This is a genomic window from Pseudoduganella flava, assembly GCF_007830495.1.
Lineage (GTDB): Bacteria > Pseudomonadota > Gammaproteobacteria > Burkholderiales > Burkholderiaceae_D > Rugamonas > Rugamonas flava.
In genome coordinates this window covers 1-57671 of sequence record NZ_VLKW01000018.1, presented here as the reverse complement: position 1 = coordinate 57671, position 57671 = coordinate 1, and the positions used below count along the sequence as shown (strand labels likewise).

The following is a 57671-nucleotide window of genomic DNA, read 5'->3' as shown; positions in this document are numbered from 1 at the left end:
GCCGCTTCAAGTGGCGGCCTCGCGCACTCAAGCTCGACGTGTTGCCGTACGACGCCTGCGATTTTTCACGCGTACTTGACGCGTTGGTGACGCGTGGCTTTGTCGTGCGGTACGAGGTGAATGGCGAGGAATATGGCGTCATTCCGACCTTCGCAAAGCACCAGATCATCAACAACCGGGAATCCGAGTCGGAATTGCCGGCTCCCGAAGAAGGTCAAGTCAAATCAACGACTTCGACGCGTGCGGCACGCGTGGACGACGCGTCAGCCACGCCACACGAGGGGAAGGGAAGGGAAGGGAAAGGAAGGGAAGAGGAAGGGAAGGGAAAGGAACTCTCTGTCGAGCGCCGCGATGCGCCGCCCGACCGCGATGTCGTCGCCGAGGTTTTCGCGTACTGGCAAAAAACGATGAACTCGCCAGGGTCTCAGCTGGACGACAAACGCCGTAAGGCGATCAAAGCCGCGCTGAAGCTCTACGAGCCACGGCAGGTCTGCGAAGCGATCCTGGGCTGCTCTCGCAGCGAATGGCACATGGGGAAGAACGACCGGCACCGCAAGTTCAATGGCCTCGATCTGATCCTGCGTGACGCCCAGCACATCGACAACTTCATCGAACTCGCGAGCAAGCGCACTACCGGCCCGGAGAGCATCGACGAACGCAACGCGCGGATCCTGGCCGAGTTGATGAACGAGGACGGCACCGCGGCGCCAGACGGGGACGTGATTGATGTCGACATGGAGGAGCTGATCGATGCGCACTGAAGACAAGCCGAAGTTCGCGAAGCTGCTGGCCGAGGTACTGGCCGGTTACGGCAAGCCGCTGCCCGAAGCGGCCGACATCAATCTGTGGTTCCGTCAGCTCTCGCCATTCGCGCCGGCCGTGATCGAGAAAGCGTTCGCTGCCTACTGCATGGAGCGTCCGGACTTCGCCCCGAACCCGAACGGCATCATCGCCCGCTGCAAGCTGCTGGACGGCCGGCCCGACGAAAACGAGGCGTGGGCCGTGGCGATCACCAGCCAGGACGAGCGCGAGACGATCGTATGGACTCAGGAGATGGCCGAGGCGTTCAACCTAGCCCGCCCACTGCTGGCGAGCGGCGACGAGATCGGCGCTCGCATGGCGTTCAAGGACGCGTACAAGCGCCTCGTCGACGACGCACGCGCAACCAACAAGCCGGTGTGCTGGTCTGTGTCCGCCGGCTGGGATGGCGACCGCCGCCAGATCGCCGTGCAGAAAGCCGTAACCGCCGGCCTGCTGCCCGCGCCGCCACAGCACCTCGCGCTGCCTAACGAATCCGGACTGCCGCCGGCGAAGCCTGAAGGCCTGCTGAAGCTCAAGGAGGCGTTGGCGCAGCTTGAAGGGCCGGAAGAGAAGCTGGCGCGGATCCAGGCGCAGCGTCAGGCCGAAGAGGATGCACGCGACCGTGCCAAGCGCGAGGAGACGGACCGGAAGATGCGCGAGTACCTGGCAGCGCACCCGGAGGCACGCTACGGACGCCTGTTGGCGCAGCAGAAGGCCTCCAATTAATTCGCGCGCGAGCGCATAACCGCAGTACCAAAACGAAGGGAAACCATGAAAAACATTGCATTCGTATTCGCCATCCTCCTCGCCCTGACGGGCTGCACCCGCGTGGCGCAAGGCGAAGTTGGCCTGCGAGTCAACTGGGACAAGACCATCGATGCCGGCGAGCTCGCCGCGGGCACCGTAGAAGTGACGGTGTTCGACAGCGTGTTGAAGTTCCCGATCCGGGAAATCAACGCCGAGGTCAAGGACTTGCGCCCTCAGACGGTGGAGAACGTGACCATGGACGATTTCGACCTGACCGTCGTGTACAACGTGACGCCCTCCAGCGTTTCGGACCTGTACATCAACAAGGCGCGGTCCTTCCACGGCGTGAACGATGAGGGCGAGCCGCTGCTTATGCAGAACTACCTGACCACGGTAGCCCGCAATGCCGTCTACAAGACCGTTCCGAAATATGAAGCGCTGAAGATCAACATCGATCGCAGCCAGATCGAAGCGCAGATCCTCGCCGGCATCAAGGCAGAACTGGACAGCGAAAAGCTTAGTACCGCCGTTCAGGTCACGCAGGTGCTGGTTCGGAACGCAGTCCCGCCGGCCGCGATAACCACGTCGGCCAACAACCTCGTGAAGGCGCAGAACGAGCTGAAACAGTCCGCCGTGGAAGTCCAGAAGGCTGAGCAGGAGGCGAAGCGAATTGCCACCCTGAACGCGAATGCCGGCGCCGTGAACTATATGGCGGCTCAGGCGAATCTGATGATCGCCGAAGGCATCCGCGACGGAAAGGTACACGCGATCGTGGTTCCCGCCGACTTCAAAGGCATGGTCAACGTAGGGAAGTAACAGTAGCCCGGCCGCGCGCCGGGCGCCTTCGAAAGGAGAATGCACCACATGCAGAAAACGCCGCTCACCCGCCGTTCACTAGGCCCACGTAGCGCCGGCTTCAAGCCAGCCGAACCGAAGCCGGCCGCCGGCCCGAAGAAGAAGTCGTGCCGCGTATGCCGTACGGCGTTCACTGGCAGCCCGCTGCAAGTTGTCTGCGGCGTTCCCTGCGCGATCGAGTACGGCCAGGCCATCACGGCGAAGCAGAAGGCCAAGGCCAAGGGTGCCGAGCGCGCGGCCGATCGCAAGAAGCGCGAGGAGCTGAAGACCCGCAGCGAATGGATGAAGGAGGCGCAGGCCGCATTCAATGCCTACGTCAGGGAGCGCGACCGGGACTTGCCGTGCATCTGCTGCGGCCGGACGAACACGAGAGATTACCTGACCGGTTCCGCGTGGGACGCTGGGCACTACCGCAGCACGGGAAGCGCGCCGCACCTCCGCTTCAACGAGGACAACGTGCATCGGCAGCTCGTTCACTGCAACCGTCATGGCGCCGGCCGCGCAGTCGATTACAGGATCGGCCTGATCGCTCGCATCGGCCTAGCGCGCGTCGAAGCGCTGGAAGCAGACAACGTGCCGCGCAAGTACACGATCGAGGACCTGAAGCGGATCCGCGACGAGTACCGGGCACGGCTCAAGAAACTGAAGGAGGAAGCGTGACGAATGCCATTCACAGGTTCGACAACGCGAAGCGCCGCCGCTCGGACGAACACGCGCGGCAAGCGATGCTCACTCCCTCGTACCTGCTGGAGCCCGTCCGGGCACTGATGGGCGGCTTCGACCTCGATCCCTGTACGGAGCCAGACAACCCTACGGGGGCCCGTAGGTTCTATGCGCTGCCACAGGACGGTTGTGCGCTGCCGTGGGCTGGCAATACCGTTTGGTGCAACCCGCCCTATGGAGAGGCCCGTGACCGTTGGGTTGAGAAGTGCATTCAAGCGGCGCATGCCGGGGTGCAGGTTGCCTTGCTCATCCCGGCCCACCCGGATACCCGAATTTTCCAGATCGCGATGCAGTCGTGCACGTCTATTCTCTTCGTGCGTGGGCGGCTCAAGTTCGGAGTGCTGCGAGAGAATCTGAGGCAGGAGGCAGCGTCGCATGGGTCCGCACTGTTCGGTTTCAATGTGGATCTGTCGCCACTGTGGCACTTGGGCGTGGTGGTTCAGCCGGTGGCGAGTCAGCTCCGCTTGTTCGGGAGCGCCGCATGACCGAGCGCCGCGACATCGGATGGAGGCTGGAGAACTGGGCCCGGGTAGTGGCCGATGACGCCCGGCGCCCAGCGAGCAGCCAGACCGGCGCCATCTGCGACCGCATGCGCAAGGCCGCCGAGGGCACTGCGCCTACCAGCATTGACCGCCGCCAGGTGGACGAAGCCGACGCCTGGTTGATCGAGCGCACCATGCCGCAGCTCCCCCTGAATCACCGGCTCATGCTCTGGTGGTGCTACATCCGCATGGCACAGCCGGAGGTCGTGTGCCGCAAGATGGGCATCCCGCACCGGCCGGCAACGGAGTTTGTAGAGAAGTTCAGGGCCGCGCAGGCGGCGATAGAAGCGCTCTTAGAGCGAGAAGGAGTCAACCAATGAGCAAGCCCACCAACGACGAAGTGCGCCGCCAGCTCGGGCCAACGGGGAAGGAGAAGACGCGATGAAGATCAACGCAAGCCGCAACCTTCGTGAAGGCTGGTATGCAGGGAGGACGTACGCGCACTACGACCACACAGGGAAACGTGTCCGCCTGCATGTGAGAACGAAAAAACGCAACACTAAAATCCGCAACTACATCGTCCTCGCGGACGGCAGCCAGCAGATAGTCGCCAGCACCACGAACTTCACGGGACACGGCGCCCTGCGGTGGCATGTCATGTGGCTTGAGTGTGCTACCCCGGAGTTATGGGGCGTACGGAGCACTCAGGTAGGCGAGGACCGGCAATCGTAGCAAGTAAACGACAATACCGCCGGAACAGAAAATTCCGCGCGTAAATGTCTTGACTGCAATGTGTGCTCTACCGTACATTCCTAATCACAACTAATTTCCGTCCCTCAAGACGTGTCCGGGTTCCCTGATGGGAGCCCCCGGCGTCTCTGAAATTCGATAAAATTAGTCGGCTACTTCTGCTTGACCTATAGTGGTGAAATAGGCGCCGTCCCAGGCAGACGGCAGTTTTTGGGAATGAATGCTGCCGACTAAGGGCAATGAGGTTCGAATCCGTCCCCAGGAGTAGCCAAGTTTTCGTTGTCGCCTGACTGGCGTAACCAGTCGCCACACAGCATGCGTAGCCAAGGCAGGTTAACGGCAACTGAGCTTCGGGCTCTGGTCCCTAGGGGTACGCTGGTTCGAATCCAGCCGCATGCTGCGTGGTGAATGCACGAAAGTGCACAGTGCGGGAGAATAGCTCAGAGTCATTAGAGAGCGGTAGGGGTCCTACGGGTGGCGAACGTGGTCCCCGCACTTATGCTTCCTACCATTGCCGGGATAAGCTCCGGCCACCACAACCTAAACAATCGAGAGCCCCGCGATCAGCGATGACGCGGGGCTTTTTGCGTTTCAGTCGAGCGCATGACCTGCGGCCCTCGACGCCGGACGCTGTAACCGGCGCCAATCATCGGAGCAAGCGATGCAGCTATCCCTCGAAGACGAGCGCCGGTGGCTGATGATCCTTTGCCAGCTCCAGCAGACGCGCATCGCCGCGATCCAATTACCTGTGTCTCCTCCCTCTGCGTAACGACCAGAGGCATTCGGCCCGGCCTGCGACAACTCGCGCCGGGCCATTTTTTTACCGATCACTATGACAGCCAAGAAACCAGCAAAGCAGAAAGCTGCGCCCGAGGCTGAAGAGAAGCCGAAGGGGCGCCCGAGCACATTCACGCAAGAGATTGCGGACGAGATCATCCAGCGCCTAGCGAAGGGCGAGCCGCTCGAGAAGATCTGTCGTGACGAGCACATGCCGGCAGTTCGTACTGTGAACCACTGGCGTGAGGGTGACGCGGCATTTAAGGCCGACATCGCGCGCGCACGCGAAGAGGGGTTCGACGCCATCGCTGCCGAGTGCCTTGATATCGCCGACGATGGCCGGAACGACAAGTACATCGACGACAACGGCATGGTGCGCACAGACGCTGACGTCATCCAGCGGTCCAAGCTGCGTATCGAAACTCGCCTGAAGCTGCTGGCCAAGTGGGACCCGAAGCGATACGGCGACAAGATCCAGCAGGAGCACACCGGCAAGGACGGCGGGGCGCTTCAGATCGTGCTGTCGTCCGTCGACGCGGATTTGTGATGGCGTTTACTCCCACCGAAAAGCAGTCGGCCGCAACGAAGATCATGGCCGGCTTGGCCGTGTGGATCATGCTCTTCGGCGGTGGCCGCTCCGGCAAGACCTTCATCACCGTACGCAACATCGTGGCCCGCGCGCTCAAGGCGCCAGGGTCGCGGCACATGATCGTGCGCTTCCGGTACAACCACGTGAAGTCGTCAATCATCCTCGACACGTTCCCGAAGGTCATGCGCGTGTGTTTCCCGGAGCTGGTGAAGGACACGGACTGGAAGATGAACATGTCGGACGGCTATGCAACGCTGCCCGGCGGCTCCGAAATCTGGTTCGGTGGCTTGGACGACGGCCCGCGCATGGAAAAGATCCTGGGCATGGAGTTCTGCACGATCTACGCTAACGAGGCGTCGCAGATCAGCTGGGCCGGCATTCAAATGCTGCTGACCCGACTCGCGCAGCGCGTGATGCAGAAGATACCGGGCCGCGAGGACGTGCCGCTCCGCTTGCGCTTCCTGTTCGACTGCAATCCTCCCAGCAAAGCGCACTGGACGTTCAAGGTGTTCAAGCAGAAGGTTGACCCGGAGACGGGCGAGCCGCTGAAGAACGCCGGCAACTACGAATCGTTCCAGATGAATCCCATGGACAATGCGGCGAACCTCTCGCCCGAGTACCTGGACACGCTGGAAGGGTTGACGGAGCGGATGAAACGCCGCTTCCTGCACGGTGAGTTCGCAGAGGCGACGCCGAACGCACTGTTCGACGAAGCCGACATCGATCGCTGGCGCGCAGACGAAGCGCCGCAAGACCTCGTGCGTGTCGTCGTGGCCGTGGACCCATCCGGCTCGGACGACGACAGCCAGAGCGACAACGACGAAATCGGCCTCGTGGTCTCCGGGCTGGCGACTGACGGTAAGGCATACGTGCTGGAAGACGCGACGTTGCAGGCCGGCCCGGCGACATGGGGCCGCATGGCTGTGACGGCGTACCAGCGACACGGCGCCGATTGTCTGGTGGCTGAATCGAACTTCGGCGGCGCGATGGTCAAACAGGTGATCCTGGCTGCAGCCCGGGAAATGGGCGTGAAGGTCAACTTCAAGATGGTCACGGCGAGCCGCGGCAAGGTGCAACGCGCCGAACCGTTCTCCGCACTGTACGAGCAAGGCAAGGTGCGGCACGTCGGCATGCTGCCGAAGCTGGAGGACGAGCTGTGCGCATTCAGCACGACAGGCTACACCGGCCCGCGTTCCCCGAACCGCGCAGACGCCTGCATCTGGTCACTGGCTGAGCTATTCCCGGCGATCGTCAAACCAGAAGCACCAAAACGCCCGGTAGCCCCACGGCAGCACGTGCCTAGCGGCTGGCTGGGCTAACCCCCTGAGATCCAAGTAACACGGCGACGGCGCAAGCCCTCGCCGCAATCCCTATTTCGCGTTCAAAACATGGCGAGTAAAGACGAAGAGCTGCTAATCGAGGCACGCAAGGCACTCGCACGTGCGCGCGATCGTGAATCGGAGAACCGGGAAAACTGGCTCGCTGACGTACGGTTCGCCCGCCTGGGCGAGCAGTGGCCCGAGCAGATTAAGCAGCAGCGGGACCGCGAAGGGCGCCCATGCCTGACGCTGAACCGCCTGCCGGCGTTCATCCGCCAGGTCACGAACGACGCGCGCCAAAACACGCCGTCGATCAAATTCCACCCGGTGGGCGATGGTGCTGACCAGGAAACCGCAAAGCTGTTGGATGGCCTCGTGCGCAACATCGAGTACACGTCTGATGCTGACGTGGCCTACGACAACGCGCTGGAGAACGCCGTCACCGGTGGCTTTGGCTACTTCCGCATCAGTACCGAATACGCGAGCGACGACGCGTTCGACCAGGACATCCGAATCGAGCCAATCCGCAACCCGCTGACGGTCTACGGCGACCCGATGTCGATGGCCGCGGATTCGTCCGACTGGAACGTTGCGATCGTCACCGAAATGTGGAGCAGGGACGAGTTCAAACGCAAGTGGCCCAAGGCCGATATGGTCGACTTCATGGCGGACAGCCGGGACGGCCAGGACTGGTTCACCGAGGACGAGATTCGCGTCGCCGAGTACTGGAAGCGCGAGGAAGTGCCGGCCACGCTGGTCAAGCTCTCCAACGGCAACGTGATGCTGGAGAAGGACTACGAAGAGAACCGCGACTTCTTCGACGTGAACGGTGTAACCGTGGAGGCCACTCGCCCCACGCGCACGATGAAGGTCACGCAGTACATCCTGTCCGGCTGCGACGTGCTGGAAACGAACGACTGGCCGGGCAAGTACATCCCGATCGTGCCGGTGTACGGCGACGAAGTGATCATCGACGGCGAGCGGCATCTGCTGTCGCTGGTGCGCTTCGCCAAAGACCCGCAGATGATGTTCAACTTCTGGCGCACGGCATCTACCGAGCTTGTTGCCCTAGCGCCGAAAGCCCCGTTCATTGGCGCTGTCGGCCAGTTCACGACCGATGCGCAGAAGTGGGCCACGGCGAACACGCAGACGCACCAGTACATCGAGTACGACGCGGTAGAGGTGAACGGCACTCCAGTGCCGCCGCCGCAGCGACAGCCGTTCGCCGGCCCGCCTGCTGGCGCGCTGCAAGAAGCACTGAACGCCTCCGATGACATGAAGTCGATCATGGGGCTGTTTGACGCTTCGCTCGGCGCCAAGTCGAACGAAACGTCGGGCCGCGCGATCCTGGCACGCCAGCGTGAAGGCGACGTCTCCACGTTCAACTACATCGACAACCTGTCGCGCGGCATCCGCCACGCCGGCCGGATCTTGTGCGACCTGATCCCGAAGGTGTACAGCGGCCCGCGCATGCTGCGGGTCATCCACGAGGACGGATCGAACTCGCACGTGGCCGTGAACGGCATGCAGCCGCCGCAGCCCGATCCGCAGGAGGAAGCCGACACGCAAGCCGTGCTGCGCTCGTTCGATCTGACGGCCGGCAAGTACGACGTCACGTGCGAGACAGGCCCCAGCTTCACCACGCGGCGCGAGGAAGCCGCGGCACAGATGGTCGAGTTCATCCGGGCCAACCCGGCATCGGCACCGATCATCGGCGATCTGCTGGCGAAGAACCTGGACTGGCCGGGCGCCGACGAAATCGCCGAACGCCTCAAGAAGATGCTGCCTCCGCAGCTCCAAGGTCAGGACCCGCAAGCACTCGCCGCGCAGCAGCAAATGCAGCAGATGGCCGCGCAGATTCAGCAGCTCGGCCAGCAGCTACAGGCCGCAGAGCAGGATCGCACGTTGGATGCCGCGAAGGTCGAGAACGACCGGATCAAGGTCCAGATCGAGGCCTACAAGGCGGAAACGGATCGTCTGCAAGCGATGGCGCCCGCGGCCTCCACGGTCGATCCAGCAGCGATCCAGACACTTGTGCTGCAAACCCTCCAGCAGGTCATGACCAGCCCCGACATCACGCCACCGGCACCGCAGCAGCCTGCCCCGCCGGTTGAACCGCAACCCTTGCCTCCTGAAGGAATGCAGCAATGAAGACATACGCGATCGCGCGCAACCAGCAAATCGGCCCGATCCACGTGACGGCCGGCGGCATCGTCAACGTGACGACGACGGCACCGGGCTATGTGACGCTGGAGTTCACGAGCGACCCGCTCAACGCGGTGCAGAACGGTGTGGCGAAATGGGTGAAGTGGCCCGAGCGCACCGTCACCAGCGCGTTTGCCGATATGGCCGCCGAGAGCGGGTATCTGCGAGCCACCGCGCGTAGCGGCGCCGCAACGATGAGCGTCAACAACTGCCCGTCGCCGGAAGAAGTCAAGGTCTACCAACGTGAATTCGTGGGGCGTGCCCGGGCGGATAACCGTCCCCTGGGCAATACCGCGGTCATCATCGGCGACAGCAACAGTTACCAAAACTTCGCGCAGGCATACATCGCGTCCGCGTCGCGCTCCAACGGGATCGTGACCGTGACGTTCACGTCCCCCGCCAGCATCCCATTCGGGATCGGGATGCCGGTCCAGGTCGTGGGCCTTCCCGAGGACATGCGCGGGAATCAGGTCGTCACGAGTGCTACCAGCACGACGATCACCTACGACAACGCCGGCCCTGACGTCGCTTCCGCGCCGCTGTATGGCACGCCTTCCGTTGCGAACATGGCGTGCTACATGGACAACGGCTGGTTCGTATGGGCGAATGTGCTGTCGAACCAGCGCTTCGACCTGATGGGCATCTCGGCGGCGGTTGGGCGAACCACGAGTGAAATGCTCGATCGCGTCGACGAGGTTGCGAACATCAACGCCTCCTATGCGTTCGTTATGGGCGGGACCAACGACGCCACTGGCGGCGCTACTCCGGAATCGATCCAAGCGAAACTGCAAGCGATCTACGAGCGGCTGCTCGCAAGCGGTAAGAAGATCGTATACGCCATGACGATCCTACCGCTGGGCGCGGGCAACGGCGCATGGTCGGCGCCGAAAACCGCGACGATTCTGAAGGTCAACGACTGGATCAAGCAGTACTGCCGGAACACGCCGGGCATGCAATGCATCGACGCGTTCGCCGAGATCGTCGACCCCACAGCAGCGAACAAGGGCCAAGCGGCGGCCGGCCTGATTAGCAGCGTGGACGGCTTGCACCTCACGCAGCGTGGCGCGCACAAGCTTGGCAAGCGCATCACTGCTGACACCGCGACTCTGCCGAGTAACGATTTCCGGACGACGAGCAACGCCGACAACTACGGCACGAATGCAGCGAACAGGAACGTGCAGGACAGCGCGCCATGGAGCGTCGGCGGCGATGCCAGCCGCGGCGATGCAGGTAGCGTGATTGGTACCGGGTTCACTGGCTTCAAGATCAATTCGCCGACGAACTGCCTGTTCTCTGCTCCAGCGCGGGCCGATGGCTTCGGCGTCGACAACAAGGCCGATATCACGGCGGCAGCAGCCGGCGACGGCGCGCGGTTCCAGGGCTCCAGCCTGGCGGCGCAGCGCATTACTGACGGCGCCACCGTGCAGCTTGACGTGTCGGTTTCCGTGACTGGCAACGGGTCGGGCAAGTTCAAGTCGTTGAACCACCTGCTCAGCATGAGCGTGAACGGTTCCGCCTGGAGCATTCAAGCCATGGGCAACTTCGGCAACACGGGCGCCGACTGCGTGCAGGAGGACTGGACGGGCGTCCTCCGCACTCCTGCTGTGCGCATGCCGATCGCCCCCGCCGCCGGCTCCATCACTCGCACCGACTGCACGCTGCTCGGCGCCGGCTCGATGTCGTTCACGGCCGGCCGCGGGCAGATCCTCGTGACGCCAGCTTAATAACCACCCCAAAAGAGGAATGTAGATGACCACGGAACAACCGCAAAACACGGATTCCGAATTGCCAAATACGACGGCGGATTCGGACGAACACAACGATCCGAACCCGGCCGGCGATGAGCTGGAAGGCGAGGGCGCCGAAGGTGGCGAGCAGCCGGAAGAGGAAGAAGAGATCGAGGTAGACGGGCGAAAGTTCGTCCTACCGAAGACCGCAGCGCAGAAATTGCAGGCTGAGCGGCTGATGCAGGCCGACTACACCCGCAAGACGCAGGAAGCTGCGGAAGTGCGCAAAGCCGCAGAGGCGGAGCGCGAAGCTGTAGCGCGGGAGCGCGAGACGCAGCAACAGTTCGTGAAGGAAATGGCGAAAGTCGAGGCATTAAACGACCAACTCGCCGTGTTCGATCAACTGAACTGGGACGAGCTGATCGCGAACGACCCGCAGAACGCCATGTTGTACCAGCAGCGGCAACGTCAGCTGGAGGCGGAACGAAACAAGGCAGTAGAAGCAGTCACGCAGAAACAGCAGCAGTTTGCTCTGAACGAGCAGCAAGAGATTGCCAAGCAAGTTCAGGAAGCGGAAGCGTATGTGCAGCGTGAGATTCCCGGCTGGTCCCCTCAGCGCGCCGAAGCGCTGAACAAGTACCTCTCCGACAACGGCGTGAAGGTTGACAAGTCTGTCGGGCGTCTGCTGATCCAGCAGCCGGCCCTGCTGAAGTTGATCGACCGCGCGGAGAAGTTCGCCCAGCTCGAAAAGAAGCAAGCGGAGAAGACCGCCGCTCCACCCGTGCCGCCGCCGGCAACTCGCGTCAGTGCTGCCCGTCCGGGCGCCCAGCGCGACCCGGCAAAGATGAGCACCGCGGAGTGGATGGCCCACCGCAATTCTCAAGTACGCAAACGTTAAAGGACTATTACCGTGGCAAACACCATCCTCACCCCGCAGCAAATCACCCGTGAAGCACTGCGCATCCTGCACCAGAAACTGAACTTCGTCGGCTCGATCAACCGCCAGTACGACGATTCGTTCGCCAAGTCCGGCGCGAAGATCGGCGACAGCCTGAAGATCCGACTGCCGAACGAATACACGGTCCGTACCGGCGCGACGATGGTCCCGCAGGACACGACGGAAACCAGCGTGACGCTGCAAGTCGCCACGCAAAAGGGCGTCGACCTGTCGTTCACCGCCATCGATCTGACGATGAACCTGGACGACTTCAGCTCGCGCATCATCGAGCCGGCAGTCTCCGTCCTGGCGGCGAACATCGAAGCTGACGCACTGTCCATGGCGCTCGACGTGGCGCAGACGGTCAATAACATCGGTTCGACGCTGAACCTCCGTCAAGCCCTGCTCGCACGCAAGCTGCTGACGGACGCACTGGTTCCGACGTCCGATCGTACGTTGCTGCTGAACACGCAGGACAACGTGGATATGGTCGATAACCTCAAGGGCCTGTTCCAGGACTCGGCGACGATCTCCAAGCAGTACCGCGACGGCCTGGTCGGCCGTACCGCGGGCTTCGGCGACATTTACGAGAACACGCTGCTGTCCTCGCAAGCAACCGGCACCGCGGCGGCCACGACCGGCTACACCGTCAACGGCGCCGGCCAAACTGGCTCCTCGATCATCGTCCAGACCGGCACGGCGACGTTCAAGAAGGGCGACGTGATCACGTTCGCTGGTGTGAATCGCGTGCATCCGGAAACGAAGCTCGATACGGGCAACCTGATGCAGTTCGTCGTCACCGCAGACTACGCAGGCGGCGCCGGAACCGTGCAAATCTCGCCGGCCATCGCCACCACTGGCGGTCGTCAGAACGTGACCGCGGCGCCCGCGAACGCGGCCGCGGTGTCGAAGATCGGCGGCGCCTCGGCGATCTATCGGCCGTCGCTGGCCTACCACAAGGATGCGTTCGCGTTTGCGACTGCCGACCTCGTGATGCCGGACGGCGTGGACTGGAAGGCCCGTGAGGCGTTCGACGGTATCAGCATGCGCATGATCCGCCAGTACAACATCAACAACGACACCTTCCCGGCTCGTATCGATGTCCTGTACGGCTACAAGACCCTGCGCGCGCAATTGGCCGCACGCATCCTGTCGAACTGATCGACGCCGACGTAACCCGGAGCCCCGCCTAGTGCGGGGCTTCTTTTTTGGAGCACGCACATGGAGTTCTTGGAATACCCGAAAGCGCTGTACCAGGGCGATGTCATGCGCGTGGTGCCGGATGCAGAGGAAGAAGCGGCAGCGCGGCGCGATGGCTTTGCCGTATGGGGCGAACAACCGGCGCCCCCGACGGCCGATAAGCCGGAGCACGTCGAGGAAGTCGCTGATAACGATCCGCCGCCGGCCAAGCGCAAATACACCCGGAAGGTAGCCGAATGATCACGACGTACGCCGAGTTGCAGGCGGCGATCGTCGATCGATCCCATCGAGAAGATTTGGCGGCGAGAATCCCAGGCTTCATTGCGTTGGCTGAAGCGGAGATCAACCGGCGCCTGGCGATCTTCCCAAAGGAAGTCGAGGTCCCGCTGTCCCTTTCGGTCGGGGCGCGCTTCATCGATCTGCCGGCGGACTTCGATTCGCCCGTGGCTATGTGGTGCGAAACCCTACAGCCGCGGCTCGAGCTGGTGCCGGTCGTGGCTGCGCAAATGCCCGTGGACGAAGCAAACGCCGGGCAGCCGACCTATTGGGCTGTTGACGGGAATCGGATCGCATTCAACCGGCCGGCAGACCAGCCTTACCAACTGACGCTGCGCTACCTGCAAACCGTCTACCTGTCGGACGCGAACCCGACCAACGACCTGTTCGCACGTGCGCCTGACCTGTACTTCTACGGCGCTCTGGCCGAACTGGCCGACTTCCTCCGCGATGAGCGAGACGTCGCGATCTACACGCAGAAGTTTCGTGACTTGCTACGCAGCGTGGCGGCGGATGCGGCCAGGTCGAAGGGCGTGGCGCCATTGCAAACAGAAATTGCGGCTGTCCTGTGGGGCAGTCGAACACGGAATTCGTGGGGGTACTAAGTGGCACTCGAAAACGGCCAATATATCAACGACCTGAACCCGGCCAATCCGGCGGGCGGTGATCCGAAGAGCCAGGGCGATGACCATCTGCGCTTGCTGAAGCAGTGCATCAAGGATTCGATGCCCGGCTTTACTGGCGCTGTGATTGTCGGTGGTGTGGCAACTGGCACGGCGAACACGTACGTGCTGTCGCCTGCTACGCCGCTGCTTTCGTACACGGCGAATACGCTGGTTGCATGGAAGCCAAGCACCACGAACACGGGCGTGTCGACCATCAACATTTCTGGCCTTGGCGCGCGCAACATCCTGCAAGCCGATGGCACGGCACTGCGCCCGGGCGACCTGTCGCAATACGTGCTCATGGTCGATACCGGCACCGAATACCGGCTCGTTGGCGTGACGAAGAACTATGTCGATCAACTGGCGTTCAGTGCTGCATTGCCGGGCCAGCCGGGCGGAAATGCGCCATACGAGCTGATCTCGCAAAACATGGTGCCGACGTGGCAGTTGCGCGGCCCGCTGTTCCGTTCGGCGCGCACGTCCAATACGCAGCTCACGAACGCCGACCAGGGCCAGTTCATCGATTTCACGTCCGGCACCTTCACGCAGACGTTCGCTTTGCCGTCGGCGCTTGGCAACGGCTGGAACGTCACACTGCGAAACTCGGGATCTGGCGACATCGAGCTTGAGGCGCCGGCAGCAGTCAGCACAACGTCGGGCACCGTGGCCTCGCCGCTCTCTACGACCGTGTTCAGCGTTCCTGCTGGCCTGTCGATCACGGCGGGCGATCTTTTGGTCCTGCGCCGCACGTCGCAACCGTTCCTCATCCGTACGATCGGCACTGCTGTATCGTACACGTCCAACACGGCGCAGACGATCGCCACGCTGACCAGCGTTGGCACGACGGCGACGCTCACGACGTCGGCGCCGCATGGCCGGTCCACGGGTGACACGATCACGGTCTCTGGTGCCACACCAGCGGCCTATAACGGCACCTTCGTTGTGACCGTAACGAGCACCACGGCGTTGACGTACACGATGCTGTCGGCTCCAGGCACGTCCGCATCGCCCGTTGGCTCGTACGTGGCTGGTTCGACGCTCACGCTGTCTGCTGTCTACCGCTTGGACGACAGCGGCGTATCGCCACAGACCGTTTCCACGATCAACGCGGGCGGCACGACGGCCACGCTGACGACTGCATCGGCGCATGGCCTCGCGACTGGCAACTACGTGACCGTGAGCGGCGCCACGCCGGCCGCGTACAACGGCACGTTTGCAATCACGGTACTGAGCCCGACCAGCTTCAGCTACACCACGCTGACGGCGCCGGGCGGCTCGGCAACTGTCGTCGGCTCGTACACGATCCAGTACACGGACTGGACGATCACGACGCGGCCAGCTACGGGCGGCATCGACGGCAAGGCGGCATACCTGATGTACCCAGGCGAAACGCGCGTCATGCAGTGCGATGGTGCGTCGCTGAACTCTTTCGTTGTGAACGGATTCATCAAAGATTGGACCGCGTCCACTGCCGCCATACCAAAGCCGCCCGGATATCGGCGCTTTAGCGGCTGGCTGTGGGCTGCTGGAGCATCCGGTGCCAAGACTGGTAGCACCGGGACAGCAGCTTTCGGATCTGGCGGAGGTGCGTGCCTTCCGTTCACTCTGGCTGCGGCCAGTGTGCCCGAAGCGGGGCCGTTGATTGTCGGATCTGGTGGGGTTGGCCCAAGTGCGGCAGCGCCCGGCGTGCAAGGAGGCAATTCGACCTATGCCGGAATGACCATCTATGGTGGCGCTGGCGGCGCAAACGGCGGCGGCACCGGCGGCAGCGGTGGCGGCATGCTCAGTGCTGGCACGACAGGCGTTGGCGCTACCGGCTTCGCGCCGGGAGGGAGACCAAAGCAAGTGGCCAGCGGGTCAGGGTTCGGGGGCGCAGGATATGGAGTTGACGGAGATTTCGGCGGGGGTGACGGCGGATCGTCCGGGGCGACTTCTTCCAATTCGGCTTACGGCGGCGGCGGCGGGAACCAAGGCATTGGCGGATCTTCTGTGTACGGCGGCGCAGGTGGCGGATCGAGTGGCGGTACGACTGGCGGCGTTGGGGCACCGGGCGGAACAAGCGTCTTCGGCGGCAATGGAGGCGCTGGTGCTAACGCCGGCGTCTCGGGCGGCAACGGCACCGCTCCCGGTGGAGCCGGTGGTTCAACCCAGACCGGCGCCAAAGCGGGTGATGGCGCGCGCGGTCAACTGACGATGAAAGGGGAGCTGTAATGCGTGCTGCTCAACTCAATCCGGAGACGTACATCGTGGAGAACACGATTGAGGTGTCGTGGACCGGTCAGTTGCCATGGCTGCTGCTGGTCAACGCTGACTACGGCGGCGAAATCGGTGACTGGTATCACGACGGCGAGTTCGTCAAGAAGACGGACCCGCGTCACCCGCTCTACGTGGCGCCGCCAGCTTCCACGCCGGAGGGGGCGTAATGCCGTTCGTATCGGTCCCGAACTGCGGCAGCGTTGGCGTCATTCGCGACCTGTCGCAGCACGAGCTACCCATCAACGCCTGGACTGACAGCAGCAACATCCGATTCCTGGATGGCTACTGTTACCAGTTCTACGGGTACGGCCAGGTGTACGGCACGCCGGCCGTCACGCCGCTGCACACGTCGCCGGCAATCTCGCCGACTGGCACGCGGTACTGGCTGTATGCGAGCGACAAGAAGATCTACGCCGCCTACATCAATGCTGGCGCCGCCGTTCATACAAACCTGACGCGCCAGACTGCCGGCGTTGACGTGGACTACTCAGCCCAGCCGAATGAATGGACGTCGACCAACCTTGGCGGCGTGCCGATCCTGAACCCTGGAAACAAGATCGACCCGCCGCAGCAGTGGAGCCTTGACCCGGCGAACCGTTGTACGGCGCTGTCGAACTGGCCAGCGAACACGTACTGCAAATCCATGCGGGCATACAAGGTGTTTCTGGTGGCTCTCGGCGTGACGAAAGCGGGCCAGGAATACCCGTACATGGTGAAGTGGAGCACCGCGGCCGATCCCGGCGCCGTGCCGGCCACGTGGGACCCGTCGAACGCTGCGGAACTGGCCGGCGAATACGACTTGGCAACCGGCGGTGACCGGATCGTTGACGGCTTGCCGCTCGGCGATGCGCTGATGATCTACAAGGAAAACTCCATCTGGCGCATGAGCTTCATCGGCGGCCAGGACGTGATGGGCTTCCAGAAGGTCTTCGGCGAATCCGGCGCACTCAACCGCAACTGCGTTGTCGATATCGAAGTTGACGGCCAGCCGTCGCATTTCGTGGTGACGGCAAACGACGTGATCGTGCACAACGGGAGTTCGCACGTTCAGGTGCTCGACAAGCAGGCGCGCCGGGCGCTGTTCCAGGATCTCGACACGGCGGCCGTCGGTCGGACGTTCGTGTTCAAGAATCCGTTCCTGAACGAGGTGTTCATCTGCTACGCGTCGATCGGCAATTCGGTGCCTAACAAGGCGCTGGTCTGGAACTACAAGGACAAGACGGTCTCGTATCGGACCATGCCGAACGTGAACCACGCCGCATGCGGTTCCGTCGACAACACCCTAAACGGTACGTGGGATGCAGACGGCGAACCGTGGGATTCCGATCTTACCAAGTGGAACGGGCCCGACTTCACGCCGAACGCCTCGCGCGTGATGATGGCTTCGAACGACACGAAGTTCTACCTACTGGACTCGTCGGCCTCGTATGACGGCGTGCTGCCGTCCTCGTACGTCGAGCGGGTCGGCCTGAGCTTCGGCACGGACGTGAACCGCAAGCTGGTGCGAAGCATTCGGCCGCGCATCACCGGCAATGACGGTGACACCGTGATCGTGCAAGTCGGTACGCAGCAGACCCCTTACTCGCCGCCCACGTACACAAGCATGACGTACACGATCGGCTCAACGCTCTCGTGCGATTGCATGGTCGAAGGCCGTTACATCGCAATCCGATTCGAGAACGGGACGGCGTTCAACTGGCGCCTGGATTCGTTCGACATCGACGTGCAAGAAAGGGGGCGATATTGAACCCGAATAAGTCGCTGTACACGGCGGGGTATGCAAAAGGTGCGGTGCCGACGAACCCCGCCGAATTGCCGCGGTTCCTCGATGCGGAGCTGGCGCGCATCGAAGCGCTGCTCAAGCTGCTGCGCACGAACGCGATGGACCCGACATATGAGGCGCCTACGCGGCCACGTGCGGGCATGCTGGTCTATGCGCCTGGCGCGCCGTATTGGGACCCTGGAGCCGGCGAAGGCATCTACCTCTACACATCAGGCGGAACATGGATGAAATTGTAGGCAACGACGAAATCTCCGCGGTACGCGCAGAGAGCGGTGTCATGCCCTCGCGTGCGCAGGTCAGCGCGGTGGAGGCCCACTTGCGACAGATGCCGCAGGTCGAAATGCCAACGACTGACCACTTTTCGGAGGGTGTCTACGGGCGCGAAATCTTCATCCCGGCCGGCACAATCATCGTGGGGAAGATCCACAAATACGAAAGCTTGAACGTCTTGCTGTCCGGGGAAATCGCGGTGCTGACCAACGATGGCATGCGCCGCCTCACGCCGCCGTTTATCGAGGTGTCGCCACCTGGCACGAAGCGGATTGCCTACGCGCTGACGGATGTTCGCTGGCTGACGGTGCACGGCACGCACGAGCGCGACGTGGCCGTAATCGAGCAGCAGTTCATTGCTCAGGACGAGCAGGAATTCTTGGCGTTCTGCGAGCAGCAGAAGCTTTTGAAAGGGGAATAATATGTCGTGGGCAGCAGCAGGAGCAGCAGCAATCGGCGTCGCGGGCTCGATGTACTCGTCGAAGCAGAACAGGAAGGCAGCGCAGGCCGGGTCGAGCCAGACATTCGAACTTGATCCGACCATGAAAGCGCTGCTGTACGGCACCGGCAACGGCACCGAAGGTCTCCTGCAGAAGATCGCGCAGCAGGCGCAGCAGGGTCAGACCGGCGGGCTGTCCAACTTCGGCAACCAGTCCGATATGTACCTGGGTAGTTGGGGCGCCGACAGCTTCAATCGCAGCCAGCAGGCCGCGCAGAAGCTTCAGGAAACGACGAACGCGACGCCGAACATCGAGGCAGCGCGGATCAGCGCGCCGTCGCAGAACAGCTTGGATCTGCGCAGCGCATTCAACCGCACGATCAACGGCGATGCCGGCGCCAATCCGTACCTGACCCGGGCGATTCAGGGCGGCATCGACCAAAGCAAGCTGGCGTTCAACCAGATGCAGCAGGACGCCACGCGCAACCTCAACGAGAACGTGCTCACCGGGATCAAGAGCAATTCCATCATCTCGGGCGGCTACGGCGGCTCGCGTCAGGGCTTGGCTGAAGGGCGTGCCATCGGTGACTTCGCGCAGGCACAGCAGAACGCCATCAACCAGTTCGGCCAGGCGAACACGAACGCCGCGGTCGGCGCGCAAGCTGATGCGTACAACCAGGGACAGAACCGCAGCTTGCAAGCGCTGCTCGGCCTGTCCGGCCAGCAGTACAGCACGGCGGCGCAGAATGCGGAGATGCAGCAGCAGGCGTCCTTGGCGAACCAGAACGCTTACTTGCAGAACAACCAGAACAACGCGCAGGCGCAGGCGACCGGCATCGGCCTATCGTCCGGGCTGCTTGGCCAGGCGTACGGCTACGCGCAGAACAACAACAACGCGGGTTTCAACCGGCTCACGCAGGGCACCGGAGCGCTGTCGCCATTCACTGGGTTGGGCACGTCGAATACGTCGACGCAACCGTACTACGGGAACGCGGCCGGCGATGCTATCGGCGGGGCGCTCGGCGGCCTGTCGCTCTGGAGCCAGTTTAGCCGAGGTGGCGGAGGCGGTTCCGGTGCCTCGGCGTATTCCGGTGCCGCAAACAACTGGGGCGTGTCCGCCGGATCGGCTCCTTCTACGTCATGGCTGTCTAACTCGTATTTCGGCGGGGCATAAATATGTCGATCTGGGATTACTTCACCGGTAACGCGACGCCGGAGCAAACCGCAGGACTGACCGGTCTCGCCGCGATGTTCAACAATGCGCTGGGGGATGGACGCCGTCCTGTCAACCTGGGGGCGGCACTGGCTGCGGGCGCGCAAGGTATGCAGATGGGGCGCGAGGCGTACGTCGACCGCCAGCAGCAGCAAGATGCCGCGCGCCAGATGGCGGATTTGCGCGCTCTGCAAGTCCGCAGCGGCACGGCGGAACTCGACGCGCAGCAACGTGCGCTTGAACAGCAAGCGGCGATCCAGCAGGCCGCGCGCGAGTCGATGGCCGGCGGCTCGTTCGACACGAACGGCTTCATCGGGCGAGTGCAGGGCATCGACCCACTAAAGGCGATCCAGCTGCAACATCAGCTCGCCAAGGCGCAGCCGAAGTACGACAGCGGTATCACGTGGGTGAACGGGCCGGACGGCAAGCCGGTCGCAGTTCGTACGGCAGACGACGGCAGCATCAAGCAGCTCGACGGGCTGGCGCCGCGCGACAAGGCGGAACTGGTGAACCTGGGCGGTACGTCGGTAGCGGTGAACCCGTTCGACCTGAAGCCGGGCCAGTCATTCCAGCGCACCATGACGCCGGATGGAGCCGCAAGCAACGCGATCGCACGGGCCAATCTCGGCATCGCGCAGCAGCGTCTCGCACTGGAGCAGCGCGCGCAAGCCGGTGGAGCAAAGGCGCCGCAGGGATACCGCTGGGCGGCAAACGGCCAGTTGGAAGCGATCCCCGGCGGGCCGGCCGATCCGAAGGCCGGCAAGGAGGGCGTACAGCGCACACAGGACGCGAGCGACGTTCTGTCGATCCTCAATGAGGCTGAGCCGCTGCTGAAGGCGTCAACGAGCAGCTACCTTGGCGCAGGTGCCGACCAAGTCGCGCGGGCATTTGGCGCTAGTACGAAGGGCAGCGAAGCGGCGGCGCAGCTCAAGGTTCTGCAAGGTCTGCTGGTGTCGAAGATGCCGAAGATGTCGGGCCCTCAGTCGGACAAGGACGTACAACTCTACCGCGAAATGGCCGGCCAGATCGGCGACGCCACGCTGCCGGAAAGCACTCGGAAGGCTGCGGCGAACACCATCCGCAACCTCAACGAGAAGTACTTGGGCATGGCGCCCGGCAGCTCACGCCAGCAGACGACGCAACCGGCGGCGCCGAAATCCGTAATCAAAGGCCAGGTCATGGACGGCTACCGGTTCAAGGGCGGCAATCCTGCTGATCCGAACGCATGGGAGAAAATCTGATGGCTGGACCCTGGGAGAAGTTTGCGGCAGCCGAGACGGAAGCCGCGACGGGCGATAGCGGGCCGTGGTCGAAGTTTCAGTCCACCGCGGCACCGGCACGGCCTGCCGCCGCGCCGCTGTCGCGCATTGACAAGGTGCTCAAAGGGGTGCGCGACCCGATCGATGCGGGCGCCCAACTCTTGACGCATATCCTGCCGGAAGGCGTCGTCAACGCCGGCAATCGCCTGAACAACTACATTGCCGATAAAACGGGTCTCGTTGCCCGCATCCCCGAAGGTGGAGTTTCCGACTTGGTGCAGGGCGGCAGCGGCGTGGGCGGCGTCGATCGCATGATTGCAGATGCCGAGAAGGCATATCAAGCGCGGCGTGCTGCTGCGGGAGAATCTGGCTTTGACGGTTACCGAACGATCGGGAACATGGTGAGCCCGGCAAACCTTGCTGTAGCATCGCGGCTCCCTGCTGCGGCAACGCTCGCCGGCCGCATCGGCGTAGGGGCCCTGGGTGGTGGCGTTTCAGGTGCGTTGACGCCTGTTGCCGGCGGCGATTTCGTCGACGAGAAGGTCAAGCAGATCGGTGCCGGCGCACTGGTCGGCGGCGCCATCCCGGCGATCACCGGCGGCCTCGCGCGGATGGTGAGTCCGAACGCCTCGAAGAACGCGAATCTCCAACTGCTGCGCCGTGAGGGAGTGCAGCCGACGATCGGTCAAGCGCTCGGCGGCCGGGCAAATGCGGTAGAAGAAAAGCTGATGTCGTTGCCGGTCGTGGGCGACATGGTGAGCAAAGCACGCGGCGCAGCCAACGACCAGTTCCAGCGTGCGGCGATCAATCGAGCGCTGAAGCCGATCGGCGCCGAGCTGCCGGAAGGGATGTCTGGCCGGGATGCTGTGACGTTCACCGAGAACGCGCTGAAGGAGCGCTACGACGATGTGCTGAACAAGATCGGCGCGATACCGGCAGACGGCAAGTTCACATCGAACGTCGCAGCGCTGCGGGACAAGGTGAACAAGATGCTCATCCCAGCCGACGAGAAAGCCAAGTTCCAGGGCGCGCTGTCGGACGTTCTGGAAACGTTCGATGAGCACGGCTACATGACGTCAGACGCTTACAAGACGCTCGAGAGCGCGTTGGGTGCAGATGCCAGGAAGCTCGCCGGCTCGCAATCGATCTATGAAGGGAAACTGGCGCCGGCCGTCAAGCAGCTTCAGGCCGAGCTGCGCGACATGCTCAAGCGCCAAGCCGGTGAGTATGCGGACGACCTGAAGGCATCGAACACGGGCTGGGCGAACTTCAAGCGGGTCCAAAACGCGGCGTCGAAGCTTGGCGCCGACGACGGCAACTTCACGCCGGCGCAGTTCCAGAACGCCGTGCGAGCGCTCGACAAGTCGAAAGACAAGGGGGCGTTCGCACGTGGCAGTGCGCTCGGACAGGATCTTGGCGACGCTGGCAAGTCGGTGCTGGGTAACAAGGTGCCGAACAGCGGCACGACTGATCGTGCGTTGCTGAACCTGGGCCTCTTGGGTGGAACAGCGGCCGTCAGCCCTGCGGCAGCTATGGGCGCCTTGGGCGGTGCGGCGATGTACACGTCACCGGCGCAGCGCGCGCTTGTAGCCGCGGTAAGCGCGCGCCCAGCATCGGCCCAGCAAGCGGCCGAACTCCTCCGGAAGACCGCGCCCTACACGCTCGGCGCGAGCGGCCAGCTTGGCCTTGGCTTGCTGAATCAGTAGCGCCAGTACTCCCGTGCCGAGCGATGACACGGCGGCGCGCGTTACGTTGTCGTCCATGAGAAATCCTGTTGTGCGTTCTCGACAATTATAGGCGACTTCACCACTCCCGCCATGCGCGGGCCCCAGGAACCCAACCCGCTTCGGCGGTTTTTTTATGCCCGAAAGGACGCAATGAACCCATCCACCCCGCCGCCGGACCCCAGTTTCAACCTCGACGTGATTCTGAGTTGGGTGCTCTTGATCGGCCTGTCCCTGTGGGGCGGCGTTGCGTCATTCATCCGCAAGATGAAGGAAGGCCACGCACGCGCATGGAACTTCACGGAGCTTGTCGGCGAGCTGGTCGTCTCCGGCTTTACCGGCGTGATCACGGCGAACCTGTGCGAATCGGCTGGAGCCCCGGCGCCGCTGAAGTATGCGCTTGTCGGCATCGCCGCGCACATGGGATCGCGGGCGCTGTTCAAGCTCGAAGGCGTGCTGAACACGAAATTCAATCTGCCTGCGGAAACGCCGGCACCTGTCAAGGAATCGAGCGATGAACCTCACCACTGACCAACTGCAGCAGATCGCGCCGTCTGTTGGCGCTCGTGCTGGCGAGTACGCCAAAGCGCTCAACGCCGCGATGTCGCGATTCGGCATCGATGGCCCGAAGCGGGCCGCCCATTTTCTGGCCCAGGTCGCGCACGAGAGCGGCGAGTTCTCCCGCGTCCGCGAAAACTTGAACTATAGCGCCGCCGGGCTGCGCAGCACATGGCCGGCGCGCTTCCCGTCCATGGAAGCTGCCGCGCCGTTCGCACGCAACCCGGAAAAAATCGCGAACTACGTGTACGCGAACCGCATGGGCAACGGCAACGAGCGATCTGGCGACGGCTGGCGTTACCGCGGCGCCGGCTGGATTCAGCTTACGGGCCGTGATAACCACCAAGAGGTGGCGCGTGAGCTGGCGGTCATCGGCGACATTGGCGACTGGCTCTCCACCGTGACGGGCGCCGCCCTGTCGGCCGCATGGTTCTGGTGGAAAAGCGGGTGCAACCCACTGGCCGACGCCGGCAACGTCGACGCGATATCGGACCTGATCAACATCGGCCATGTGACGGCGAAGCAGGGCGACTCGGTCGGCTACGACAAGCGGCTGAGCCTCACGCGGCATTGCCTCAAGGTGCTGTCATGACGCCGGGGCAGATCAAGCTGGCCGTGTGCGGCGCAGTGCTGGTGGTGCTCCTGGCGGGCGTCGGTATCGGAGGCTATCACGTCGGCGCGAACGGCGTTCAGGCCGAATGGGACCGCGACAAGCTGGAGCAGAGTCAAGCGCAGGAGCGCGCCGTGCTCGCCGCCATAGCCGCGAACGACGCCGCACATGCGGCGGACATCGAATCAACCAAGGCCACGCTGGCCCAGTACAAGGAGAGCCTCTATGCTGCGAATGAACGTATTGCCGCTGATCGCGCTGATGCTGAGCGTGACCGGCTGCGCATCGCAATCCCCGCTCGTGTGTGCGCCGCTTCCGCAACCGGCGAAGCCGCAAGCCCCAGGCGAGCTGATGCAATCCCCGGCGTCGAAACCGTCGAGCTACCAGAGGCAACTGAGCGGCGCCTTCGCGACCTCGCCGAGAGCGCCGACCGGGAAGTAGCAGGCCTGCGAGCACAGGTGCTAGGGCTTCAGGGCTGGATCCGCTCTCATGGGTTCTACGAAGTCGGGCCGCTGCCCACTGACTGATATACTGTACGTTTGTACAGTATTCCGCCGCACCCATGAGCAACTTCAAACGTCCGTCGCTGACGAAGCAGCAGCTTCACGAGATCGCCGAGCGCCGGCACGCGCCCGAAGCCGGCGACATCTCGGCGTTGCTGTGGGAGATCGCCCGGCTGCGTGCAGTGGTCAACCGGGCGGACCAGTACCTTGAGAGCCCGTCCGGATTCCTGGGTGGCGTCCTGCGGAAGGAGCTCGACGACTGCGCGTGCGTGCAGGAAGAGCGGGCGAAGCGGCTGCCGGCGCTCAAGAAGGACTGACTTGCCGGCGCCTGTCGGGCTCATACAGTACCCTAGCGATGACAGGCAGCGGCACGCCCCAAGCGAGCATTTCGTTTGCTGCGTAGTGCCGCCCGACGTCGTCGAGCTGGCGGATGATGGTGTCGATCGTGTCGCGCATGTGGGTGTTCTGGCGGTCGTTGGTGGTGTGCATTTTTCCTCCCGGGCGGCATCTTGCCACGGCAGGGGCCAGCGTCCTTTGATCGCCGGCATGGTGGCGAACCTTGGGCCGCCAACTGCGCGCCCGGTCTGCTATCATCTCGGTGCCGCACCATGCTGGGACACTACGCGGCCATGAGGTAGATTCACGAAAAGTTTTTCGCTCTCCGAATAAGTTACGAATGCGCTTCGCAAGTCTTTGATTACAAAGGAGCACGGATTCCGGCCCGGGGCACCACGAGGCCATCGCCTCACCCTTTGTCCCTCACCCCCCGATTGGTGTAGCATGCTGACCGGCCCGCCTCCCGGCGCGGCGCTTGCTTTTTCACTAATCACCGTATGCAAATCCAGATCAACGATTCCCTGCGCGCCTATATCGATCCGCTGACCGAGGCGGAGTATGAAACGCTTGAACGCAGCCTGCTGGCCGAGGGCTGCCGCGATGCGCTCGTGCTGTGGGGCGACGTGCTTGTCGACGGCCACAACCGCTATTCGATCTGCCAGAAGCACGGCATTCCGTTCAAGGTCGTCCAGAACGAGCGCTTCCAGAGCATGGAAGATGTGATGCTGTGGATGATCGACAATCACCTGGGCCGCCGCAGCGTCTCGGACTTCCAGCGCGGCGTGCTGGCGCTGCGCCGCAAGGACATCCTCGCCAAGCGCGCGGAAGAAGAGGCGGCCCGCATCAAGGCCGAGGACGCGGCGATCGCGCCGCCGGAATCGGATGCCGAACCCGTCGCGCCGAAAGTGCGCACGTCGCGCGAGGACATCGCCCGCGCCGCGCGGCTGTCGTCGAACACGCTGTCACAGATCGAGAAGATCCAGAAGACGGCGACGCCGGAGCTGGTGGAAGCCGTCCGTGCCGGCACCATCTCGATCAACGCGGCGGCCACCGTCGCGTCGCTGGCGCCGGAAGACCAGGTCACGGCCGTCGCCGGCGGCAAGAAGTTCCTGCAGCAGGCCGCCAAGGAAATCCGCGAGCAGCGCGCCGCCGCGCGTCCCGCCAAACCGGCCAAGCCGGCACCGTGGGAGGACGGGGGTGAAGCCCCTTCGCAGCCGCACCAGCCGCTGACGGAAGTGGAACACCTGCGCGCCGAAGTGGCGGAACTGAAAGCGAAGAACGCGGCCCTGCGTGCCGAGAATGCCGAGCTGCGCGAACGCATCGCCCAGCTCGTGGATGCCTCCTGACCCCCACAAGTAAAGGACCGATATGCCGAGAACCTCCAACGCGCTCGCACTGGCGTGCCTGATCCCCGTTGCCGCGCAAGCGGCTCCCGCCGAGGAGGCCGGCACGCGGCTGGCGCCGGCCGAGGTGCTGCGCCTGAAGGCCCAGGCGCAGCGGGTGACGATCCTGCGCGACAAGTGGGGCATCCCCCACGTGTACGGCAAGACGGATGCGGATGCCGTGTTCGGCATGCTGTATGCGCAGGCGGAGGACGACTTCAAGCGCGTGGAGCGTAATTTCATCACCGCGCTGGGGCGCATGGCGGAAGTGGACGGCGAAAAGGCCTTATACGACGACCTGCGGATGAAGCTCTTCATTCGCCCCGACGAGCTGAAGGCGCAATACAAGGCCAGCCCGGCATGGCTGAAGAAGCTGATGAATGCGTGGTCCGATGGCTTGAACTGGTACCTGCATACGCACCCGCAGGTCAAGCCGCAGCTCTTAAGCCGCTTCGAGCCGTGGATGGCGCTGTCGTTCTCCGAAGGGAGCATCGGCGGCGACATTGAGGAAGTCGACGTGCCGGCCCTAAAGCGCTTTTACCAGGACATCCCGCAGCTGGCGCAAGCCGCGAGCGTGCCGCGCAATGATTTAGACAAGGAACCGGGCGGCTCGAACGGCTTCGCGATCGCGCCGGCCATCAGCCGGACCGGCCATGCGCTGTTGATGATCAATCCGCACACGTCGTTCTACTTCCGGCCGGAGATCCACGTGAACAGCGAAGAAGGCCTGAACGCGTACGGCGCCGTGACGTGGGGCCAGTTCTTCGTCTACCAGGGCTTCAACGACCGGCTCGGGTGGATGCACACGTCCGGCGGCGGCGACGTGATCGACGAGTTCCTGGAAACCGTCGTCGAGAAGGACGGCAAGTTCTTCTACCGCTACGGCAAGGCGCTGCGGCCGATGAAGACCGTCGAGATCACATTGCCGTACAAGTTGCCGGGCGGGATGGCGGAGAAGAAGGTCACCGCCTACTTCACGCACCACGGCCCGGTAGTGCGGCGCGAAGGCGACAAGTGGGTGTCGGTGGCGTTGATGAACGATCCGTTGAAAGCCATCCAGCAATCGTTCCTGCGCACCAAGGCGCGCGACTACAAGGCGTTCTGGAAGGCGATGGAGCTGCGCACCAATTCGTCGAACAATACCGTGTACGCGGATGCCGACGGCAACATCGCCTACTGGCACGGCAACTTCATTCCGAAGCGCGACCCGCGCTTCGATTACACGAAGCCCGTCGACGGCAGCGACCCGACCACCGACTGGAAGGGCCTGCACGCGGTGCAGGACACGATCCACCTGTTCAACCCGAAGAACGGCTGGATCCAGAACACGAACAACTGGCCGTATTCGGCGGCCGGCGCATACAGCCCGCGCCGGCAGGATTATCCGGCCTATATGTCGATGAACCCGGAGAATGCGCGCGGCATCCACGCCGTGCGCGTGCTGGAAAACCGCAAGGACTTCACGCTCGAGTCACTGATCGCCGCCGCCTACGACAGCCGGTTGACGGCGTTCGAGCCGCTGCTGCCGCAGCTGTTCCAGGCCTACGACGCGCTGCCGGCCGCCGCGCCCGCGAAGGCGCGGCTGGCCGAGCAGGTGGCGGCGCTGCGCGGCTGGGACATGCGCTATGCGCTCGATTCGGTGCCGACGTCGGTCGGCATCTACTGGCTGCAGGACCTGGCGAAGACCCACGGCCCGGCCGCGAAAGAGCAGGGCGTGCCGGTACTGCAATACGTCGAGACGAAACTGACGCCGGAGCAGCGGCTCGATGCGCTGGCGCGCGCGTCGGCAAAGCTGCAGGAAGCCTTCGGCACGTGGCGCACGCCGTGGGGTGAGATCAACCGCTTCCAGCGCGTGACGGGCGATATTGTCCAGCCGTTCGACGACGCCAAGCCAAGCATTCCCGTGCCGTATGCATCCGGCAACTGGGGCTCGCTGGCGGCGTTCGGCATGACGTCGCCGCAGACGACGAAGCGCATCTACGGCGAGCGGGGCAACAGCTTCGTCGCGGCCGTCGAGTTCGGGCCGCGCATCCGTGCGAAGAGCATCCTCGCCGGCGGCCAGAGCGGCGATCCCGCCTCGCCGCACTTCGCCGACCAGGCCGCGATGTATGCGCGCGGCGAGTTCAAGGACGTGCTGTTCTACCAGGACGACGTGCGCAAGCACCTGGAACGGGAATACCACCCCGGCCAGTAGCGTGGGGTTTGCGCTAACCGAACTGGCCTGATTGGCTGACCGGCTCGCATGGACCGGCGCGGGCGTAGAATGGTTTCACCAGCAGGTGGGAGGAAGCCATGCCCGAGAGCGACGAAGGGGGACCGACGCGGGGACCGGCAACGGGACCGACTACGGGACCGATAAGCGGCCCGATCGACGGCGATCCCGGCCGGGGCGAAATCCTCCGGATCGAGGAATTCATCTTCGTGCGCGAGTTGTACGAGGTGTTCCTGCTGCTGGACCACATCTCCGGGCGCTGGGACAAGGAATTGCGGGACGCGCATCACGACGCCGGCACCGACCCCGCGCAGATCATCCACACGATCTGCGAAATCGGCCTCGCGCCGTCGCACGAGCCGGATGTCCGGCTGGCCCAGGCCGTCGCGCTGATGCGCGCCAAGGACACGTTGAATGCGATCGCCCGCCCGGCCACCGGCATGACGGTCGCGTTCACGATCCTCGTCGTCGGCGAGGAAGACCGCCGCAAGAAGATGAACGCGCTGCGCCGCGTGCTGCGCGACCTGTTCCGCAGCGACTCGCCGGCCGACCCGCCGCCCGGGCAGCGCGGCCATGGCAGTGCGATGTGGGACAAGCCCACGCGCGTCACGCTGGCGCGCTATGCCTATCCCGGCCTGATCGGCGTGGCCATCAAGTTCAACCGCCGCATGCTGTGGCTCGTGCTGTTCCTGCTGTCGTCGCTGGCGTTGACGTGAGCGCTGTCGTGGCATGTCGCAGCCGGCAACGTGATCCTGGCGCACCTGGACGCGGTGCGCACCCGCACGGCCACGCTGCAGACGGAGATTTCCACGGCCGAGCTGAAATACACGGCCGACGAGCGCGCCCGCCTGATGGCCGGGGACGCGACAGGCAGGATGGCGCGCGACCCGGAACCGGTGCGTTTCTGCTCGCTGCGCGGCCCCGACAGGCTGCCGCGCTATCGCACCACCGAGGAGTACCAGATGTGCGCCCGCGCCGATGCGCTGCGCGAGGAACGCCGTGCCGTGCGGATGAACCTGCGCGAGTGGCTGGCGCCGTGGCGCACGTTCTACGGCCTGTTCTACCAGCCGCTGCACCCGAACCGGCAGGAGCCGGAAGACGCGAACGTGCGCCGCCGCGGCACCGAGGAGATGGCGCGCATCGTCACGCTGGTGGTCGGCACGTCGTTCCTGCCGCTGGCCTACGGCGTGCTGGGTGCCGGCGCGGCCGTGGTGCGGCGCCTGTGGGAGCGGATGCGCGAAAGCCTGCTGTCGCCGCGCGACTCCACGCTGGCCCTGCTGCAGCTGGCGCTGGGCGGCACGATCGGCGCGTGCATCGGGCTGTTCATCAACCCGTCCGGCGCCGCGCCCGGCGAGGACCACGGCCTGCTGGACGCGTGGGCGCTGTCCGGTTCGGCGCTGTCGTTCATCGCCGGCTTCGGCGTCGAGGGCGTGTTCCGCGCGCTGGAGAACTTCGTCCGGCGCGTCTTCAGCAGCGCCGAGCCGAAGCGGGGCGAGTAGGCCGGGCTAGATCGCCGCCAGCGCGTTGGCCAGGTCGCGGCGCAGGTCGTCGATGTGCTCGATGCCCACCGACAGGCGCACCAGGCCGTCGCCGATGCCCAGTTGCGCGCGCTGTGCGGCCGGGATCGACGCATGCGTCATCAGGGCCGGGTGCTCGATCAGGCTCTCGACGCCGCCCAGGCTTTCGGCCAGCGCGAACACTTCGCAGCGCTCCAGGAAGCGCCGCGCGCCGGCCAGGTCGGTGGCCAGGTCGAGCGAGATGATGCCGCCGAAGCCGTTCATCTGGCGCCGCGCCAGCGCGTGCTGCGGGTGCGCCGCCAGGCCCGGATAGAACACCTTGCGCACCTTCGGCTCGCGTTCGAGCCATTGCGCCAGCTCCAGCGCGCTCGCGCAGTGCCGCTCGAGGCGGATCGCCAGCGTCTTCACGCCGCGCAGCGCGAGGAAGCTGTCGAACGGGCCCAGGATCGCGCCGACGGAATTCTGCAGGAAGCCCAGCTGCTCGCGCCAGGCGGCCTGCCGCTCCTCGCCGGCGACGACGGCGATGCCGCCGATGATGTCCGAGTGGCCGTTCAGGTATTTGGTGGCCGAGTGCACGACGATGTCGAAGCCGTGCTCCAGCGGGCGCTGCACGATCGGGCTGGCGAACGTGTTGTCCGCCACGGCGATGATGCCGCGCTGGCGGCAGATCTTCGCGATCGCGGCCAGGTCGGCCAGTTTCAGCATAGGGTTCGTCGGCGTCTCGACCCACACCATTTTCGTTTCCGGCCGCAGCACGGCGAGCAGGTTTTCCGGGTTGGTCAGGTCGGCGTACGTGAACTCGTGGCCGGCGCTGCGCCGGCGCACCCGCTCGAACAGGCGGAAGCTGCCGCCGTACATGTCGTCGCCGGCGACGATGTGCGAGCCGGCGTCGAGCAGCTCCAGCACCGTCGAGATGGCCGCCAGGCCGGACGCAAACGCGTAGCCTTGCGCGCCGCCTTCCAGGTCGGCCACGCAGCGCTCGAAAGCCCAGCGCGTCGGGTTGTGCGAGCGGCCGTAGTCGAGGCCCTTGTGCACGCCCGGGCTTTGCTGCACGAACGTCGACGTGGCGTAGATCGGCGGCATGATCGCGCCGGTCGACGGATCGGGGGATTGGCCGGCGTGGATCACGCGCGTGGCCAGCTGCTGGTGCTTGTCGTGTGATTGGCTCAAGATAGCGTCCTGCGCAAATGGTTGAGAAGGTCGTAGCGGGTGATCAGGCCGTGGAAGCGGCCGTTGTCGGCGACGACGGCGGTCAGGCCGCGATCCAGGATGCTGCGCAGCGCCTGCACGCTGTCGCCCGGCTGCAGCGTTTCCAGCCGCGACGTCATCGTCCCGCCGACGGCGCTGGAGAATTCGGCGGCGCGGTTGCCGACCTTGAGCAGCAGGTCCGATTCGTCGATGATGCCGACCAGCTTGCCGTTCTCGATGACGGGCAGCTGCGCCAGGTCGGCCGCGCGCATCCGGTTGAACGCGATCAGCAGCGTATCGGTGGGGGAGACGCTGACCACTTCGCCGGCATCGTAGCGCCGGCCGATCAGGTCGCGCAGGTCGCCCGTGTGCGGACGCGGCATCAGGCCCTGGTCGAACATCCAGCCGTCGTTGTACATCTTCGACAGGTAGCGCGTGCCGGTATCGCAGACGAACGTGGCCACGCGCTTCGGCTCCGTCTGCGCGCGGCAGTATTTCAGCGCGGCGGCCAGCAGCGTGCCGGTCGACGAGCCGCCCAGGATGCCTTCGGCGCGCACCAGCTCGCGGGCGCTGTCGAAGCTTTCCTGGTCCGTGATCGTGTACGCGTGTTTCACGCGCGAGAAGTCCGAGATCGACGGGATGAAGTCTTCGCCGATGCCTTCCACGGCCCACGAGCCGCTGGTGGCGGGCACGTTGCCCGTCTCCACGTACTCGGCGAGGATCGAGCCTTTCGGGTCTGCCAGCACGAATTCCAGCTCCGGATTGGCCTTCGCGAAGTAGCGCGACAGGCCGGCCAGGGTGCCGGACGAGCCGACGCCGACGACGATCGCATCGAGCGCGTGGCCGGACTGTTCCCACAGTTCCGGGCCGGTGGTCGTCTCGTGTGCCAGCGGATTGGCGGGGTTGTTGAACTGGTCCGCGTAGAACGCGCCGGGGGTGTCGGCCGCGATGCGCGCGGCGTAGTCCTGGTAGTACTCCGGGTGGCCCTTGCCGACGTCGGAACGGGTGGTGCGCACTTCGGCGCCGAGCGCCTTCAGGTGCAGCACTTTTTCGGTGGACATCTTGTCCGGCACGACGAGGATTACCCGATAGCCCTTGATGCGGCCGACAAGGGCCAGGCCCAGACCGGTATTGCCGGCGGTGGCTTCGATGATGGTGCCGCCGGGCTGCAGGCGGCCGTCGCGCTCGGCGGCTTCGATCATCGACAGCGCGATGCGGTCCTTGATGGACCCGCCCGGGTTTTGCGACTCGAGCTTCAGGAACAGCCGGCACGGGCCGGTATCGAGGCGGGTGACTTCGACCAGCGGGGTATTGCCGATCAGTCCGTACAGCGCCGCGGTGGGTGTGCTTTGCATACAGTCTCCTTATGGAGCCATCCTGGGCCGATTGTGTCGGGCAGGGTGGCTAAAGCGCGCATTGTGTTGGCGGCCAGCGAATGCTAGAAGGAATTTTTTCGCAAATACTTATTCAAAAAACCATACTGCGGCCCCAGTATGCGCCGAAACGGTGCGCGTTGCCAGCCACCGCCGGCCGGGAGCGGTGTTTTATAATGTGGGATCGCAATCCATCATCAGGTCAGCAGTGGCAAAACTTTATTTTCGATATTCTGCGATGAACGCAGGCAAATCCACGGCGATGTTGCAGGTCGCCCATAACTACGAGGAACAGGGCCAGACGGTGCGGCTGTTCACGGCGGCGATCGACGACCGCTTCGGCGTCGGCAAGATCACGTCGCGGCTGGGCTTGCAGCGCGACGTCGAAACCTTCGACGCCGGCACCGACTTCCTCGCCATCGACAAGGTGGCCTGCGTGCTCGTCGACGAGGCGCAGTTCCTGTCCGTGGCGCAGGTGCGCCAGCTGCACCAGCTCGCCCAGGTGCGCGGCGTGCCCGTGATTTGCTACGGCCTGCGCACGGACTTTCGTGGCGAGCCTTTCCCCGGCTCGATCTACCTGCTGGCGCTGGCAGACGACATCGAGGAACTGAAGAACATCTGCACCTGCGGCAAGAAGGCGACGATGAACATCCGCGTCGACGAGAACGGCAAACGCATCCGCGAAGGCGCGCAGATCGCCATCGGCGGCAACGAGCGCTATCGGCAGGCCTGCGGGCGCTGCTTCTACTCGGGCGAGCATTGACGGCCTGGCTGCACGGCCACGCCGACATCCTGTTGTATCTGGCGCCCTCGCTGGCGCTGGCGCTGGCGATGCGCGCATTGACGCGGCGCCATCCGATCTTCTTCGTCTTCACGCTGGCCGGCACGTTGTGCCATGAGCTGGTCCACCTCGTAGCCGGCTTTGTCCTTGGGGCGCGGCCGGCGTCGTTCACCGTCATTCCAAAGCGGGCAGGGCAGCGCTGGGAGCTGGGCTCCGTCGTGCTGACCCGCGTGACGTGGTACAACGCGGCGCCGAGCGCGCTGGCGCCGTTGCTGTTGATCCTGGTGCCGTGGTGGGTGGCCGTGCTGCGCACCCGTCCCGGCTGGCATTTTCAATGGGCCGATCTGGGATTGGCGTTCTTGCTTGCTCCACAATTACTGGCCTTTTGGCCATCGAATGCGGACTGGAAAATCGCCTGGCGGTCATGGCCGGCGTTATTCATTGTCGCTCTGGCATGGCTATGTTTTAAGTATGGGCACAGTTTAATGCGCACTTAAGTCAGCCCTGCGAAATCGGACCATCTCTCCTGTAGAATAAGCTGCGCGGGTTGTCCGCAAATCGTCATTTTAGAATTCGGAGTATGCCGATGAAGAAGCAAATGCTGCTGGCCGCGATGTCGCTGGCTATCCTGTCCGCCTACGGTCATGCCGCACCCGCCGACAAGGCGACAACCGAGCAGCTGAAACCGGCCGCCCAGCAGACCCAGGCTGCGCTGTGGGCCTCGCGGGTATTGTCCCGTTATCACTACAAGGCCGTGCCGCTGGACGATGCGATGTCGGAGAAGATCTTCGACCGCTATTTCAAGTCGCTGGATGCGGAAAAGCTGTTCTTCGTGCAGACCGACCTCGACAAATATGCGGGCGCGAAGGCCAAGCTCGACGACGGGATCGTCGGCGAGAACCTGCAAGTGCCGTTCGACATCTACAACCTTTACCAGCAGCGCTTCGCCGAGCGCATCGCTTATGCACGCGAGCTGCTGAAGACCAAGCCCGATTTCACGCTGGACGAAAGCTACCAGTACGACCGCGAAAAGGCCGATTGGCCGAAGAGCGATGCCGAGGTTAAGGACCTGTGGCGCAAGCGCGTCAAGAACGACTGGCTGCGCCTGAAGCTGGCCGGCAAGGACGACAAGGCGATCCGAGATACGCTGGACAAGCGCTATGAGAACTACCTGTCGCGTTCGCGCAAGCTGAACAACGAAGACGTGTTCCAGATCTTCATGAACGCGTACGCGATGTCGATCGAGCCGCATACGAACTACCTGGGCCCGCGCGCGTCGGACAACTTCGACATCCAGATGCGCCTGTCGCTGGAAGGCATCGGCGCCGTGCTGCAGACGCGCGACGAATACACGGTGATCCGCGAGATCGTCACCGGCAGCCCGGCGGGCATGTCCGGCAAGCTGAAGGTGGGCGACAAGATCGTCGCCGTCGCACAGGGCGACAATGGCGCGCTGCAGGACGTGCTGGGCTGGCGCATCGACGACGTGGTGCAGCAGATCCGCGGTCCGAAGGATTCCACGGTGCGCCTGCAGGTGCTGCCGGGTGACGCCGGCCCCGATGCGAAGCCCGTGATGGTGTCGCTGGTGCGCAAGAAGATCAGCATGGAAGAACAGTCGGCGAAGAAGACCATCATGGAAGTGCGCGACGGCACCGTGAAGCGCCGCATCGGCGTGATCTCGCTGCCGACGTTCTACCAGGACTTCGAGGCGCGCCGCCGTGGCGACAAGGATTACAAGAGCGCGACGCGCGACGTGGCACGCCTGTTGGGCGAGCTGAAGAAGGACAAGGTCGACAATGTGCTGATCGACCTGCGCAACAACGGCGGCGGCTCGCTGACGGAAGCCGTCGAGCTGACGGGCCTGTTCATCGACAAGGGCCCGGTGGTGCAGCAGCGCAGCGCCGAAGGCCGCGTCGAGGTCGAGAACGACACGGTGCCGGGCCTGGCCTGGGACGGCCCGGTGGGCGTGCTGATCAACCGCGGTTCCGCGTCGGCGTCCGAGATCTTCGCCGCCGCGATGCAGGACTACGGCCGCGGCATCATCATCGGCGAGCCCAGCTTCGGCAAGGGCACCGTGCAGACGCTGATCAGCCTGGACCGCTTCGCGCAGGACAAATCCCGCCTGGGCGAACTGAAGATGACGGTCGCGCAGTTCTTCCGCATCAACGGCGGCACCACGCAGCTGCGCGGCGTCACGCCGGACATCAAGCTGCCGCAACTGGCGGACGCGGAGAACTTCGGCGAATCGAGCTACGACAACGCGCTGCCGTACACGGTCATCAAGCCGGCCGTGTACATCCCGGCCGGCGAAGTGAAGGACATCGTGCCGATGCTGGAGAAGAAGCATGACGCGCGGGTGGCGAAGGACAAGGACTTCCAGTTCCTCGTGGACGACGTCAACTACGTGAAGAAGCAGCGCAAGGACAACCTGATCTCGCTGAACGAGAAGGTGCGCCGCAAGGAGCGGGACGAACAGGAAGCCCGCGCCAAGCTGCGCGATGCCCGCCTGGCCGCGGCGCCGTCGGCGGACGACCCGATCCTCGTGCCGGACCCGAAGGAAGCCGTGAAGAACGCGGTGGCCGCGAAACCGGCCGGCGCCAAGCAGACGAAACAGGCCGCGGCGGCCGCCGTGAAGGGCGTCAGCCGCACCGACGACGGCCTGCAGGGCGACGAGCGCTCGCTGGCGGCCGAACTGGAAGCGGAAAAGGCCGCGAAGAATGCGAAGGACGTGCTGCTGAACGAAGCGGTGCACATCCTCGCCGACGAAGTGGCACTGCTGAAGACCGACACCCGGCTGGCGTCGCGCGTACTGCCGTACGCCCCGGACCGCTGATCATCCCCGGCAGGGATGTACCTGAGGAGCCCTTGCGGCTCCTCTTTTTTTTGTCCGATCACAGCAGTGATTGTTTGCTGTTATGCGCTGGTTTGATATCTAGTATCACTACAATAAAGTTGCGCGATATGGCGCGGCGCAGCATAATTCACCTGTCTCCTCTATTCTCCTCCAAGGAAATAGACTTCAGCCCGCCAGCTTGGCGGGCTTTTTTTTGGTTTTTTATGGGTGCCCCGTGTCGCTTGCGGGCCGCCGGCCCGCAGGGCAGACATCAGAGCGGGTTCTTCCCTTTGATATACAGTACGCCGTGTTTCGAACTGGGAGTGCCATCCGCCGCCTCCACCACGGTGTACTCGGTCACCGAGCCTGGCGCCGGCTGTACCTTGTACCGCAGCTCCTTCTTCAGGCCGATCACCAGGACGTTGCTGTCCGTGTGCGCCGGGGTCCACCTGAGGGGCAGCGATTTGTCCACGTAGAATACGACCGACGTATTGGCATCCAGTGCGACCGCGTTGGCGCTGCCGTTGCTGCTTTGCAGAATCGCAGACGTTTTCTGCTGGGGTATCGGTGCCACCTCGTTGTAGTCCGCCACCCGCAGTACGTTCAGGAAGAACTGGTAGCGGGAAGCGGTGGCGACGTCATCCGCAACGGGTGAGATCTCGATACGCCAGGCGCCGACTTCCTGCAGGAAGTCTTTGTTGGAGTCATTTACCTGGTACGGGTAATTGACCCATGCGTACGTGCCCTCTTTGCTGCGCGTGCGTACTGTAAAGCGGCAGTCGCCCGTTCTCGTATCCGAATCGATCGATTGCAGGCAGCGTCCGCTATGTTCAATGCTGCCGCCAACGATCTTGATTGCCGCTCCCGCCGGCAGCACTGGCTCGACAGTCACCATGCCGTCGCCGTTCCGGATAACGATAGGGGGATTCGACGCGCCGACGATCGAGTATCTGCCGTCAGTTCCCCCGGACTGCTCACCGTAGGTCATCGGCCGCGTTATGCTGTGCAGCAGCGCCGTGGCGGGGAGCTTTTTTGGCGACTCGATGCGGTCGTGCACCACAATCAACGGTTTGCCGCTCGTTGGCCGCAGGTAAACAATGCTGCGTATGAATCCGTTTTCGCACTCGAGCTTTGGCGAGTTATTACAGTCCTTGGCTTGATAAGCCTTGCTCGCACTGCCTACGACATAGCTGTACCGTTCGCCGTTCTCGAACGCGGTAATGCCGCCGAGGACATTGCTTCCCGTGCCTGTAATCTGTGCCAGCGTCGGGTAAGCCGCCTCTCGATCCCACTGGCCGCCGTCGTTGCTGTACGTTCCATCCCCGTAAATCTCGTCCTTGTCGAAAACGACGATACTGTTGTGGGCGATCGTCCGCCGGTAATAGTTCCACCAGTGCGGTGATTCATATTTATCGTAAGAACCTGAATCGATCAGTAACGGTGCCTTGTAGAACAGCGAGAAGCTGTTCTGATCCAGGTGCTGGTGATTCTGGCTGCTGAACGAAGTCGACTTAAAATCCAGTAACGCCGCATTGTCGTAATCCCAGGTGTCGCGCATCAGCGCATTGCCCGCGACGCTGAAGCGTGCGCCCAAAGGCTGCTTGGTGAGCGCGACCGGGGCCGCCTTTTCCACAGGAAAATACAATTCGTCGAATACCTGATCGAACGAGAGGCGACGGCGGTACTTCTTGACGTGCTCTTCGTAGAACGTTGTGGCAATGCCTGCGGCCTCGACCTGTTCGTCATAATCGGAAGCCGCGGGGTCAGGCTTGGTCGTGGCGGCCGCAAGCGCCATGTATCCTACTTCCTGGGCCGTGACCCCGAAAGCGTAGTTATCGCCGCTGGCGGGGTATGAGTTCTCCCAAGCGGTCTTCCCGTCGGAGTAGCCCATGCGTAATCCGTAGATGAAAGGCTTGATCAGCTTCGGCACGAATGCCCTGTCGAGCTGGGCTCCATCCCTGTCTGGATTGTCGAGTACGCGTCGCCACATGATGAGGCGCTCGATGATCTCGCCGCCGCCGGCGCCATAGGCGAACAGCTGGTTGCTGCCGCCATCGACCGAGATGATGTCGCGGGCCGTCAGGATGCCGTTGACGAGATGGCTGTAGATCGTCGTCAGCAGAGGCGTTACCTCGGCCTTCCGGGTCTTGTCCGCGATCGCCAGCAAGCCGAGCGCCATGCCGTGCATCGCACTCGCATTGTGCCCACTGATGTAATAGCCATCGATGTTGGCCGGACCGTTGCACCTCAAGACGCCCGGGCTGGGGTCGAGCCCGACCTTGCCACATACCATTGCCATAAGGTCGTCGTCTGCCCGATTCGCCGGGCTCGTGATATCGGCCCTGATCGTTGCCACGATGCGCTCCGGTATGTCGCGATAGAGCGCCGCGTATTGCACGAAGTCCGGATTGTTGTCCGGGTTCTCCAGCTCGTAATGAAACCAGTCGTAGATGATCCCCAACGCACCCACACGCGCGCCCATCGACCATTCGTCCCCCGCAGTCAATGGCGCATTATTGATCATCGTGGCGTACGTCGCGGCGGCCTCCAGATAGGTCTTATCCTTCGTTATCTGGTAAACCAGGCCGAGCCTGTACGCAGCGTCGGTGATCACGTTGCGGGCAGCGGTCAATACGTTGCACACGTTCTCACGGCTGTATTCGGTCTTGGGGTCACATTTCGAGATCTCTACAGCAAGTTGCTTTGTTTGCTTCTCGAGGAACCACCAATTCGCGGTGAGGTCGAAGTCGATGCTGTCACTGGTCCAGATTTCGTTGCCTGGCTCCGGGCCTTCGAGGACCCTGATGTGGGCGTTGTCGTCCTTGCGCCCGACAAAATAGAATCGCTGGGGATATTTGCCGGGAGCCCACGCGAGGTCCGTCGGCCACCCCGTGACGGTATTCCCGTCTACTGAAACGGAAACCTTACCTTGCAGCCGGTTGTAATGCATCCTGATGGTCGTCCTGACCCCGGGGGTGAGGTAGATATATGAACTCTTGCGAGCACCGTTCCCGACGAAAGCGACCTCGACACCGAATTTCCCGGTGTCGAACTCCTTGTGACGAAGGAACATGTAGTTCGGCTTGGTACCGTCCGGTGCCACCTCTTGATCCAACGTCCCGAAGAGCACCGCATCGGCCGGATTGAGACGGCTCCTCTCCTGAGGTGTGAACGTATACTCCACCGTTCCCTCGTCCTTGGGCAGGGGAACGGCCGGCATTAGTTTCGCCCGCAAGGCATCAATGTCGTCTTTGGAGGCATACAGCCGTGGATGAGTTGTTTTGATTTCGGGTAGCGGCACTTCCGTTACCGCCGCCAACGCGTTTGTCGCGAAGACGAGGCTGGCCGCTGCCGAGATGGTGCGCATAACACGCATGGGGGACATATGGGCTCCTTGATAGATAGCGTGCGGCGAGATTAACATATTGCTAACATACCAAAAGTCACACATTGTCACGGACGAGATCGCCGATCGCCTGTACGGCATGCCCGTCGACGGGGCGGACCCGTCTGTTCAGGAATGCAGTGAAAGAATATTGCCGAGAACGCAATCGTGCGCCGCACCGCGGCATTTTTGCGTGTAGTTGAGCACTACAGGCCTGGCCACGCCGGGCGAAAGGAGCGACATGCAGAACCGGGAGAAGCCACACCCTGCGCGCGGCGCCACCATCGTCGTCAACGGCGTCGAGCAGCCGGTGAATGTCGACGTGCGCACCACGTTGCTCGACTACCTGCGCGACCACCTGCACCTGACCGGCACGAAGAAGGGTTGCGACCACGGCCAGTGCGGCGCGTGCACCGTGCACGTCAACGGGCGCCGCATCAATGCGTGCCTCGCGCTGGCGCTGGCGCACGCGGGCGACGAAGTGACGACGATCGAAGGTCTTGGCGCCCCCGAACGCCTGCACCCCATGCAGGCCGCCTTCGTCGCGCACGACGGCTACCAGTGCGGCTATTGCACGTCCGGCCAGATCATGTCAGCCGTCGCGCTGCTGGACGAGCCGTGCGGGCGGGACGACGCGGACGTGCGCGAATGCATGAGCGGCAACCTGTGCCGCTGCGGCGCCTACGCGAACATCGTCGCGGCGATCCAGCAGGTGCGGCGGGAGGGCGGCAAATGAGGCAATTCGAACTGCGCCGCGCCGCCAGCGTGCAGGATGCGGTGCTGCTGGGCGCCGCGGCGTCGACGGCGCAACAGGGCGCCGAGGTGCGCTACCTGGCCGGCGGCACCACCTTGCTGGACTTGATGAAGCTGGACGTCGAGCACCCGCGCCATGTCGTGCAACTGGCGCCGCTGGGCCTGGACCGCATCGAGGCGCTGCCCGACGGCGGGCTGTCGATCGGCGCGCTGGTGCGCAACAGCGACCTCGCCCACGACGAGCGTGTGCGGCGCGGCTACCCCGTGCTGTCGGAAGCGCTGCTGTCCGGCGCATCGGCCCAGTTGCGCAATATGGCGACGACGGCCGGCAACCTGCTGCAGCGCACCCGCTGCGTGTACTTCCGCGATGCGGCGATGGCCTGCAACAAGCGCGCGCCCGGCAGCGGCTGTGACGCGATGGCCGGCTACCACCGCAACCTCGCGATCCTGGGCACCAGCGCGCACTGCATCGCGACGAATCCTTCCGACATGAACGCGGCGCTGGCCGTGCTGGAGCCGTGCGTGCACGTGACGGGCCTGCACGGGGCGCGCGAGATACCGTTCTCGAAATTCCACCTGGTGCCGGGCGACACGCCGCATATCGAGACGACGCTGCAGCCAGGCGACCTCGTCACCCACCTGACCTTGCCGGCGCTGCCGGACGGCACGCGCTCCGGCTACCTGAAGCTGCGCGACCGCGCATCCTACGAATTCGCGCTGGCCTCATGCGCTGTCGTGCTGGCGGTGGAAGGCGGCGTCGTGGAGCGCATCCGCATCGGGCTGGGCGGCGTGGCGACGCGGCCGTGGCGGGCCATCGAGGCCGAACATGCGTTGACGGGCAAGCCTTTGAGCCGGCAAGGCGTCGAGGCGGCGGCGGTGGCGGCGCTGCGCGACGCGCGGCCATTAGCCGGCAACGCCTTCAAGGTGGAGCTGGCGCGGCGGGCCATCGTGCAGGCGATCGGCAACGTGGCAGGGGAGGCACTGCGATGAGAGACGACGTACTGGGCGCGGGCCTGCCGCGCATCGACGGGCCGCGGAAGGTCAGCGGCCACGCCCGCTATACGGCCGACCACCATTTCCCCGGGATGCTGATCGCGCTGCCCGTGTGCGCGACCATCGGCCGCGGCACGATCCGCCGCGTCGACTGCGGCGCGGCGCTGGCGATGCCGGGCGTGCAGGCGATCTACACGCGCGAAAACATCGGCCACATCGCGGCGCTGCCGGAAGACTCGAAGCTGGAGATCGACGAGAAGGTGCCGCCCATGCAGGACGACCAGGTGCGCTATTACGGCCAGTACGTGGCGCTGGTGCTGGCCGACACGTTCGAGCAGGCGCGCGACGCGGTGCGCCTCGTGCAGGTCGACTACGATGCCGAAACGCCGGACGTGCGCACCGAACTCGAACCCGGGGGCAGGATGAAGACGGAGACGGAGCGGGGCGACCCGGACAGCGCATTCGCCCACGCGCCCGTCGCGATCGACGAGACGTACCGCACGCCGATCGAGACGCACAATCCGATGGAGCTGCATGCGACCGTGGCGCGCTGGGAAGGCGACAGCCTGACCGTCTATGAAACCACGCAGGCGATCGTCAACCACCGCGGCGTGCTGGCGGCGATGCTGCGGGTGCCGGAAGAGCGCGTGCGCGTCGTCACCGCCTTCCTGGGCGGCGGCTTCGGCGGCAAGCTGTGGCCGTGGAGCCATTCGCTGCTGGCCGCCCGCGCCGCCCAGCTGGCGCAGCGCCCCGTGAAACTGGTCGTCACCCGGCAGATGATGTTCCGCTCGGTGGGGCACCGCACCAACACGCAGCAGCGCATCCGCCTGGGTGCCGACGGCAAGGGCAAACTGATCTCGCTGCAGCATGACTTCCTGTTCCACAGCGCGCCCGCCGGCATGTCGTCCGAAGCGTGCGGCGAAGCGACCGGTTACCTGTACAGCTGCCCGAACCTGCGCGTGACGGGCGGCTCGCGCCAGCGCGATTTCGGCGTCAACACGGCGATGCGCGGCCCGGGCGCCGTGCCCGGCATGTTCGCGCTGGAGTCGGCGATGGACGAGCTGGCCGTGCGCCTCGGCATCGACCCCGTCGCGTTGCGGCTGTTGAACGAGCCGGAGCTGGACGAATCGAAGGGCGTGCCGTTCTCGTCGCGCCACCTGCGCGAATGCCTGCAGCTGGGCGCCGAGCGCTTCGGCTGGGCGCGGCGCGATGCCGGCATCGGCGCGATGCGCGATGGCGACACGATCCTCGGCTGGGGTGTCGCCAGCGCCACCTGGCTCGGCATGCGCCGCCCGGCCCAGTGCGCGATCCGGCTGCACGACGACGGCGTGGTCACGGTGCGTTCGGCCACGCAGGACATCGGCACGGGCACCTGCACGGTGCTGGCGCAGCTGACCGCGCACGCGCTTGGGCTCGACGTGGACCGTGTGCGCGTGGAGATCGGCGACACGGACCTGCCGCCGGGCCCCGTGTCGGGCGGCTCGATGGCCACCGCTTCGCTGGCCACGGCCGTCGCGATGGCGGCCCGGCATGCGGCGCGCCAGTTGCTGGACGTGGCCGGCCGCGAGCAGGAAGGGCGCGAGCTGGCGCTGGTCGAAGGCATGGTGAAGGGAGCCGACGGCGCGCAGCCGTTCGCGGACGTGCTGCGCCACGCCGGCGTGGAATATGTCGAAGGGCAGGGCGAATCGCGCTGGAGCTTCAAGGACCCGCACGCGAAAAGCGTGTCGATCCAGTCGTTCGGCTGCCACTTCGTCGAGGTGGCGTGGCAGCCGGCCATTGCGCGGCTGGCCGTGCGGCGCGTGGTCAGCGTCATCGACGGCGGCCGCATCGTCAACGCGAAGACGGCGCGCAACCAGATCGAGGGCGCCGTGCAGATGGGCGTCGGCATGGCGCTGCTGGAGCACACGCATTACGACCATCGCAACGGCGCGCCGGTGAACGGCAACCTGGCCGACTACATGATGGTGACGCATGCGGACGCACCGCACGTCGACGTCACGTTCCTCGACCATCCGGACCATGCGCTGAACGAGTACGGCGTGCGCGGCGTCGGCGAGATCGGCCTGGTCGGCGTGGCACCGGCGATCACGGCGGCCGTGTATCACGCGACAGGCAGGCGGATACGCTCGCTGCCGGTGACGATAGAGGCGTTGCTGGCCTGAGCCCGTGTCGCCTGGACCACCGGTCACGGCGACACGGGCTCAGCCAGCGGCCCACCTTACTTTACCGGTGCCGCCTCCTGCGCCGCTGCCTCCTGCTTGCCGTCCGTATAGGTCGGCACCTCGCGCTCCGCGTTCGGTGCGGGCTTGCCCGGCAACGGCGGCAAGGCGCGTGCCTTGGCCAGGTCGATGCCGGCCGCCTCGGCCACGCGGCGCCCATACTCCTCGTCGCAATGCCAGAAGTGCCACACCATCCGCAGCGCGATCGGCTCGGGGCACTGGCGCAGGTCGTCGCCCAGGTTCTTGACCAACTCGTCGCGCTCCCAGTCCTCGAACGTGCGGTAACGTTCGCCCGCCTGGCGGTAGTCGTCCTGCGTGCGGCTGGTCTGGTAGCGGCCCACGTGGCCCTCGACCCACTGGCGGTATTCGCGGGCCGGCGGGGGCGATTCCTGCAGGCCGCCCAGGCTGCTCGGCTCATAGTTGATGTGTTTATTGGCGCCGCCGTCGTCGACGTGATACGCCATCTGGCCGTCGCGCTGGTTCGTGCGCGCCTGCGCGGCTTGCTGGGGCGCGTTGATCGGCAGTTGCAGGTAGTTCGGGCCCACGCGGTAACGCTGCGTGTCCGAGTACGACAGCGTGCGGCCTTGCAGCATCTTGTCGTCCGAGAAGTCGATGCCGTCGACCAGCACACCGGTGCCGAACGCGGACTGCTCGGTCTCGGCAAACACGTTGTCCGGGTTGCGGTTCAGGACCATGCGTCCCACCGGCAGCAGCGGGAAGCGGTCTTCCGGCCAGCGTTTCGTGTCGTCGAGCGGATCGAAGTCGAGTTCCGGATGGTCGTCGTCGCTCATGATCTGCACGCAGAATTCCCACTCGGGATAGTCGCCCCGTTCGATCGCTTCGTACAGGTCCTTCGTCGCATGGCCCACGTCGTGCGCCTGGATCTCGGCCGCCTGCGCCGCCGTCAGGTTGCGCACGCCCTGTTTCGGCTGCCAGTGGAACTTCACGAGGTGGGCAACGCCCTGGTCGTTGACGAGCTTGTACGTGTTGACACCGGCGCCTTCCATCTCGCGGTAATTGGCCGGGATGCCCCACGGGCTCTTGACCCACGTGACCATGTGCAGCGCTTCCGGCGAGTTCGACACGAAGTCGTAGAAGCGCCACGGTTCCTGGCGGTTTGTCACGGGGTCCGGCTTGAACGCGTGGATCATGTCCGGGAACTTGATCGCGTCGCGGATGAAGAAGATTTTCAGGTTGTTGCCAACCAGGTCCCAGTTGCCGTCGACGGTCTTCAGCTTGACGGCGAAGCCGCGCGGATCGCGTGCCGTTTCCGGCGAATCCTTGCCGCCGATGACGGTGGAAAAGCGCACGAATACGGGCGTTTGCACGCCCGTCTCGTTCAGCACGCGGGCACGCGTGTACTTCGCGGCCGGTTCGTTGCCGATCTTGCCGTAGGCTTCGAAGTAGCCGTGCGCGCCGGTGCCGCGCGCATGGACGACCCGCTCGGGAATGCGCTCGCGGTCGAAGTGCGTGATCTTTTCGATGAACTGGTAATTCTCCAGCGTGGCCGGGCCGCGCTCGCCCACCGAGCGCAGCGCCTGGTTGTCGCGCACCGGGTGGCCCTGGCGCGTCGTCAGGATGGGGCGTTCGCCGTCCGGTCGATCGGGCTGATGAGATTCTGGCTTGTGCTTCATGGCTGTCCTTTCTGGTCATGGCGGGCCGCCGTGCGGCCGGTGCCATTCTAGCCAGCGCCCTGTGGCCGCGGCGCGCAGTACCGATGCGCAACCGATCTGCTAAGCTTGCGCCTCCTGAACACCTGTCGTACGCATGAACCAAAAACTCCTCTATACGGCGCTGGGCGGTGCCGTGCTGCTGGCCGGCGCCGCCGCGATCCACCACTGGACCATGGCGCCCGCCGGGCCGGCAGGGAATGCCGGGGCACCCGCCGTGCTGACGCCGGCGCAGACCCGCACTGACCGTTTCTGGAGCGCGCGTGTCGCCACGCTGGCCGGCACCGGCGTGCCCGGCGTAGCCGACGGCGCCGCCGCGCAGGCTGTGTTCAGCGATCCGTTCGGCATCGCGGCCGGGCCGCGCGGCACCGTCTACGTCGCCGATGGCGGCGACGCCAATCGCATCCGCACGATCGCGCCGGACGGCCGCGTGGCCACCTTGGCCGGCGGCACGGAAGGTTATGCCGACGGCAAGGGCGCCGCGGCGCACTTCAATACGCCGTCCGCCGTCGCGCTGGACCACCAGGGCAACCTGTACGTGGCCGACACGGGCAACCACGCGATCCGCAAGGTCTCACCGGACGGCACCGTGACGACGTTGGCCGGCAATGGCCAGCCCGGCGACGCGGACGGCAAGGGCGCCGCGGCACGCTTCAACGGCCCGGTCGGCATCGCCGTCGACGACGCGGGCATCGTGTATGTAGCCGACACGTACAACGACCGCATCCGCCGCATCGCGCCCGACGGCACCGTGACGACGATCGCAGGCAGCGGGCAGCCGGGCGACGACGATGGCCCGGCGGCGGCTGCCGCCTTCGACACGCCGAGCGGCATCGCGGTGGCGCCGGACGGCACGCTGTTCGTCGCCGATACGGGCAACCACGCTGTACGCCGTATCGGCACGGACGGCGTAGTGACGACGGTCGCGGTGCCGCCGCAAGGCGAACGGCGCGCGATCCTGCGCCGGCCGATGGGCATCGCGGTGACGCGCGATGGCTATCTGTACGTGACGGCCGGTGCCGGCGGGCGCGTGCTGCAGGTGGCGCCCGATGGCGAATACCGGCCGATCGGCGAGATGGGACGGCCGGTGGAGCCGGAGTACGGCAGCGACGGTTCGGTGCAGCTGTCCGGCCCGCGCGGAATCGCCGTGCAGCGCGACGGCGGCCTCGTTGTCGCCGATGCGCTGGGCTTCGCTGTGATGCGGCTGGCACCGGCGGCCCATGGCGCTGCGGCGGCACCGGTGGCCGCCGCGCGGCCGAAACCTGTGCCGCAGCGGAAGACCATGCCATGGCCCGTCTTGCCGCAGGATGCGCCGCACGAGGTGGTGGGTGTGATGGGCGAGGTGCGCGGCAATTTCGATGGCGAGAGCCGCGATCACTTCCACGCGGGCCTGGACGTGCGGGCCGACGTCGGCGCGAAGGTCGTCGCCGCGGCCGCTGCGAAAGTCACCGACCCGTATCCGAACTGGGGCTATGCCACGCTGTCCGAAGGGCTGAGCGTGGGCACGCTGTCGTACATTCACATGAAGGTGGGGCGCGACCGCAAGGACAAGGCGCTGGACGGGCGCTTCACCGTGCTGACGGACCGGCGCGGCAAGCCGGCCCGCGTGCGCGTCCAACGGGGCACCCGTTTCGCCGTCGGCGACGTGCTGGGCACGATCAACCCGATGGCGCACGTGCACCTGGATTACTTCCCGGCCGGCGGCATCGAGAATCCTCTCAGCCTGCCGTTCGTGGGCCTGCGCGACACGGTGGCGCCACGCGTGCAGAGCATCGTGCTGCTGGCCGACCGCGGCAAGCGCCTGGGCGCGCCGCGCGAGCCGATCGCGAAGAAAATCAAGGGCAGGAAAAAGGCGCAACCGGCCGAGCCGGCGCCGCCGCGACGGGTGCGCGTGCCGCGTTCCGTGGGCGACGTGGACATCGTCGTCGATGCGTGGGACCAGATGGACGGCAACCTGGCGCGCCGCCGCCTCGGCCTGTACAAGCTGGGTTACCAGCTGCTGCACGAAGACGGCACGCCGGCGCCGGGCTACGAACAGCCGCGCATCACGCAGGTGTACGACCGGCTGCCGCGTAATCCCGAGGCCGTGAAGCTCGTGTACGCGGCCAGCAGCGGCATCACGGTCTATGGCAGCAAGGCCACGCAGTTCGCCTACGCCGTCAACAACCGGCTGGAAGACGGTCGCGCCACGCCGGGCACGTGGCACGTCGCCGACATCGCGCCGGGCCGCTACACGCTGCGCATCTATGCGGCCGATTACGCGGGCAACGTCGCCACCGAAGGGCGCGACTTGCCGATCGAAATCGAGTAACTGCGGTCAGCGCACGAACGCGGTGCCCTTGCCGGCCACGCTGCGCTCAAGCGGATCGCCATAGATGGTGATCGAGCCGGCGCCGTTCGTGTGCGTCGTGACCCGGCCGGTGACGGCGATCGCGATGTCGCCGGAACCCGTCGTGGCCAGGTCGGCGCTGGCCGCGTGCAGGCCGGCCAGTTCCGCGTCGCCGGAGCCGTACACGGTGACGTCGGCCTGCCGCACCTCGCCGCGCGCCGTCAGCGTGCCGGAACCGTAGAGCTGGGCCTGCAATGCATCGCCATGCACGCCGCCGACGCTGACCCGGCCGGAGCCGTTCAGCGCGACCCGTGCGCTGCCGGCGTCGAGCGCGTCGGCGACCAACCGCCCCGAGCCACTGTTCACCGCTTCGAGCCGGTCGACGTGGCCGCGCAGCTCGATCCGGCCGGAGCCGCGCTGCACGACATGCAGCGTGCCGCCGGCCAGGCCGCTGACGTGGGTGCCGGCCGAGCCGGCCGTTTCCAGCCGCTCCAGCCGCGGCACCGTGTAGCGCACCCGCACCGGCTGCGTCGCATGCACGTCGCGGTCGCTCCAGATGCGCAGCGTGCCTCCGCGGGTTTCCGTGTGCAGGTGCGCCAGAACGTTGGCATCCCCCTCGAGCGACAGCGCCGGCGCGGCGCCCACCTGGACGGCGACATCGAGGTCGACCTGGCGGCGGCCGGCCAGTTCCAGCGCGGGGGCGCCGTCCACCGCGCGGGTCTCGGCGACGACGTTGCCGTCGCCCTCGAGTGTGGCGCCGTCCGCCGCATGCCGGTCGCCGGGAACGACGATCACGCAGCCGGCCAGGATGGTCGCGATGAGGGCGGGCAGGGCGGACAAGGTGGGCGGGCGCATGGCACTCTCCAGGAACGGACGGATGTTGCCATCGTAGCGCCGCGTGCGCACGGCCGGGCGCCGGATGCGACGAAGTGCCGAAAATGCGTGATGAACTGCGCGTTGGCGTTGCGTGCCTGCGTCTTCCGGGGGAAGACCTTAGCCTTCCCGGCGCGGCAGCAGCAGCCGCAGGCGGCCTTCCAGCGCCTCGAACTGCAGCGGCGTGGACAGCGTCAGCAGCTCGCCGTCGACGGCCGCCTTGACGCGCTTGCGGCCGTAGAACGGCGTGTGCACCGTCATCCGGCGAAAGCCGAACGCGGTGACGTCGCCGGTGTCGGCCATCCGGCCCAGCGCGCCGTGGAACAGCAGCCCGAGCATGCCGAGCCGGCCGACCGGCTTCGGCGCGACGGCGGTCAGTTCGCCTTCCGCCACGTCCGGGGCCAGTTCCGCGAGACCCACCTGTTCCATCTGCAGCCGGTTGTTCCCGACGAACAGCGTGGGGGTGCGCAGGCGCAGCGTGCGGCCTTCGGTCTCCAGGGTCAGGCGCAGGCGCCGGTGCGGCATCAGGATCGTCTTCAGCGCCGACAGCAGCGCGACGAAGCGGCTGCGGCCGAACTGCCGCTTGTCCTGCTCCCTTTCCTCCAGCAGCTTCGGATACAGGCCGATGCTGGCGTTGACGAGGAAGATGTGGCCGTTGACGGAGCCGATCTGCACGGGCTGGATCGTGGCCGTCAGCAGCGCGTGCACGGCATCGGCCAGCTCTTCCGGGATACCGTGCGTGCGGCCGAAATAATTGAACGTCCCTTGCGGCAGCGCGCCGAACGGGCAGCCGTGGGCGACGGCCTGGCGCGCGACGGCATTGATCGTGCCGTCGCCGCCGGCGGCAACGAGGATGCCGCCGTGCTTGCACGCGGCGCCCGCATGGGCGGTGGCCGCCTCGTCGAGCGTGCTGGCATCTTCGATCAGATGCAGGTGGAAGCGGCGGCCGGCGGCCGTCAACGTCTGTTCGATCGCCGCGCGGCGCTCGGCCGTTTCGGCAGCGCCGGAACCGGCATTGAGCACGATGTACAGCGGCGCGTCGGCAGGGAGGTTTTCGGTCATGGTGCGCCGAACTGTATCACTGCCCGGCGCACCGGTGCGCACGGCACTGCCGAGCAGCGCCGCGCGCTGTCGGCCATCAGCGCGTGAAGATCGGCGCCTGCACGACGGGGGCCATGCCGTGGCCGAGGTGGAAGCTCGGGTGCGGGGGCTGGTTGTAGCCGGCGTTCTGGCCCGCCACCTGGGCGCGGTACTGCGGATCGTGCATCAGCGTCGGGATGCGGCTCGCCGTCGGCGCCGTCGTGCTGAACACCAGCAGCGCGCTGTTGTCGGCCGTGCGCCACACGACTTCCTCGCGCCAGTCACCCAGGATGTCGGCCGACAGCACCGGCGTGGCCTTGGTGCCGTTGTTCGACGCCGCGTCGTACAGGCTGCCGTCGAGGATGCGTTCGAACGTGGCGGTGGCGGGCTGCCACTTGTCGATGCCGACGCCGTCCAGCGATTCGCGCAGCAGGTCGCCGTCCCACCAGCTGGCGAAGTTGATGCGGTTCGGGTGCGTGGCCGAGATCTCGGTGCCGTTCGCCGCCATCAGGCCGCCGCGCGACGCCCAGCATTCCTCGCCCGGATAGGCGGGGTCGATGTCCATGCAGACGCCGCGGCCCACGTCGCCCGTCGTCGCCACGCTCCACAGCAGCTTGCCGGTGGCGGCATCGTGCATCTCCGCCCCCGCGGTGCCGTAGCACGACGGGCTTTCGTGCACCATGTAGATCTGCTGGCCGGGGCGGGACGGATCGAGCTTGCCGACGTGCAGGGCATCGCCATGGCACAGGTTCGTCGAGTACAGCAGGTGGCCGTCGCTACCGATCGTCGCAGCGCCATAGATGATGTCGTCGCGGCTGTCGCCATCGACGTCGGCCACCGAGAACCAGTGGGCACCCTGGCCGCGCGCGGCGCTGCCTTCGGCGTCGGTGTCGAATACCCAGCGGCTCGTCAGCTGGCCGTCGCGGTAGTCCCAGGCGGCGATCACGGCGCGCGTGTAGTAGCCGCGCGAGAAGATGGCGCTGGGACGGCGGCCGTCCAGGTAGGCTACGCCGCCGAGGAAGCGGTCGACCCGGTTGCCGTAGTTGTCGCCCCAGCTGCCCACGGTGCCGCGCGCCGGCAGGTAGTTCGTCGTCGCCAGCGCCTTGCCGGTGCGGCCGTCGAACACGGTGAGGAATTCCGGGCCGGACAGGATGTAGCCGGCGCTGTTGCGGTAGTCGGCATCGGCGTCGCCGATCACGGTGCCGGTGCCGTCGACGGTGCCGTCGGCCGTCTTCAGCATCACTTCGGCGCGGCCATTGCCGTCGAGGTCATACGCGACCATCGTCGTGTAGTGCGCGCCGGCGCGGATGTTGCGGCCCAGGTCGATGCGCCACAGGCGCTTGCCGTCCAGGCGGTAGGCATCGATATAGGTATTGCCGGTGTAGCCGGATTGCGAGTTGTCCTTCGCATTGGTGGGCTGCCACTTGACGATCAATTCGTACTGGCCGTCGCCATCGAGGTCGGCCGGCGTGCCGTCGTTGGCGTCGTACGTGTAGGCCACGCCGTCCGGCGTGGTGCCGCCTGCCGGCTGCTGCAGCGGGATGCGCAGGTATGGCTGGTTCCACGTGGCCTGCGCGGCTTCGGCCTGCTTTTCCTTGCCCTTGACGACGGGACGGATCGCATACGCGGCCGAGGCGGTGCCGCCGGCATCGGCGTAGTTGGACACGTCGAGCGGCGCGGCATTGAGCTTCACGCCATCGCGGTAGATATTGAAACGCGTCTCGGCGTCGTCGGTGCCGAGCACGCGCCAGCTGACGAACACGCCGTTGGCGGTTGCGATCGCGACGGCGCCGCGGTCCAGTTTTTCCACCTGCTTGCCTTGCGCGGCAACGGCGGACTGTGTCAGCGCGAGCGTCAGCAGCGCTATCGGTGCAAAGTTTCGGGTCATAGGTTCACCACTCATGAGAACGACGATGGGAATGCGCGCCACGGATGTCTCCTTCCATGCGCGCACGGGCTTTGCATCGCCGGCGCAGGTCGCGCCGAGGCCGTGCATCTGCGGCCGGCCATCACGCCGCGTGACCAGGCTGGGGTGGGAACCGAGTATCGGGACTGGGCAAAGCGGTGTCAACGCGGCGCCTGCAAGCACTCACGAAGATGAGCGGGAGCTCCAAAGATCGCGCTGCGCTTGCGCTGGTCTCAAAACAACACCAGGGACAGTCCCTGGTGCGTTATGGGCAGTTGAGCTGGTTTGAAAACAACACCAGGGACTGTCCCCGGTGGTGTGTGTTGTTTTCCTGGCACCCTGCGGCTTACGCTTTGGCGAACGCCAGCAGGTCGGCGTTGACCTTGTCCTTGTGCGTGTCCGTCAGGCCGTGCGGGGCGCCGGGGTAGACGATCAGCTGGGCGTGCTTGACGATCTTCGCGGAGGCGCGGCCCGCTGCGTCGATCGGCACGATCTGGTCGTCGTCGCCGTGGATGATCAGCGTCGGCTTGTCGAACTTCGCCAGGTCGGCGCGGAAGTCCGTTTCGGAGAACGCCTTGATCGAGTCGTAGGTGTTCTTGTGGCCGCCCATCATGCCCTGCATCCACCACGACTGGATCAGGCCTTGCGACACCTTCGCGCCGGGGCGGTTGAAGCCGTAGAACGGGCCGGACGGGATGTCCAAGTACAGTTGCGAGCGGTTTGCCAGCTGCGCGGCGCGGATGCCGTCGAAGACGTCGATCGGCAGGCCGCCCGGATTGAACGGCGTCTTCACCATGATCGGCGGCACGGCGGAGACGAGCGCCAGCTTGGCCACCCGTTTCGTGCCGTGGCGGCCCACGTAGCGCGCCACTTCGCCGCCGCCCGTCGAGAAGCCGGCCAGGATCGCGTCCTTCAGGTCCAGCAGCTCGATCAGCTGGGCCAGGTCGTCGGCGTAGTGGTCCATGTCGTTGCCGTCCCAGGGCTGGCTCGAGCGGCCGTGGCCGCGGCGGTCGTGGGCGATCACGCGGAACCCATTGTTGGCCAGGTGGATCATCTGCGATTCCCAGCTGTCCGAGTTCAGTGGCCAGCCGTGGCTGAACACGATCGGCTGGCCATGGCCCCAGTCCTTGTAGTAGATCTCGACGCCGTCGCGGGTCGTGAACGTGCTGGCCGTCTTGCGCACGGCTTTCTGCGGCGCGGCGGCCGCTTCCCCGGCAAAGCCGGCGGCCAGCGGCACGGCGGCCAGCGCTGAAAGGGCGGCGCTGCCCATCAGGGCGGAACGGCGGGACAGGTTGATGTTGTTCTCGTTGCTCATGATGTCTTCCTTCTGTGTAATGTGAATGTTCCAGGTCGTGTGCGATGATCGCGACAGCCTCGTTCAGGCTTGCCGTGACGTCATCCGATGGAAAGCATGGTAGGGCAGCGGACGGGGTGTTGAGAATGGGCAAGACTGCAAACCCGCTTTGCAAAAATGCGGATCCCCCACAAGGCAGAGAACGACAAGCTACCGATGGCAAACGACTTCGACTGGAACGACATCCCGCTGATCCTGGCGCTCGCCCGCACCGGCAGCATGAGCGCGACGGGACGCGAGCTGGGCATGGATGGCTCGACGATCAGCCGCCGCATCGCCGCCGCCGAAAAGGCGCTGAACCTGCGCCTGTTCACGCGCGACACCACGCGCTGGCACCTTACGGAGCCCGGCCAGGTGTTCGTCGAACATGGCGAAGCCGTGTTCGGCAACGTGCAGAGCATGCTGCTCGCGTCGGCGCGCGAGGCCGATACCGTGGCCGGGCCCGTGCGCCTGTCCGCGATCGACTTCCTGTTCGATCACTGGCTCGTGCGTCACCTGCCGGCCTTCACGGCGCAGCACCCGGAAGTCGAGGTGCAGCTGTTCGCCGACAACCAGAACGTGTCGTTCACGCGCCGCGAGGCCGACTTCGCGCTGCGCCTGGCCCAGCCCACGGACGACGCGGCGGTGCTGATGCGCCGCCTCGGCGACATCGGCTGGGCAGTGTATGGCGCGGGGCCGTACGCGCAGGTGCCGCGCGAACGCTGGGGCGAGCAGCCGTGGATCGCCCACGAGGAAGCCAAGTGCCACCTGCCGGAGATGCGCTGGCTTGCCCGCCTGGCACCGGAACCGCGCATCGCGCTGCGCGTGAACAGCCTGTCGACGATGGTCCAGGCATGCCGCGCCGGTGTCGGGCTGGCGCTGCTGCCGTGTATCATCGAGGGCCGGGACGGTCTCGTACGGCTCTCGCAAGGGGCCGAGGTGTTCCGCGAGCTGTGGCTGCTGAGCCATCGCGACGCGGGAGCGATCGGCCGGTTCAAGGTGGTGGCGGCCTGGATCGCCGCGCTGTACGAGGAGAGCCGCCACCGCCTGTGTGACTGAAAACCCGGGAGGCGCGATGCGGATACTGGTGACGGGCAGTACCGGCCATTTGGGCGAGGCGCTGGTGCGCGTGCTGCGCGCGCAGGAACACGACGTGGTGGGGCTCGACATCCTGCCGTCGCCATTCACCGGCGCGGTGGCATCGATCACCGACCCGGATGCGCTGTGCGCGGCAATGCGCGGCAGCGACGCCGTGCTGCATGCCGCCACGCTGCACAAGCCGCACGTGGCCACGCACACCCGCGCGCAGTTCGTCGATACCAATGTGCACGGCACGCTGAACGTGCTGGAGGCGGCGCTGGCCGCGGGCGTGCAACGTGTCGTCATGACGAGCAGCACCAGCGTGTTCGGCGCCGCGATGACGCCGCCGGCGGGAAGTCCCGCCGCGTGGATCGACGAGACGGTGACGCCGATCCCGAAGAACATCTACGGCGTCACGAAGCTGGCCGCCGAAAGCCTGTGCGAGCTGTTCGCCCGCCAGCACGGCCTGCCCGTCGTCGTGCTGCGCACGTCGCGCTTCTTCCCGGAGGCCGACGATGCGCGCGACACGCGCGAGCGCTATGCCGATGCGAACGTGAAGGTCAACGAATTCCTGCACCGCCGCGCCGACATCGAGGACATCGTCGACGCCCACCTGCTGGCCATGGAGCGCGCGCCGGCATTGCGCTTCGGCCGCTACATCGTCAGCGCCACCACGCCCTTTACGCGCGACGACGTGGCCGCATTGCGTACCGATGCGGCGGCGGTGGTACGCGAGCGGGTGCCGGCCTGCGCGGCCGAGTATGCGCGGCGCGGCTGGGCGCTGTTCCCCACGCTCGACCGCGTGTACGACAACACGCTGGCGCGTACTGCGCTGGGCTGGCAGCCGCGCCACGACTTCGCCGGCGTGCTGGCACGCCTAGCCACGCAAGCCATCGATGCCGACATCCGCAGCCCCCTCGCACAACAGATCGGCAGCAAGGGCTATCACGACCGCGTGTTCGACGACGGTCCCTATCCGGTGTGACCGCGGCCGCCTGCCTGGGGTAGAATCAAACGACCGTGCTATTCAAACATCGATAACGAGGAGACCGCATGGACTTGAACTACACCGCCGAGGATGAGGCTTTCCGCGCCGACGTGCGCGCCTTCCTCGCCGAGCATCTGCCGCCGGACCTGCGGCACAAGGTGCGCAAGCACCTGCGGCTGACGAAGGACGACTACGTGCGCTGGCACAAGATCGTTGCGCAGCGCGGCTGGTCGGTGCCGGCCTGGCCCGTCGAGTACGGCGGCCCGGGCTGGAGCGCGACGCAGCGCCACATCTGGGACGACGAGTGCGCCCGCGCCGGCACGCCGCAGATCCTGCCGTTCGGCGTCAACATGGTGGCGCCCGTCATCATGGCGTTCGGGAACGCCGAACAGAAAGCCTATTACCTGCCGCGCATCCGCGATTGCGACGACTGGTGGTGCCAGGGTTATTCGGAACCGGGTGCCGGCTCCGATCTCGCGTCGCTGAAGACGACGGCGGTACGCGATGGCGACGACTACATCGTCAACGGCCAGAAGACGTGGACCACGTTGGCCCAGCATGCCGACATGATCTTCTGCCTCGTGCGCACCGATCCGACCGTGCGCAAGCAGGAAGGCATCTCGTTCCTGCTGATCGACATGAAGAGCCCCGGCATCACGGTGCGGCCCATCATCATGCTGGACGAGGAACACGAGATCAACGAAGTCTTCTTCGATAATGTGTGCGTCCCTGTGCGCAACCTGATCGGCCAGGAAAACAAGGGCTGGACGTATGCGAAGTACCTGCTGGGCCATGAGCGCACCGGCATCGCCGCGGTCGGGCGCAGCAAGCGCGAGCTGGGCTTCCTGAAGCAGCTGGCGCTGCGCCAGCAGGATGGCGGCCGGCCGCTGCTGGACGATCCGCAGTTTGCCGCCAAGGTCGCGCAGGTGGAGGTCGAGCTGATGGCCCTCGAGGTCACCGTGCTGCGCACGATCGCCCAGGAAGGCCAGGCGCCGGGGCCGCAGGCGTCGCTGCTGAAGGTGAAGGGCACCGAAGTGCAGCAGATGCTGACGGAGCTGATGGTCGAGGCGCTGGGCCCGGCCGCGCTGCCGTTCGAGCCGGATTACCTGGAAGGGCGCGCCGCGCACCCGGTGACGGGCGACGAGGACACTGCGCCGCTGGCCGCGTACTACTTCAACTACCGCAAGACGTCGATCTACGGCGGTTCCAACGAAATCCAGAAGAACATCATCGCCCAGATGATCCTGGGACTGTGAGGAGGCGCCATGCACTTTGAACTGAAGGAAGAACAACGGCAGCTGGCCGACGCACTGCGCCGCTGGATCGAGCGCGATTACACGTTCGACGCGCGCCGCGCCATCGTCCGCTCAGACACGGGCACGTCGCCGCAAGCGTGGAGCACCTTGGTCGAGCTGGGCCTGACGGCGCTGCCGATCGCGGAGGCGCAGGGCGGTTTTGCCGGCACGGCGGCGGACATGTTCGTCGTGATGCAGGAACTGGGCCGCGGCCTCGTCGTCGAACCGTACTTCGCGACGATGCTGGGTGCACGCTTCCTGCAGCTGGCCGGCGGCCAGGAAGAGATGCTGGCGCAGGTGGCGGCCGGCGAGTTGAAGCTGGCCTGCGCGCTGGGCGAGCCGCAGTCGCGCCACGACCTGGCGGACATCGTCACGAAAGCGTCCGGCCCGCTGGATGCGGCCGCCGTCTCCGGCGTCAAGACCGTCGTGCTGCATGGGGGCCAGGCCGATGCGTTCATCGTCTCGGCGCGCAGCCATGGCGAGCAGCGCGACCGGGACGGCATTTCGCTGTTCGTCGTTGACGCCGACACGTCCGGCCTCGTGATCCACGACGTGCGCGCGATCGACGGCCAGCGTGCCGCCACGATCACGTTCGACCATGCGCCGGCCACGCCGCTGGGCACGCCCGGCGCCGGCTGGGACGTGCTGGAAGCGGCGGCCGACTACGGCGCCGCGCTGCTGTGCGGCGAGGCGGTGGGCGTGATGGATGCGCTGTTCGCGGCTACCCTCGACTACCTGAAGACGCGCCAGCAGTTCGGCGGCCCGATCGGCAAGTTCCAGGCGTTGCAGCACCGGATGGCGGACATGTTCATCCACCTGGAGCAGGCCCGCTCGATCGCGCTGCTGGCCGCCGTGAAGGCGGATTCACCCGATGTGGAAGAACGCCGCCGCGTCGTGTCGGCAGCCAAGGCGCGGGTCGGCGAAGCGGCCCGGTTCGTCGGCCAGCAAGCCGTCCAGCTGCACGGCGGTATCGGCGTGACCGACGAACTGCCGGCCGCGCACTGGTTCAAGCGGCTGACGACGATCGGGCTGACGTTGGGCGATACGGATCACCACCTGCGCCGTTTCGCGGCGCAGCCGGGCTTCCGCGACGTTGCTTGACCGGTAGTACTGTCGAGCCCGTGTCCCGCAGGGTCAGACCCGGCGGGTGTTTTGTCGGGACACATAGGTAACACCTGTCGGGAGACATAGGTAACACCTTTTATGATCATTGCACAGCCACTTACAGGAGCGTGCAATGCCTTGGAAGGAGTCCACCTCTATGTCATCTCGACAGGAATTCGTTCTGCTTGCACTCAGGCCTTCAGCTAACATTGCCGAGCTTTGCCGTCGATTCGGTGTTAGCCGGAAAACTGCCTACAAGTGGCTGGAGCGTTATCGTGCCGGCGGAGAGCTCGGGCTGCTTGATCGATCCCGGCAGCCGCACTCTTCCCCCGTCACTGCTGACGGCGAGCTTGAGATGCAAGTACTGGCGTTG

Annotated in this window: 52 protein-coding genes and 1 tRNA gene (1 of these 53 running past the window's edge); 44 read left to right on the top strand and 9 right to left on the bottom strand. The window is 65.3% G+C overall.

The window, feature by feature from the left end; translation table 11 throughout:
* From IP92_RS28770 to IP92_RS28640, 28 genes are all read left to right on the top strand, one after another.
* Nucleotides 1-761: the 3' portion of a hypothetical protein gene (locus IP92_RS28770; RefSeq protein WP_145881958.1), read on the top strand. Its footprint begins 127 nt before the window's first position; 761 of the gene's 888 nt are visible here — the last part of the coding sequence; its start codon lies beyond the left edge, outside the window; it ends in the stop codon at nucleotides 759-761.
* Nucleotides 751-1527 (top strand): hypothetical protein, encoded by a 777-nt coding sequence (locus IP92_RS28765; protein WP_145881956.1) that lies wholly within the window; start codon nucleotides 751-753, stop codon nucleotides 1525-1527. The genes IP92_RS28770 and IP92_RS28765 overlap by 11 nt, the downstream gene beginning before the upstream one ends.
* 45 nt (nucleotides 1528-1572) lie before the next feature.
* A complete protein-coding gene (locus tag IP92_RS28760; RefSeq protein ID WP_145881954.1) occupies nucleotides 1573-2364 on the top strand; it encodes an SPFH domain-containing protein in 792 nt (263 codons plus the stop codon).
* A 48-nt stretch (nucleotides 2365-2412) separates the two neighbouring features.
* Nucleotides 2413-3063, top strand: a complete 651-nt coding sequence (locus IP92_RS28755) for a recombination protein NinG (protein WP_145881952.1) — start codon at nucleotides 2413-2415, stop codon at nucleotides 3061-3063.
* Nucleotides 3060-3611, top strand: coding sequence for a DNA N-6-adenine-methyltransferase (locus IP92_RS28750; RefSeq protein ID WP_145881950.1), 552 nt, complete (start codon nucleotides 3060-3062; stop codon nucleotides 3609-3611). The genes IP92_RS28755 and IP92_RS28750 overlap by 4 nt, the downstream gene beginning before the upstream one ends.
* Complete coding sequence (locus IP92_RS28745; RefSeq protein ID WP_145881948.1) at nucleotides 3608-3988, top strand: hypothetical protein; 381 nt, start codon at nucleotides 3608-3610, stop codon at nucleotides 3986-3988. The genes IP92_RS28750 and IP92_RS28745 overlap by 4 nt, the downstream gene beginning before the upstream one ends.
* A 61-nt stretch (nucleotides 3989-4049) precedes the next feature.
* Nucleotides 4050-4340, top strand: coding sequence for a hypothetical protein (locus tag IP92_RS28740; RefSeq protein WP_145881946.1), 291 nt, complete (start codon nucleotides 4050-4052; stop codon nucleotides 4338-4340).
* Between the two features lie 331 nt (nucleotides 4341-4671).
* Nucleotides 4672-4757 (top strand) — tRNA-Gln (locus IP92_RS30060).
* Between the two features lie 433 nt (nucleotides 4758-5190).
* The gene (locus tag IP92_RS28735; protein WP_145881943.1) at nucleotides 5191-5682 is read left to right on the top strand and encodes a terminase small subunit-like protein; all 492 of its coding nucleotides are present in this window, start codon (nucleotides 5191-5193) and stop codon (nucleotides 5680-5682) included.
* Nucleotides 5683-5726: 44 nt separating this feature from the next.
* Nucleotides 5727-7043 carry a phage terminase large subunit gene (locus IP92_RS28730; protein ID WP_199271864.1) on the top strand — a complete coding sequence of 439 codons (1317 nt, stop codon included), beginning with the start codon at nucleotides 5727-5729 and terminating at the stop codon, nucleotides 7041-7043.
* A 69-nt stretch (nucleotides 7044-7112) separates the two neighbouring features.
* Nucleotides 7113-9194, top strand: a complete 2082-nt coding sequence (locus IP92_RS28725) for a portal protein (RefSeq protein ID WP_145881940.1) — start codon at nucleotides 7113-7115, stop codon at nucleotides 9192-9194.
* Complete coding sequence (locus IP92_RS28720) at nucleotides 9191-10972, top strand: SGNH/GDSL hydrolase family protein (RefSeq protein WP_145881938.1); 1782 nt, start codon at nucleotides 9191-9193, stop codon at nucleotides 10970-10972. The genes IP92_RS28725 and IP92_RS28720 overlap by 4 nt, the downstream gene beginning before the upstream one ends.
* A 25-nt stretch (nucleotides 10973-10997) precedes the next feature.
* On the top strand, nucleotides 10998-11873 hold the full coding sequence (locus tag IP92_RS28715) for a hypothetical protein (protein WP_145881936.1): 876 nt from the start codon (nucleotides 10998-11000) through the stop codon (nucleotides 11871-11873).
* A gap of 12 nt (nucleotides 11874-11885) precedes the next feature.
* Nucleotides 11886-13073, top strand: a complete 1188-nt coding sequence (locus tag IP92_RS28710; protein WP_158206872.1) for a P22 phage major capsid protein family protein — start codon at nucleotides 11886-11888, stop codon at nucleotides 13071-13073.
* Between the two features lie 60 nt (nucleotides 13074-13133).
* Nucleotides 13134-13352 carry a hypothetical protein gene (locus IP92_RS28705; protein ID WP_145881932.1) on the top strand — a complete coding sequence of 73 codons (219 nt, stop codon included), beginning with the start codon at nucleotides 13134-13136 and terminating at the stop codon, nucleotides 13350-13352.
* A complete protein-coding gene (locus IP92_RS28700; protein ID WP_145881930.1) occupies nucleotides 13349-13993 on the top strand; it encodes a phage adaptor protein in 645 nt (214 codons plus the stop codon). The genes IP92_RS28705 and IP92_RS28700 overlap by 4 nt, the downstream gene beginning before the upstream one ends.
* Nucleotides 13994-16264 carry a hypothetical protein gene (locus IP92_RS30760; protein ID WP_145881928.1) on the top strand — a complete coding sequence of 757 codons (2271 nt, stop codon included), beginning with the start codon at nucleotides 13994-13996 and terminating at the stop codon, nucleotides 16262-16264.
* A complete protein-coding gene (locus IP92_RS28690; RefSeq protein ID WP_145881926.1) occupies nucleotides 16264-16476 on the top strand; it encodes a hypothetical protein in 213 nt (70 codons plus the stop codon). Before IP92_RS30760 ends, IP92_RS28690 begins: the two co-directional genes overlap by 1 nt.
* Entirely contained in the window at nucleotides 16476-18056 is a 1581-nt protein-coding gene (locus IP92_RS28685; RefSeq protein WP_145881924.1) for a hypothetical protein, read from the top strand. Before IP92_RS28690 ends, IP92_RS28685 begins: the two co-directional genes overlap by 1 nt.
* Nucleotides 18053-18328, top strand: coding sequence for a hypothetical protein (locus IP92_RS28680; protein WP_145881923.1), 276 nt, complete (start codon nucleotides 18053-18055; stop codon nucleotides 18326-18328). Before IP92_RS28685 ends, IP92_RS28680 begins: the two co-directional genes overlap by 4 nt.
* Nucleotides 18313-18783 carry a hypothetical protein gene (locus tag IP92_RS28675; protein WP_145881920.1) on the top strand — a complete coding sequence of 157 codons (471 nt, stop codon included), beginning with the start codon at nucleotides 18313-18315 and terminating at the stop codon, nucleotides 18781-18783. Before IP92_RS28680 ends, IP92_RS28675 begins: the two co-directional genes overlap by 16 nt.
* Before the next feature lies 1 nt (nucleotide 18784).
* Nucleotides 18785-19975 (top strand): hypothetical protein, encoded by a 1191-nt coding sequence (locus tag IP92_RS28670; RefSeq protein WP_145881918.1) that lies wholly within the window; start codon nucleotides 18785-18787, stop codon nucleotides 19973-19975.
* A gap of 2 nt (nucleotides 19976-19977) precedes the next feature.
* Nucleotides 19978-21255, top strand: coding sequence for a hypothetical protein (locus tag IP92_RS28665; RefSeq protein ID WP_145881916.1), 1278 nt, complete (start codon nucleotides 19978-19980; stop codon nucleotides 21253-21255).
* Complete coding sequence (locus tag IP92_RS28660; protein ID WP_145881913.1) at nucleotides 21255-22979, top strand: DUF885 domain-containing protein; 1725 nt, start codon at nucleotides 21255-21257, stop codon at nucleotides 22977-22979. The genes IP92_RS28665 and IP92_RS28660 overlap by 1 nt, the downstream gene beginning before the upstream one ends.
* A gap of 171 nt (nucleotides 22980-23150) precedes the next feature.
* Nucleotides 23151-23528 carry a phage holin family protein gene (locus tag IP92_RS28655; protein ID WP_145881911.1) on the top strand — a complete coding sequence of 126 codons (378 nt, stop codon included), beginning with the start codon at nucleotides 23151-23153 and terminating at the stop codon, nucleotides 23526-23528.
* A complete protein-coding gene (locus IP92_RS28650; protein WP_145881909.1) occupies nucleotides 23512-24147 on the top strand; it encodes a glycoside hydrolase family 19 protein in 636 nt (211 codons plus the stop codon). The genes IP92_RS28655 and IP92_RS28650 overlap by 17 nt, the downstream gene beginning before the upstream one ends.
* The gene (locus tag IP92_RS28645; protein ID WP_145881907.1) at nucleotides 24144-24692 is read left to right on the top strand and encodes a hypothetical protein; all 549 of its coding nucleotides are present in this window, start codon (nucleotides 24144-24146) and stop codon (nucleotides 24690-24692) included. The genes IP92_RS28650 and IP92_RS28645 overlap by 4 nt, the downstream gene beginning before the upstream one ends.
* Nucleotides 24693-24727: 35 nt before the next feature.
* Nucleotides 24728-24985: a hypothetical protein gene (locus tag IP92_RS28640; protein WP_145881905.1), complete on the top strand. Its 258-nt coding sequence runs from the start codon at nucleotides 24728-24730 to the stop codon at nucleotides 24983-24985.
* Here the strand turns inward: IP92_RS28640 and IP92_RS28635 are convergent.
* Nucleotides 24972-25157, bottom strand: a complete 186-nt coding sequence (locus IP92_RS28635; RefSeq protein ID WP_145881903.1) for a hypothetical protein — start codon at nucleotides 25155-25157, stop codon at nucleotides 24972-24974. The two genes, IP92_RS28640 and IP92_RS28635, sit on opposite strands and share 14 nt — an antisense overlap.
* Before the next feature lie 344 nt (nucleotides 25158-25501).
* Between IP92_RS28635 and IP92_RS28630 the strand changes: the two genes are divergently transcribed.
* The 4 genes from IP92_RS28630 (at nucleotide 25502) to IP92_RS28615 (ending at nucleotide 30097) form a co-directional block, all read left to right on the top strand.
* A complete protein-coding gene (locus IP92_RS28630) occupies nucleotides 25502-26350 on the top strand; it encodes a hypothetical protein (RefSeq protein ID WP_145881901.1) in 849 nt (282 codons plus the stop codon).
* A 22-nt stretch (nucleotides 26351-26372) separates the two neighbouring features.
* Entirely contained in the window at nucleotides 26373-28580 is a 2208-nt protein-coding gene (locus IP92_RS28625; RefSeq protein ID WP_145881899.1) for a penicillin acylase family protein, read from the top strand.
* A gap of 98 nt (nucleotides 28581-28678) precedes the next feature.
* On the top strand, nucleotides 28679-29314 hold the full coding sequence (locus IP92_RS28620) for a hypothetical protein (RefSeq protein WP_145881897.1): 636 nt from the start codon (nucleotides 28679-28681) through the stop codon (nucleotides 29312-29314).
* A 30-nt stretch (nucleotides 29315-29344) separates the two neighbouring features.
* Nucleotides 29345-30097, top strand: coding sequence for a hypothetical protein (locus IP92_RS28615; protein WP_145881895.1), 753 nt, complete (start codon nucleotides 29345-29347; stop codon nucleotides 30095-30097).
* Nucleotides 30098-30103: 6 nt separating this feature from the next.
* Here IP92_RS28615 and IP92_RS28610 read toward each other — a convergent pair whose 3' ends face one another.
* Complete coding sequence (locus IP92_RS28610) at nucleotides 30104-31285, bottom strand: trans-sulfuration enzyme family protein (protein WP_145881890.1); 1182 nt, start codon at nucleotides 31283-31285, stop codon at nucleotides 30104-30106.
* Nucleotides 31282-32658, bottom strand: a complete 1377-nt coding sequence (locus IP92_RS28605; protein ID WP_145881888.1) for a pyridoxal-phosphate dependent enzyme — start codon at nucleotides 32656-32658, stop codon at nucleotides 31282-31284. The genes IP92_RS28610 and IP92_RS28605 overlap by 4 nt, the downstream gene beginning before the upstream one ends.
* Before the next feature lie 256 nt (nucleotides 32659-32914).
* Between IP92_RS28605 and IP92_RS28600 the strand changes: the two genes are divergently transcribed.
* The 3 genes from IP92_RS28600 to IP92_RS28590 all read left to right on the top strand — a co-directional run bounded on the left by IP92_RS28600 (nucleotide 32915) and on the right by IP92_RS28590 (nucleotide 36290).
* The gene (locus IP92_RS28600; protein ID WP_229419022.1) at nucleotides 32915-33439 is read left to right on the top strand and encodes a thymidine kinase; all 525 of its coding nucleotides are present in this window, start codon (nucleotides 32915-32917) and stop codon (nucleotides 33437-33439) included.
* Nucleotides 33436-33954, top strand: coding sequence for a hypothetical protein (locus IP92_RS28595; protein WP_229419021.1), 519 nt, complete (start codon nucleotides 33436-33438; stop codon nucleotides 33952-33954). The genes IP92_RS28600 and IP92_RS28595 overlap by 4 nt, the downstream gene beginning before the upstream one ends.
* An 89-nt stretch (nucleotides 33955-34043) precedes the next feature.
* Nucleotides 34044-36290: a carboxy terminal-processing peptidase gene (locus IP92_RS28590; protein ID WP_145881886.1), complete on the top strand. Its 2247-nt coding sequence runs from the start codon at nucleotides 34044-34046 to the stop codon at nucleotides 36288-36290.
* A 271-nt stretch (nucleotides 36291-36561) separates the two neighbouring features.
* On the opposite strand, the gene IP92_RS28585 is transcribed toward IP92_RS28590, so the two are convergent.
* Nucleotides 36562-39675, bottom strand: coding sequence for a heparinase II/III domain-containing protein (locus IP92_RS28585; protein ID WP_158206873.1), 3114 nt, complete (start codon nucleotides 39673-39675; stop codon nucleotides 36562-36564).
* Between the two features lie 241 nt (nucleotides 39676-39916).
* Between IP92_RS28585 and IP92_RS28580 the strand changes: the two genes are divergently transcribed.
* Genes IP92_RS28580 through IP92_RS28570 form a run of 3 tightly spaced genes read left to right on the top strand, consistent with a single transcriptional unit; the run spans nucleotide 39917 to nucleotide 43583 of the window.
* The gene (locus tag IP92_RS28580) at nucleotides 39917-40411 is read left to right on the top strand and encodes a (2Fe-2S)-binding protein (protein WP_145881882.1); all 495 of its coding nucleotides are present in this window, start codon (nucleotides 39917-39919) and stop codon (nucleotides 40409-40411) included.
* Nucleotides 40408-41418, top strand: a complete 1011-nt coding sequence (locus IP92_RS28575; protein ID WP_145881881.1) for an FAD binding domain-containing protein — start codon at nucleotides 40408-40410, stop codon at nucleotides 41416-41418. The genes IP92_RS28580 and IP92_RS28575 overlap by 4 nt, the downstream gene beginning before the upstream one ends.
* Complete coding sequence (locus tag IP92_RS28570) at nucleotides 41415-43583, top strand: xanthine dehydrogenase family protein molybdopterin-binding subunit (RefSeq protein ID WP_145881878.1); 2169 nt, start codon at nucleotides 41415-41417, stop codon at nucleotides 43581-43583. Before IP92_RS28575 ends, IP92_RS28570 begins: the two co-directional genes overlap by 4 nt.
* Before the next feature lie 56 nt (nucleotides 43584-43639).
* Here IP92_RS28570 and IP92_RS28565 read toward each other — a convergent pair whose 3' ends face one another.
* Nucleotides 43640-45274, bottom strand: coding sequence for a catalase (locus IP92_RS28565; protein ID WP_145881876.1), 1635 nt, complete (start codon nucleotides 45272-45274; stop codon nucleotides 43640-43642).
* A gap of 133 nt (nucleotides 45275-45407) precedes the next feature.
* Here IP92_RS28565 and IP92_RS28560 point away from each other — a divergent pair, with 133 nt between their 5' ends.
* The gene (locus IP92_RS28560; RefSeq protein ID WP_145881874.1) at nucleotides 45408-47621 is read left to right on the top strand and encodes an NHL repeat-containing protein; all 2214 of its coding nucleotides are present in this window, start codon (nucleotides 45408-45410) and stop codon (nucleotides 47619-47621) included.
* A 6-nt stretch (nucleotides 47622-47627) separates the two neighbouring features.
* On the opposite strand, the gene IP92_RS28555 is transcribed toward IP92_RS28560, so the two are convergent.
* From IP92_RS28555 to IP92_RS28540, 4 genes are all read right to left on the bottom strand, one after another.
* The gene (locus IP92_RS28555; RefSeq protein ID WP_145881872.1) at nucleotides 47628-48494 is read right to left on the bottom strand and encodes a GIN domain-containing protein; all 867 of its coding nucleotides are present in this window, start codon (nucleotides 48492-48494) and stop codon (nucleotides 47628-47630) included.
* 138 nt (nucleotides 48495-48632) lie between these two features.
* Nucleotides 48633-49574, bottom strand: coding sequence for a diacylglycerol/lipid kinase family protein (locus tag IP92_RS28550; RefSeq protein WP_145881870.1), 942 nt, complete (start codon nucleotides 49572-49574; stop codon nucleotides 48633-48635).
* A gap of 76 nt (nucleotides 49575-49650) precedes the next feature.
* Complete coding sequence (locus IP92_RS28545; protein ID WP_199271865.1) at nucleotides 49651-51480, bottom strand: rhamnogalacturonan lyase; 1830 nt, start codon at nucleotides 51478-51480, stop codon at nucleotides 49651-49653.
* A gap of 364 nt (nucleotides 51481-51844) precedes the next feature.
* Complete coding sequence (locus tag IP92_RS28540; RefSeq protein WP_145881866.1) at nucleotides 51845-52813, bottom strand: alpha/beta fold hydrolase; 969 nt, start codon at nucleotides 52811-52813, stop codon at nucleotides 51845-51847.
* 195 nt (nucleotides 52814-53008) lie between these two features.
* On the opposite strand from IP92_RS28540, the gene IP92_RS28535 reads away from it, so the two are divergent.
* The 5 genes from IP92_RS28535 to IP92_RS28515 all read left to right on the top strand — a co-directional run.
* Nucleotides 53009-53890 carry a LysR family transcriptional regulator gene (locus IP92_RS28535; protein WP_229419020.1) on the top strand — a complete coding sequence of 294 codons (882 nt, stop codon included), beginning with the start codon at nucleotides 53009-53011 and terminating at the stop codon, nucleotides 53888-53890.
* A gap of 16 nt (nucleotides 53891-53906) precedes the next feature.
* Entirely contained in the window at nucleotides 53907-54896 is a 990-nt protein-coding gene (locus tag IP92_RS28530; RefSeq protein ID WP_145881862.1) for an NAD-dependent epimerase/dehydratase family protein, read from the top strand.
* 68 nt (nucleotides 54897-54964) lie between these two features.
* Nucleotides 54965-56155: an acyl-CoA dehydrogenase family protein gene (locus tag IP92_RS28525; RefSeq protein WP_145881860.1), complete on the top strand. Its 1191-nt coding sequence runs from the start codon at nucleotides 54965-54967 to the stop codon at nucleotides 56153-56155.
* A 9-nt stretch (nucleotides 56156-56164) separates the two neighbouring features.
* On the top strand, nucleotides 56165-57295 hold the full coding sequence (locus IP92_RS28520) for an acyl-CoA dehydrogenase family protein (protein WP_145881859.1): 1131 nt from the start codon (nucleotides 56165-56167) through the stop codon (nucleotides 57293-57295).
* A 136-nt stretch (nucleotides 57296-57431) separates the two neighbouring features.
* The coding region (locus tag IP92_RS28515) for a helix-turn-helix domain-containing protein (protein WP_145881857.1) at nucleotides 57432-57671 on the top strand (240 nt) is incomplete at its 3' end.

Excerpts from the sequence above, each read along its gene's own strand:
- IP92_RS28765 (WP_145881956.1), top strand. The coding sequence starts at position 751 with ATGCGCACTGAAGACAAGCCGAAGTTCGCGAAGCTGCTGGCCGAGGTA.
- IP92_RS28760 (WP_145881954.1), top strand. The coding sequence starts at position 1,573 with ATGAAAAACATTGCATTCGTATTCGCCATCCTCCTCGCCCTGACGGGC.
- IP92_RS28755 (WP_145881952.1), top strand. The coding sequence starts at position 2,413 with ATGCAGAAAACGCCGCTCACCCGCCGTTCACTAGGCCCACGTAGCGCC.
- IP92_RS28745 (WP_145881948.1), top strand. The coding sequence starts at position 3,608 with ATGACCGAGCGCCGCGACATCGGATGGAGGCTGGAGAACTGGGCCCGG.
- IP92_RS28740 (WP_145881946.1), top strand. The coding sequence starts at position 4,050 with ATGAAGATCAACGCAAGCCGCAACCTTCGTGAAGGCTGGTATGCAGGG.
- IP92_RS28735 (WP_145881943.1), top strand. The coding sequence starts at position 5,191 with ATGACAGCCAAGAAACCAGCAAAGCAGAAAGCTGCGCCCGAGGCTGAA.
- IP92_RS28730 (WP_199271864.1), top strand. The coding sequence starts at position 5,727 with ATGGCCGGCTTGGCCGTGTGGATCATGCTCTTCGGCGGTGGCCGCTCC.
- IP92_RS28725 (WP_145881940.1), top strand. The coding sequence starts at position 7,113 with ATGGCGAGTAAAGACGAAGAGCTGCTAATCGAGGCACGCAAGGCACTC.
- IP92_RS28720 (WP_145881938.1), top strand. The coding sequence starts at position 9,191 with ATGAAGACATACGCGATCGCGCGCAACCAGCAAATCGGCCCGATCCAC.
- IP92_RS28715 (WP_145881936.1), top strand. The coding sequence starts at position 10,998 with ATGACCACGGAACAACCGCAAAACACGGATTCCGAATTGCCAAATACG.
- IP92_RS28705 (WP_145881932.1), top strand. The coding sequence starts at position 13,134 with ATGGAGTTCTTGGAATACCCGAAAGCGCTGTACCAGGGCGATGTCATG.
- IP92_RS28700 (WP_145881930.1), top strand. The coding sequence starts at position 13,349 with ATGATCACGACGTACGCCGAGTTGCAGGCGGCGATCGTCGATCGATCC.
- IP92_RS28690 (WP_145881926.1), top strand. The coding sequence starts at position 16,264 with ATGCGTGCTGCTCAACTCAATCCGGAGACGTACATCGTGGAGAACACG.
- IP92_RS28685 (WP_145881924.1), top strand. The coding sequence starts at position 16,476 with ATGCCGTTCGTATCGGTCCCGAACTGCGGCAGCGTTGGCGTCATTCGC.
- IP92_RS28675 (WP_145881920.1), top strand. The coding sequence starts at position 18,313 with ATGGATGAAATTGTAGGCAACGACGAAATCTCCGCGGTACGCGCAGAG.
- IP92_RS28670 (WP_145881918.1), top strand. The coding sequence starts at position 18,785 with ATGTCGTGGGCAGCAGCAGGAGCAGCAGCAATCGGCGTCGCGGGCTCG.
- IP92_RS28665 (WP_145881916.1), top strand. The coding sequence starts at position 19,978 with ATGTCGATCTGGGATTACTTCACCGGTAACGCGACGCCGGAGCAAACC.
- IP92_RS28660 (WP_145881913.1), top strand. The coding sequence starts at position 21,255 with ATGGCTGGACCCTGGGAGAAGTTTGCGGCAGCCGAGACGGAAGCCGCG.
- IP92_RS28655 (WP_145881911.1), top strand. The coding sequence starts at position 23,151 with ATGAACCCATCCACCCCGCCGCCGGACCCCAGTTTCAACCTCGACGTG.
- IP92_RS28650 (WP_145881909.1), top strand. The coding sequence starts at position 23,512 with ATGAACCTCACCACTGACCAACTGCAGCAGATCGCGCCGTCTGTTGGC.
- IP92_RS28645 (WP_145881907.1), top strand. The coding sequence starts at position 24,144 with ATGACGCCGGGGCAGATCAAGCTGGCCGTGTGCGGCGCAGTGCTGGTG.
- IP92_RS28640 (WP_145881905.1), top strand. The coding sequence starts at position 24,728 with ATGAGCAACTTCAAACGTCCGTCGCTGACGAAGCAGCAGCTTCACGAG.
- IP92_RS28635 (WP_145881903.1), bottom strand. The coding sequence starts at position 25,157 with ATGCACACCACCAACGACCGCCAGAACACCCACATGCGCGACACGATC.
- IP92_RS28630 (WP_145881901.1), top strand. The coding sequence starts at position 25,502 with ATGCAAATCCAGATCAACGATTCCCTGCGCGCCTATATCGATCCGCTG.
- IP92_RS28625 (WP_145881899.1), top strand. The coding sequence starts at position 26,373 with ATGCCGAGAACCTCCAACGCGCTCGCACTGGCGTGCCTGATCCCCGTT.
- IP92_RS28620 (WP_145881897.1), top strand. The coding sequence starts at position 28,679 with ATGCCCGAGAGCGACGAAGGGGGACCGACGCGGGGACCGGCAACGGGA.
- IP92_RS28605 (WP_145881888.1), bottom strand. The coding sequence starts at position 32,658 with ATGCAAAGCACACCCACCGCGGCGCTGTACGGACTGATCGGCAATACC.
- IP92_RS28600 (WP_229419022.1), top strand. The coding sequence starts at position 32,915 with ATGAACGCAGGCAAATCCACGGCGATGTTGCAGGTCGCCCATAACTAC.
- IP92_RS28590 (WP_145881886.1), top strand. The coding sequence starts at position 34,044 with ATGAAGAAGCAAATGCTGCTGGCCGCGATGTCGCTGGCTATCCTGTCC.
- IP92_RS28585 (WP_158206873.1), bottom strand. The coding sequence starts at position 39,675 with ATGTCCCCCATGCGTGTTATGCGCACCATCTCGGCAGCGGCCAGCCTC.
- IP92_RS28580 (WP_145881882.1), top strand. The coding sequence starts at position 39,917 with ATGCAGAACCGGGAGAAGCCACACCCTGCGCGCGGCGCCACCATCGTC.
- IP92_RS28575 (WP_145881881.1), top strand. The coding sequence starts at position 40,408 with ATGAGGCAATTCGAACTGCGCCGCGCCGCCAGCGTGCAGGATGCGGTG.
- IP92_RS28570 (WP_145881878.1), top strand. The coding sequence starts at position 41,415 with ATGAGAGACGACGTACTGGGCGCGGGCCTGCCGCGCATCGACGGGCCG.
- IP92_RS28565 (WP_145881876.1), bottom strand. The coding sequence starts at position 45,274 with ATGAAGCACAAGCCAGAATCTCATCAGCCCGATCGACCGGACGGCGAA.
- IP92_RS28560 (WP_145881874.1), top strand. The coding sequence starts at position 45,408 with ATGAACCAAAAACTCCTCTATACGGCGCTGGGCGGTGCCGTGCTGCTG.
- IP92_RS28555 (WP_145881872.1), bottom strand. The coding sequence starts at position 48,494 with ATGCGCCCGCCCACCTTGTCCGCCCTGCCCGCCCTCATCGCGACCATC.
- IP92_RS28550 (WP_145881870.1), bottom strand. The coding sequence starts at position 49,574 with ATGACCGAAAACCTCCCTGCCGACGCGCCGCTGTACATCGTGCTCAAT.
- IP92_RS28545 (WP_199271865.1), bottom strand. The coding sequence starts at position 51,480 with ATGACCCGAAACTTTGCACCGATAGCGCTGCTGACGCTCGCGCTGACA.
- IP92_RS28540 (WP_145881866.1), bottom strand. The coding sequence starts at position 52,813 with ATGAGCAACGAGAACAACATCAACCTGTCCCGCCGTTCCGCCCTGATG.
- IP92_RS28535 (WP_229419020.1), top strand. The coding sequence starts at position 53,009 with ATGGCAAACGACTTCGACTGGAACGACATCCCGCTGATCCTGGCGCTC.
- IP92_RS28530 (WP_145881862.1), top strand. The coding sequence starts at position 53,907 with ATGCGGATACTGGTGACGGGCAGTACCGGCCATTTGGGCGAGGCGCTG.
- IP92_RS28525 (WP_145881860.1), top strand. The coding sequence starts at position 54,965 with ATGGACTTGAACTACACCGCCGAGGATGAGGCTTTCCGCGCCGACGTG.
- IP92_RS28520 (WP_145881859.1), top strand. The coding sequence starts at position 56,165 with ATGCACTTTGAACTGAAGGAAGAACAACGGCAGCTGGCCGACGCACTG.